The following is a 57,671-nucleotide window of genomic DNA, read 5'->3' as shown; positions in this document are numbered from 1 at the left end:
AGAAGGTCCTGTTCTATGAAGAGACAAGAACGGCTTCCGCATAACCAATTGGTGAATGTGGCATTCGCTGCTGCTTTTACCATTCTGGTTCTGGTATATGTGACTTGTATTATATTGCTGGAGATCACCGGTTCATCGCTGCTTGGATTCTCTCTTCTATTCATCATCTGCATGCTAATCCTTGGAGTTGCCTGGTACCGGTCGCTCAGGAATATGGTCACTTCTTTCATGGGAAAGGTAGAGACATTGGTAGACAATGCTACTCACGGGCGTGAGCCCACCTATAATTATGAAGAAACCCTTCTCTCCTCCATAGAACATAAATTAATGCGGTACATAGAGATTGCAAGAGTGAACGGACAGAATCTGGAAACGGAAAAGAACAAAATTAAAGAACTGATCTCCGACATCTCCCACCAGACCAAAACGCCCTTATCCAATATTATGATCTACAGCCAGTTGCTTGAGGAAAGTCTGGTGAATGATGAACATACGCTTCAGCTTGCTGTACAAGTTAAAAAACAGTCGGAAAAACTCGACTGGCTGATCCAATCCCTGATCAAACTGTCCAGGCTGGAGACAGGCATGATCTCTTTGCGCATGGAGCCTTGTCCTGTGATCCGTGCGGTTTCTGAAGCAGTCTCCCAGATCCTCATCCAGGCAGAGAACAGCCGCATCACTATCAGTATAAACTGTGAACCTCACATCACAGCGTGCTACGACCCCAAATGGACAACCGAAGTGTTATCCAATCTGCTGGAGAATGCTGTGAAATATTCAGAACCAGGGGGCAGCATCCATATCACTGCGGAAGCGAATGAGATGTTTATACGCCTGGATATCGCAGATACCGGCTTTGGAATCTCCCAGGAAGAGCTGCCCCAAATCTTCAGGAGGTTCTACCGGGGAAAGAATGTGCGCGATGCAGAAGGTGTGGGAATTGGGCTCTTCCTGGCCCGGGAGATCATCACCGCTCAAGGCGGACATATGAAAGCTGCTTCTGTTCCCGGACAAGGCACTGTGTTCTCGATCTTCCTACCGCTATTCTGAATATGTCCATTCCGTCAGATTTCAGACACTCTCCTGTTAGATTTGTCTGATACCTTGTAGATGTGGATACGAACATACGCACAGGAGGAAGATAACATGTCTATTCTACGAATAGAGAATCTCAAGAAATATTATGGAAAAGGAGAACATACGGTCAAGGCCCTGGACGACGTGTCTATAAATGTAGAAAAAGGGGAGTTCGTGGCAATCGTAGGCACGAGCGGCAGCGGAAAAAGCACGCTGCTTCACATGCTCGGCGGTCTGGACCGGGCTACAGAGGGCAAGGTTTATGTCAACGGGCATGATATTTTTCAGATGAGTGATGAGAAGCTGACCATCTTCAGACGCCGTTCTGTAGGATTTGTCTTCCAGAGTTATAACCTGGTGCCGATCCTGAGTGTGCTGGCAAATATCGTCCTGCCCATTGAGCTTGACGGAGGCCAGATTGACCAGGAATATCTGAACCTGATTATCTCAAGTCTGGGGCTTCAGGAGAAAGTTGGTAACCTGCCTTCTGCGCTCTCCGGAGGCCAGCAGCAGCGTGTAGCCATCGCAAGAGCACTTGCTACCAAACCTTCCATTATTCTGGCCGATGAGCCCACCGGCAATCTGGACAGCAGGACCAGCCAGGAGGTACTTATCCTGCTGAAACAGCTCAGTGCCAAATTCGACCAGACCATTGTAATGATCACACACAACGAGAGCATTGCACAGATGGCGGACCGGATCATCCGCATTGAGGACGGCAGGCTTGCCTCGGGATCGACGCAGGCCCCCGGGGAGAGCCGGTTATGATCGCGACGAACAACCGGAAGAGCATATTAAATCTGGCGATGGCTAGCCTGAGAGCCAACAGGCTGCGGAATCTGGCTGCCATCTGCGCCATTATACTGACTACACTGCTCATCACCTCCATTTTCACCATGGCTCTGAGCATTAACCAATCCATGCAATACGCACAGATGAAGACAGTCGGAAGTGACTTTCACGGAGGGTTTAAATATCTTAGCCCGGAACAAGTGGAGACGCTGCTGAAGCACCCTTCCATTAAACAATCCGCCCTCTCCCTTCATTCCGGCATATTGCATAATAAAGCATTCGACCAGGACCGGGTTGAGGTGCTGCAGGTTGACCAGAATTACGCTGATCATGGCTTCATAGAATTCGTTGAAGGGGGATTGCCTGCCGGAGAGAATGAGGTTGCCCTGAATACCTGGGTTCTGGGCAAGCTAGGGGTGCAGCCGGAGCTAGGGAAGGAAATCACGTTGCAGATCGATACCGGAGAACGGATCATTAACCGGAAATTCACCTTGTCGGGCTATTATGAAGCGGACAAGCAATTGGCGATGGCAGGGTTGGCTTTTGTGTCCAAGGCCTTTACCGATAAAAACCTCTCAGACATTGATCCCGTACAATCGAAGGAAAGCGGATCCTACGTAAACACCTCAGAACTGAGTGTCATGTTCAACAATTCATTTCATATTGAGAAAAAACTGAACAGGATTCTGGCTGATACGAGGATTACGGCTCCCATCGGGATCAATTGGGCATACTCCAGCGTATCTTTGGCGGACAATGTTGAGAATATCCTTCCATATGCCGCAGTTATCTTTATCATTATGCTTAGCGGCTACTTGCTTATTTACAATATTTTTTATATTTCAGTGGTCCGGGATGTGAAGTTCTACGGCCTGCTGAAAATGATTGGCACCACCCCGAGACAACTGAGGAGAATCATCGCTATTCAAGCCAGGCTGTTGTACCTTATTGCCCTGCCGTTCGGCCTTGGCTCCGGCTATATGACCGGCAGATGGGTTACACCTCTGACTACTTCGCTATCAGGGGAGGTTAAAGGAAATTCTCTATCATCCAGTCCATGGATATTTGCAGGGGCAGCCCTCTTCTCCTTCCTGACCGTGTGGATCGCAGCGCATAAGCCAGGCCGGCTGGCAGCGGACATCGCTCCGGTGGAAGCCGTTAAATTCTCAGGCGTTCAGAATAGCGAAAAAAGAACCTTCAAGCCATCCAAGCATGGAGCCAGACTATACCGGATGTCGTTCTCCAACCTGTTCCGGAGCAAGAAGAAGCTGAGCCTGATGTTATCCTCGCTCTTCTTAAGCATTCTGCTATTTAATACGATATTTACGGTGATCTCCTCCATGGATGTCAATAAATATCTCAGTGCATATATTCATGGAGATTATATGATTCACAACAAGGGAATTATCCAGCAGGAGGGGGAACGCTCAGTCAATGAAACCGAGCTGTCCGAGGAACTGTGTGCGAAGCTGAAGCATCTGGACGGTGTGGAAAGTATCGATAAAGTATATTATACCCTCTTCTCTTATCCTCCGGATGATTCCGTCCGTGCTTCAGCCGAGTCTTCAGCCACTCCTTCTGCCCTTCCCGCCAAAGTTCATACCCAGCTCTACGGGCTTGATTCCGGCTGGTACGATCTCGCAGATCAGGATATACTTGAAGGTCACTTTAACAGGGAACAATTCGATTCCGGAGATTACATACTGGTGGCGGAGACTCTTACAGGGCCAGGTGCTTATACAAGCTACTATCATCCCGGGGATACTATCAGCTATTCCGGATTAAAGAGGAGGTACGAAGTGATGGCCGTGCTGAAATATAATGCTTTCTATGCAGCAACCAGTCAAACGTATTTCGGTAACGGCTACAATGCCTTTTTGCCTGCAGCCGAACTCCGGCAAGCCACTTTGGAGAGCGGGACTCCGGCAGACATCCTCTCGCTTACTCTGAATGCAGCCCCCGGCAAGCTTGATGAAACGGGGCAATTGATCAGGGAGGCTATCCGCCCGCTGGATGCTCTTCAGCTGAAATCAAGAGAAGACTACAGGGAGGAGTTAAGCGATAATATCCGTATTTTTCAGATTATAGGGTATGGACTGAGTCTCGTAATTGCACTTATTGGCCTGCTTAATTATATTAATTCTGTCCTGACCGGAGTGATCGCCCGCAGGCATGAATTTGCCGTTCTAGAGAGCATTGGAATGACCAAACAGCAGCTCAAACGTATGCTCGTCTACGAAGGCATGTACACCGTGCTTCTCACTGCGCTGCTTACCTCTACTATAGGTGTGCTGCTGACTTACTGCACCGCCAGGGGTATTGCCGCAGGGATGGCCTACATGGAATTCCGGATGATGTGGCTGCCGTTTATTCTGATCATCCCGATCCTGGCAGTCCTCTCTTATCTCATCACCTTAAGCGCCTATAAGCCGCTCGCCTGCAGCCCGATCGTCGAAAGGCTCCGTGAAATGGAATAAAGGCATACCAAAAAGCCGGATGCTCTGAAAGAGTACCGGCTGTTGCTGGGTATAGGATAAAGCCGTTATTTGTTGAAGGCTTGCACAGCAAGGCTATCCAGAATTTCCTCACTGAGGAACGGGGCGAGGGGCAGGAGCGCTTTAACGCCTTCTTTTGTAGAAATAGCTACAGCAAGTTGGTCCAGTTGTTCGTCGCTTATAAATGGAGCGAGGGCTACCAGTGCCTCCGAACCTTCCTGCATCAAGACAGTCTCTGCAAGTTCATCCAGCATCTCATCACTTATAAATGGAGCGAATTCCACCAGTGCCTTCAGACCTTCTGCGGCATATACGAGCTTGGCCAGCTCGTCCAATGCTTCATCACTGACAAACGGGGCCAGCTTCAGCAAGGGCTCCATCCCTTCCCTTTCATACATCTGCTTGGCGCATGAATCGAGAGTCTCCTCGCTCAGGAACGGCGCCAGTGCCAGCAGATCCTCTACAGCCGCCCTCTCCTTCACATGCTCAAATGCTTCACCAATCTGCTCATTATGAAGAATTGGCGCAAGGTCTGAGAGCTCTTGAGCCGTTCCTTCCCCCCGTTGAAAATAATCTGTGCCGCCATGCCCCAGTACGCTCTCGATCATGCGGGAGCCCTGTCCTTGTCCTTCTCCGAGGATCTCGTCGATCCCCACATCAAAGATTTCTGCCAGCTGCGGAAGCTTGGAGATATCCGGCATACTTGCCCCTCTCTCCCAATTGCTAACTGCCTGATAACTGATGCCCAGCTTGTCCGCAAGCCCCATTTGAGTCAGACCCGCCATACCTCTCAATCTAACGATATTTCGGCCTACCTTTAACATATCAAACATACTTACCACTCCTTCGGCTAAGATGCTCTCAGTGTATCGACTGCTGCTGCGGTTGTATATCAAGCGCTGCTTGAGTAGCCGCCGGCTGCGGCTTACCACGGAAAACAGTCACCAAAACCACAGCCCCGATTATGATCACGGCAGCGATCAGGGTGTTCAGGGTAAGCTGTTCGCCTACCAGCAACCAGCCAAGCAGCACCGCCACTACCGGATTAACGAAGGCATACGTGGAGACAAGGGTAGCGTCAGCATTCTTAAGCAGCCAGATATAGGCTGTGTAGCCCACAATGGAGCCGAATGTGATCAGGTAGGCCAGAGCCAGGTATGATCGCATAGAAATGCCGGAGATATTAAGTGTGGACCAGTCGCCGGTAAAATAAGAGAATATCACCAGCAGCGCGCCTCCCGTTAGCATCTGCGCCGCTGTCGCCATCAAGGGTGAACCCGGCATGGTCGCGCTTCGGGAATACATGGACCCTACGGCCCAGCTGATGGAAGCTGCCAGCACGGTAATAATTCCGATCAGATCGGTAGCGGTGCCCGTCTCCCCCTTGCCCGGCTGGAAGACCAGTACAGCGATGCCGAGCAGTCCAAGTACAATTCCGGCGATGACTCCGGTATTCGGCCGTTTGCCGCCGCGTCCAAGCCAGCCCATCAGCATCATCCAGACAGGCACTGCCGCCACAATGAGCGAAGCGATGGAGGAAGAGACTCTTTGCTCTGACCAGGCCACAACCCCGTTGCCCCCAAGTAACAGCAAGGCGCCAACAATTGCGGAGGCGCGCCATTCACGCGTTACCGGACGCTTCGCTCCGCTTAATCTGGCAATAATATAAAGGACCACACCTGCCGCAAAAAAGCGGACCCCCGCCATCAGAAAAGGCGGCATCGTCTCGATGGCAATCTTCATGCCGACATAGGTACCTCCCCAAAATAAATACACAAATAAGAGCGCAATTCCCACCACGTACACCGGATTAGCTTGTGATTTGTTCTTCATATGGTATGATCCCTCTCTTCCGTTGCTAAAAATTCATTATACCCTAAGAATCGGCTATGTACCTCAATGTCAATGGCTGCTCCTCGTCAATTCCGATATTTTCAAGGTCTTCATCTTCAAGGATATTGTTAATATACAGCTTCCACTTTTTAGTTTGATTATTCTCTATTCCGTCAACCTTACTTATTTGTCCTTTCTGATCCTTTTCAATTAGCATTCCCTGTTCAGCATTGTCTGAGATTGCCTGAAGTGCTTTCCACACTGTAGGATGATCATCAATAACCTTAACCGTCTGCAGAAATAGAACCTCATCTTCATTGTAAATAACCACATTAACTTTTGTTTCCAAAGTACCTTGTCCTGTGTACTTTACGCCATGATACTCAGGAGCGATACCCTCTCCCTTATTCGTTCCGCACGCTGTCAAGGAAAGTGCAATAAAGATGAATACAATTAAGCAACCGTAGCAAGGTTTTGTAAACTTCATTTTATACTGATACACAGTTATAGACCTCCTATAAAATTCAGTTATTTGCTTTCCCTCATTTATTCACTAAACCGGATTCGTTCCATCAAGCTCTCCTTGCTGAGGCGCCACTGCATATAGAAGGTAGTCCCTACTTGAACTGTAAAATAGGCGCATACTAGGGTCAGCATGGCTGCCATTGGCAATTGATACTGAACATAGCTCGCTGATTGCTTGAACATTTCCACGCCAAAGTATCCGGCAGGTATACCCAATGAAAAGGTGATTAACAAGCTGAACAGAATGACAATGAAACCTTCACCGCCTAGCTGCATGGTTAGTTGACTCCGTGACATGCCAATGGCTTCAACTAAACTAATTTCCCGCTTCCTAGCATACATACTGGTTAAATTAGAATTAATTAAGTTAAATATACTGATAATCAGCAATGCTGAAGTAAGGCTATTAGCCGCCAACTGGAGTACTTTCTTCATTCCATTGAACTCCTGATAAGTCTCCTGGAACGAAGTGAATGTTATTCTTCGATCAGCAGTTGCAATGCCTTTTAAATTCCGTTCCACTTCCCCTTGTTGTCCTTCATTAACTTGAACGCTAACCTGCTTGATACGCTGATCCAGATCCAATCGTTTAAACAGGTCCTGATGAGCAATAAGAACTCCTCCATCTGAAGAATTACCTTTATACGTAACATAGTTGGGCAATACACCAACAATAGTGAATACACGTTCTTTCTGTCCTTCGCCATACTTTGCCAATCGTATTTTATCTCCCACTTGGTACCCTCCATCTTCCGCGACCGCAATGAGATTATCACCATTTCTCAGTTCTGTAAGCATAGAATCATCTTTCCCTAGCCTCTTGAGTGTAATTTTCATTAAGGCATCATCGTAAGCATAAATATCCGTTCGAATTTCCGGGTTTTTCATACTCGCCAAGTCCTTGAGATGAAGGTTTGCATCCTGCTTGTTATAAGTCGAGACAGCATACATTTCTGTCATTATTTTTTCAATACCTGGAATATCACTAACTTGTTTAAGGATTTTCTCGTTTAACAAATCGAGTTGTTCGTCAGAGTCAAGGTTAGCAGCACTTAGTTTATAGTCTCCAGGCACCATACTTCCAGCCATATTATCAATATTCATGCTACTGAAGATACTCCCTGTGACCACAAAAATAAAACCCGTCAGCGTAATGGATATTACAGTCACCCAGGTACGTTTACGATATCGAATAAGCTGTGCCGACACCAGGGAAAAACCGCTAATTGAATTTTTCAATTTGCTCTTGGTGTCGAGGCTTCTCTTTCCCAGGGGTTCAGCCGGATTATAACGAATCGCTGCAATCTCTGTAAGGCTTCCTACTTTTCTAGCAGGCATATAAACAGATAGCATAACGAGAATCAGACCCATAACAAAAACAGCACAAGCAATATAAGGGGACAATTCAACATATAATGCGGAGTTTCCACTAGCCATATTTCCTAAGAAGGGAATGAATGCCGTGCTTCCCCCTCCCCCCAACAGAAGACCCATGGAGCTGCCCGCCAGTGAAATAATAAGCCCTTCTGTAAGGATCATGCTGCGTAGTTGCTTAGGAGTCATTCCTATCGCTTTCATCATCCCGAATAAACGGATCTGCTCGGATAGATATATATTGAAAATATTATAAATAACCATGCCTGCACTAATTAAAATTACAAATACAATTACGGCTGCTTTCAGAATAGATACAGGATTCTGCTCATATGCGCCGCTATAACGCTCATTGATTTGGATCTGATCTTCTCTTAGCTTAGCTCCCTCACCAATTCTATGTGCCGTAGATGTGGCATTGAAGTCCGAATTTAAAAGAGCAAATATAACAATATCCGGGTTAGGACTATATTGCCTGGAAAGACTTTGAGAAATAAACATCAGACCAGCTCTAACCGTTTTACGTACGGCAATATCATCAACAATGCCCACCAGCTTAAAACTTTTTGTTATATGTTCCATTTTCCCTGCTCTCTTAATTTGTAAATCTAAGGGTATTACTTCTCCCAATTTGGAGGGAAAGCCCATTTCCTCTATGACCCACTTATCCAGTACCATTTCGTCGTCTGTTACCGGGGCTCTCCCTTCCCTTAATTGAATCAGTCCTTCATTAATTCCCTCTATATAACTTATAGCCATATTAATATTCAATTTTTCAAACGTGTCCGATTTAATATTTTTACTGATATAGGAAACATAGTGCTTTTTTATCTTCGGATTATTCTCGATAGCTTGTTGCTGCTCCGGCAACAAATGCTCATACTGCACATGATAGGCACCTAGCTCATTAATCGCTTCCCGTTTACTCCGCTGGTCATTGGAATAGAAATAAGTCAGCACTACAAAAATCAAGGCTACGGCTAAAGCAACTGTACCTACAGTCAATACTGTCCTGCTTTTGTGATGACGTAAATTTTTTAGAGATACCTGGTGAACCGAAATCCTATTTTTCATTGTTCTACCTCTACTGCAATGGAACCGTCTACTACCCGAACCGTCCGGTCTGCAAGCTTAGCCACTTCGTCATTATGCGTTACAACAATCAAAGTCTGATTATATTTCTCTACGGATAAACGCAGCAAATCCAAAACGTTATTGCTAGAACGGCTATCGAGATTTCCTGTGGGTTCATCTGCGAGCACAATAGCCGGTCTAGCTGCCAATGCACGGGCAATTGCCACCCTTTGCTGCTGGCCGCCAGACAATACTGTGGGCAGACTGGCCCGCTTTTCATAGATCCCCAAAGTATTTAAAATATCTTCAATATAGCTAACATCTGCTTTCTTCCCATCCAGCCCGATAGGTAAAATGATATTCTCCCACACATTAAGTGAGGGTACCAAATTAAAAGCCTGAAACACAAATCCGATCTGGCGGCGGCGAAATATGGCTAATGGACTCATTGGCATTGTATAAATGGAAGTCCCATTGATGATGACCTCCCCGCTTGTAGGTGCATCCAAGCCGCCAATGATGTGCATTAATGTACTTTTCCCTGCACCCGACTGCCCGACAATAGAAATAAACTCCCCTTTTGCCACAGCGAAATCCACATCATGAATGGCCTTCACTTGACTCTCTCCAGTGCCATAATATTTGCACAATTTCTTCCCTTGCAGAATCATATCGGCGCCTCCCTTTATATATGGATACAAAAATATCCTCCCCCAGGTTGTTCTCTAGGAAAGGATATCCAATAAATATCTATTTTTTATCAACTTTGGTGCAGCATTATCCAAACTTTCACACAGGCGCCGCCTGACTTATGGTTTGTTAGCTGAATACCGCCCCCCAGCTTCTCAGCCAGTACCTTGCAAATATTCAACCCCATGCCGTAATGGCTCTCCTCAGCTTCCGTCCTGCTAGTATAAAACGGAGTGGTAGCGAGCTTCAGATCCTGGCTGGAGAACCCTTTGCCATCATCACTGACTGTAATCGAAAAGAATCCCTCATCCATTTCAAATCGGACAGAAATCGTCAGACTCGCATAACGAAGGGAATTGGCAATCAAGTTTTCGTATATCCTGGTAACCATTCCTGTATCCAAATACAAAAATGGTTCAGATATATGATTTTCAAATGAAAGTTCCAGTGACTGTTCCCGTGCCAGAAATTCAGCCAAACTGCTTAGTTGTTCCAAAAAAACGGAAACCTCTACTTTGGTCCATGCTACCGAGATATCGTCGAGTTTTTGGGCCTCGCCCATAATTTGCACATAGTTCTCCAGCCGTAATATATGTGCGCTCATAGTTGATATCGTATCCAGCAGCTTCTCTTTGCTTATTTTATCTTCTGGCAGATATTTATTTAAAAAATCCGCGTAACCCCGCAGTACTGTCAGCGGTGTCCGCAAATCATGTGAAAAAGCTGCATTTAACTGTTTTCTATCCTCTATGGATCGCCACATCTGACGGTTATTATCCTCCAGCGCGGCTCTCATTCGCTCAAAAGACCCGCATAGCTGTCCCATCTCATCTTCACTAGCTTGCGGAATACGAAAGTTCAAGTCGTTGCCGGATATTTTTTGAGAAGCCTCGCGTAAAGTCCCAATCGGTTGTTTGAGCTTATTATGGTAAAACAACCAGGAGGCCAACAAGGTAGCCAGCCCAAAAAATATCAAAATGGACCAGGAGTCCAGAAAACTGCATAACTTAATAATTTGTTGATCTTTATACGAATAGTCTGTATTGAAGTCCTTCATATTGTAGATAATTACCGGGTTCTCGATATCCGCTGAGGTGTAAGACGCATTATACTTCAGAAACATATTATTACGTATCTGGCCTACCCCAGTAATGGTAATCACACTAAGGAGTCCGGCAATAAGTACAAATATAAGCATATAGATCATAAATGTCACCCTGATGGATAAGTTACGAAAACCTTTTATTAACCTACCCATTTATAGCCCACACCCCATACTGTTGAAATGTATACATGATCACTAATCTCAGTAAACTTAACCCGGATTCTTCTGATATGCTCTGCAACAACGGCGCTGTCTCCCTCATGCTCCAGGCCCCAGACCCTTTCAAAAATATGTTCCTTATCAAATACTTGACCGCTGTTCATGGATAATAATTCAATGATCCCAAATTCTTTCTTGGCAAAAGTTATTGGACATCCTTTGCAGTAAACCATTCTGGAAGAATAGTCTATTACTAAATCCTCTGAAAATTTGGTTTGTGTCTTAATGGATTGTCTCTGTTCACGGCGCAGATGTGCCTCCACCCTCGCTCCAAGCTCGTCAATGCTGAAGGGCTTCACAATATAATCGTCACCACCGGCGCGAAAGCCATTGATTTTATCAATTTCTTCTATTTTGGCGGTTAAGAATATAATAGGGCAGGATACATAATCCCGTATGCGGGCGCACACTTCAAGACCATTAATCTCCGGCATATTAATATCCAATAAAATAATGTCTGGACTATACGCTACCTTTTGCAAAGCCTCGGTTCCACTTCGTGCGGTTAAGACCTGATAACCATTGATCTCAAAATAATCTTGCAGCAGCTTAATAATATCCGCCTCATCATCAACGATCAAAATTTGATTGGTCATAGCTTATATTCCGCCCCTCCCCCCGGCAACTCCCCGCCGAAGATCTCCCCCTCCGCAAGCCCCGAGACGAACCGTTGCAGCCAGGCATAATACTCGGCCGCATGCTCCAGCTTCTCCAGATCCCGGAGGCAGGCTTGGCGCTCCTCTTCGGGTGTATCCGCTGCATCGATCAGCGCCCGAAGCTCAGGCACCGCAGCTCCCATCGCTTCCTGCATCACATCGATCTCCCGCTGAAGCTTCAGGGTGAAGAAGTTCCGGAAGGCCTCGAAGAAGTCGGTCTCCGCTGCGTACAGCTCCTTCCGCTCACGCTTCTCCGGCAGCTTCGTTACCATCCGGGAGGCGATTAGGGAGCGGACACCGTAGCTCATGTTGCTTTTGCTCATATTCATTACCTGCTTCATTTCCTCCAGCGTCATTGGCTTGTCCTCAAAGAACATCACCCCGTACAGCTGTCCGAAGGAATAATTCGCTCCATATAAATCCATGGTCTGTGCTATGGCATCAATCATCGGGCCGAGCAGTTGCTCCCGGGGTGAACGATGCGGGTTGTCCCCGCCAAATGCGGCCTGCTTCATCAGGTGGCACCTCATTTTCGGATAGAATCGTTCCCTCTACATTACACAATACTGAAGCTTTAAGGCAGTCATTCTACAAATTTTACACAAATTCCAACCGGGCTTTACTCCCGCTTGACCATAGGTCTGCTTCTTGAGTGTACAATTTTTTTTGAACAGAGGTGTTGTCCTCTGCATTATATCGCATCAAACAATGTGAATGGAATGGGGAATCCGGACGAAAATGACACGTTCAAAGTTTATCGGCGGCTTGAAGCCCGTGCTGTTCACCCTGCCGGCCATGGTCCCGTTCGCTGTGTTCTGGCTCGCGCCGCTGCTGTATGTGCTGTATCTCAGCTTCACGGAATGGGATTTCATGAGCCCGGAGAAAACCTTTGTCGGCTTGCAGAATTATACCGATCTGCTCAGTAACCCGGCTTTTTACAAGGCGCTGAGGGTGACCGTCCTCTTCTGCCTCGGCAGTGTGCTGCCGGTGATCCTGCTAGGACTAGGGCTCGCCCTCCTGATGAACCGCAAGTTGAAAGGCTCCGCCCTCTATCAGGTCCTGCTGTTCTCGCCTTGGGTGACGCCGACCGTCGCTGTGTCTATCGTCTGGTCCTGGATCTATCAGCCTGAAGCCGGGCTTGCCAATGCGGTGCTGAACTTCTTCGGCCTGGATTCCATCGGCTGGCTGCAGGACCCCAAATGGGCATTAACCGGCGTCCTGCTGGTCACGATCTGGAAGTCGGTCGGCTGGGCAATGATCTTCTATCTGGTGGCGCTGCGCAATGTGCCTTCCGACCTGCTGGAAGCCGGGGAGCTGGACGGGGCAAGCCCGGTGCAGAAGTTCCTGCGGATTACATGGCCGCTGATCTCGCCGACCACTCTTTTCTTATTCGTGGTGCAGCTAGTCTCGGCACTTCAGGCCTATGACCAGATTAATGTGCTGACCCAGGGCGGCCCGTCCGGCTCCACCCGTACGCTGCTGTATCTGTATTATCAGTCCGCCTTTGAATCCTTCCAGATCGGAGAAGCTTCATCTGTAGCGGTTGTCCTGGTCTTGATCTGCATGCTGCTGTCGGTCCTCTCTTTCGGGATCAGCAAGCGGACTACTCATTATCAATAGAAGCTTCATTATTCACAAGGAGGTCTCACCGCTTGCCTATATTCACACGTATCAGCGGGCTGGTCCGCCAGATTTTTTTCGCCGCGCTTGCTCTTCTGATGGCCTTCCCGTTCTATTGGATGGTTACGAGTGCCCTCAAAACCAATGATGAAATCTGGCGCTCCCCGCCCACTCTCTGGCCCGAGGTGCCTCTGTGGGGGAACTTCGCCGCAGCCTGGAACGAGGCTCCGTTCGCCAGATATATGGGTAACAGTATCTTCGTCGCTGTCTCCATTGTCATCCTGCAGATCATCAATTCCGGGATGATGGCTTATGCGCTGACGCATATGAAATTCCGCCTGAAGGGCGTTTTTGCCGGAGTGATTCTGTTCGGTTATATGGTTCCCGCTACGGCAGTCTACCTGCCCGGCTATCTGATCCTGTCCGAGCTTCATCTGCTGAACTCTTATGCGGGGCTAATTCTCTCCAACTCTGTGAGTATCTTCGCCATCTTTCTGATCCGGCAAGCCTTCCTCCAGGTCTCGCATGAGCTGGTGGAGGCCGGTGAAGTGGACGGGGCCTCGCATATGCGGATTCTATGGACCGTACTGGTGCCCGTCACAAGATCATCGTTCGCCGTGCTGGCGCTGATTACCTTCATTGACCAGTACAATAATTATTTCTGGCCGATGCTCATTACGAAGGACCCCAGCCTGCAGCTGGTCTCGGCCGGTCTGCGCAGCTTCTTCGTGGAAGGAGGTGCTTACGGACTGAAATGGCCGCTCATCATGGCCGCCAGCGCCTTCACGATTGCCCCGCTGCTGCTAGTCTTCCTGCTGGCGCAGAAAACGATAATGCAAAGTGTCAACATGACCGCAGGCTCAAGTAAAGGCTAACACCTAAACTTCCATACCCAAGAGGAGAATGATGATGAACGTATCAAGTGGAAACAGCTTCGCCGTCCTTTTAAAGGACGGTACCGTTTCAGCGAGAAATAGAAGGATAATGTATAGCGTGAAACATATATATTCTTATATTTTCAAAAGGTTATCCGCAGTATCCATGATCGCCGGTCTCTCCGTACTCACCGCTTGCGGCGGGAATGCTGCTTCGGGTGAGGTTACAGCAGCGGACGGCGCAGCCGTACCTGCTGCCAATGCCGCTCCGGCAGGAGGCGCACCGGTCACGATTGAATTCTGGTATGGGCTCGGCGGCAAGCTGGGTGAAAATATGGAATCGCTCATTCAGAAATTCAATGCCTCCCAGCAGGAGGTTGTTGTCAAGGGGATCGTGCAGGGGGATTATACAGAGACCGAACAGAAGCTTCAGGCAGCGATTGCTGCCGGGCAGGTCCCGGCGGTGGTCCTCTCCTCCAATATCGCTTGGGCGCGCAAGGGGTATTACGCCCCGATGGATGAGCTGATTGCCGGGCAGCCGGACTTCAATAAAGAGGATTTCGTCCAGACCTTCCTGAACCAGGGCCGGGTGGACGGCAAGCAGTATTTCCTCCCGATGTATGGATCGACCCAGGTGATGTACTACCGTAAGGATGCTTTTGCGAAAAGCGGCATAGACGCCAGCCAGATTAAGACCTGGGAAGACCTCGCTGCGGCCGCGAAAAAAATGACCGTCTCCGAAGGCGGCAAAACCACCTTCTACGGCTGGGAACCGATGTGGGGCCCCGGCAATATGATTGATGCCGCTCTCAGCAAAGGAGGCAGTATTCTTAGTGAGGACGGCACCAAGGTCACGATTGATTCCCCGGAGTGGATCGACACCTGGGAGTTCTTCCGCAAGTCGATTCATGACGACAAGATCATGCGTATCCACTCCGGCGGGCAAGGCTGGGAGTACTGGTACAAGACGATTGACGATGTGATGAAAGGCCAGGCGGCCGGATACACCGGCTCCAGCGGCGACCAGGGCGACCTTGATTTCAGCGTCGTCTCCGCTATGGAGCAACCGGGCTGGGCCGGAGCCGGCGAAGGCAAACCTGTCGCCGGGGCGAGTATGGCCGGTATTCCTGCCCAAGCCCCAGACGCCGAGAAGCAGGCAGCGATGAAATGGCTGACCTACTTCACAAGCTCCGAGAATACCGCGTTCTGGTCCATCCATACCGGATATATTAGCGTCCGCCAGTCTGCGCTGGAAGATCCGGCATTCGTCACCTTCAGTGAGAGCAATCCGCAGATCAAAATTCCCCTGCAGCAGGCAGCTCACGCCTCGGCCCCCTTCCAGGACCCGACCGGCGGCAAAATTAATGATGCCCTGACCATCGCAGCGGATAAGGTACAGATCGAGAATATCCCGGCAGCCGAGGCGCTGAAGGAAGCGCAGCAGACGGCTCAGGCGGCACTGGATAAGCTGAAATAAACGAAAAAATCGTTAAAGGTAAAGGGGAATGCAGCATGACTGAGCTTATCACTCCGCAAGGGAACTATCCCGTATCCGCCATTCTGTTCGACAAGGACGGAACGCTGCTGCAGTTCATCTCCCTCTGGGGAAGCTGGGGCGAATGCTTCCTCACCCAGTTCAACCGTCAGCTTGAGCAGCGCGGCCTGAGGTTCCCCACGCAGCATCTGGCCTCCCTGCTGGGAACGGTTCATGATGCTGAGGGGAGGATTACAGATTATGACCGTAACGGCCCCCTTGCCATGGGGACGATGAGCGATCTGTATGCCATTCTGTCCTGGCAGGGTTATCTGCTTGGCCTATCCTGGGCCGAAGCGGTTGAACTGGTGGACTCCTGCCGGAATGTAGCGGATGCGATGCTGGAGCAGAGCCGTCCGGTCCGCTCTCTCCCCGGGCTGGTGCCCTTTTTGGACGCGTGCGCAGCCCAGGGCATACCTATGGCCGTAGTGACTGCCGATGAAACTGCGGCAGCCGAGAATCATTTGCGCTGGCTGGGCATCCGCCAGTATTTCACCGCCGTGATCGGCACGGATCAGGTGGAGCGGGGCAAGCCCTTCCCCGACATGGCGCTGCTGGCCTGCCAGCGGCTCGGGGTATCTCCGGCCGAAGCCGCCGTCATCGGCGATACGAACGGAGATATGCGGATGGCGAAGGCAGCGGGCGCTGCCGTAGCCATTGGGATTGCCGGCGGAATCAACGCCGGGCTGGCGGCTTCAGCTGCGGCGGAAGGACCGGACGCAAATGCGGGCGGGAACGGGCAGGCGGCAGCAAGCCGGGTTACTGCGGCGGCAGACACGCAGGCTGCCGGGACTCTTTTGCCGGATGCAGATTGTATCGTGTCTTCTTATGCAGAGCTTGGCGTACGAAGGATTACACGATGAAGGCCGAAGGGGCCTTGGCCTGGGTATTTCTTGCCTTGGCTATTGTCTTCGAGCTGTCCGGAACGGTCTCCATGAAGCTGTCTCATGGCCTCACACGGCCCTGGCCCTCTGTGCTGATGTTCGTATTCTACGGAATCAGCTTCACCTCACTGAGTGTCGCACTCACCTCCATCAAAGTTGGAGTCGCTTATGCCGTATGGTCCGGGGCAGGTATCCTCCTGATTTCTCTGGCGGGGGCATTGTTTTTCGAAGAACGGCTGACGGGCTCCTCCCTCCTGTGGGTGACTGTGATTGTAGCGGGGATTGTTGGCTTGAACATTAGTGCCAAGGGGCATTAGCCAAACGAATAAAATATTTCAAGGAGGCTTCGCTTACCTATGAATACATCTTCCATACCGGGCGTTACTGAACCGCTGCTGACGTTCCAGATTATCACCGATACCCATGTCACCGCCGATCCGGAACACGAGTACAACCAGAACTTCGGGCAGGCATTACAGGATTTGGCCTTACACGCACAGGGCAGCAGCGGCATCATGCATATTGGAGATATTACGAACAATGGCTTCCCGGAGGAGTATGAGGAGGTCCAGCGTATTCTTGAACAGCATCAGGCCTCACTGCCGCAGCTTCGTTACACCCTGGGCAACCATGACGTCGGCCTCGGCCATTGGGATTCCCGTCTTGCGATGTATACTTCCCGCATGGGGATGCCAGGTCCTTATCATGATCACTGGACCTCAGGGTATCATTTCATCTTCCTGGGCACTGAGGAAGGGCTGCAGACGTTCTGCCATTTATCCGGCGAGCAGCTGCAGTGGCTGGACCGTAAGCTTGGGGAATGCGCACCGGACAAACCCGAGCCTGACGGGCAAATGCAGCCGTACCCGGAACAGGCTCACCTGCCGAATCAGCCCGTCTTCCTCTTCCTGCACCAGCCGCTGAAGGATACGGTAGCCGGTTCGCTGGAATCCCAGGAATGGTACGGGGTAACTCAGGATCAGGAGCTGCGTACTATTCTGTCGCGGCACCCGCAGACCTTGCTGTTCACCGGGCATACCCACTGGGAGCTGGAAGTCAGCAATACTATGTATCCCGGCAACGGACAGACGGCTACGATGTTCAATGCCGCTTCGGTGGCCTACCTTTGGACGGATGCGGATGAACACAAGAGCGGCAGCCAGGGCTATTATATAGAAGTCTATGCTGATAAAGTGCTTGTACGGGGACGGGACTTCACTACGGGGACATGGATTGAAGCGGCGCAATATGAGGTGGCCTATCCCGTTAACGCTCTACGGTAAATTAGGGAATCATTGATGTATCAAGCAGGAGCAATGTGCTTCCTGCGCAACAAAAAACGGCCTCTCTCCCAAGAGAAGGCCGTTTTTTGTTTACTTCGGTATAGGATGTAACCCGTTTATCTACTATTTAAAAGCAGGCAGCGCGATATCCGCGTAATTATCCTCCAGGAACTTCTTCACTTCCGGGCCGCTGATCGCCTTCGCCAGCTTCTGGATGGCATCGGAATCCTTGTTGTCATCACGGGCAACAAGCGTAATGGTGAAGGCTGAATCTTCACGCTCGGTGATCAGCGCATCCTTCTTCGGAGTCAGACCCAGCGGGCTCGCGTAGGCTGGTGTCATGGCGACCAGATCGGCATCATCCAGCATCCGGGCCAGCATCAGCAGGTCGACTTCCTCGAACTTATAGTTCTTTGGATTGGCGGTAATATCGGCTTGCGTAGCCTGAATCCCTATTCCATCCTTCAGCGTAATTAATCCGGCATCTGCGAACATTTGCAGGGAGCGTCCAATGTTGGACGGATCATTGGCCATGACGAGCGTTGCTCCCTCTGGCAGATCGGCAATGTTCTTGAAGCGTTTGGAGTATCCGCCGTAGATGGCATCATATACAGGCTGAACGGGCACTAGCTTTGCACCTTTGCTAGCATTGAACTGTTCCATGTAAGGGACATGCTGGAAGAAGTTCGCATCCACCTCTTTGTTCGCCAGCGCTTCGTTTGGCTGCACGTTATCGGACAGCACGACAACCTCCATGTCCACGCCTTCTTCCTTCAGAATCGGCTTCACAAGTTCGAGGATATCCGTCATTGGCGGAATCAGCGAGGCTACCTTGATCTTCACAGGTCCGGTGCTGGTTGCCGCCGGTGTCTTTTCCGCTTCTTTACTGTTGCCGCAGCCTGCAAGTGCAAGCGTCAATACAAGCAGGACCAGTGCAAACGTGGTCGTCATTCTTCTTCCTGTTCTTTTCATGATATCTCTCAAGCCCCCATTATTGTATAGTATTCTAGCGTTTGTCGAGCAGTCTGGCTATCGTGCTTCCCGTGAATTGAATGAGCTGCACCAGTACAATCATCACGAGAATGGCGTAGATCATCACCTCAGTCTCGAAGCGCTGATACCCGTAACGGATGGCGAAATCGCCCACCCCGCCGCCGCCGACAACCCCCATTACGGTTGAAAAAGAAATGAAGCTGATCGTAGACGCAGTGAGTCCCAGCACCAGCCCAGAACGGGCCTCTACATATAGAAACTTGAAAATCATTCCCGGCTTCGATGCCCCCATCGACAATGCCGCTTCAATCGTTCCCCGCGGAACCTCCAGCAGTGACTGCTCTACCAGCCGCGAGTAATACGCAATGGCAACGATGGACAGCGGCACCGTGGCTGCCAGGGTGCCAATCGCAGTACCCACCACCAGCCGGGTGAACGGAATCAGCGCCACCACCAGCAGCAGAAACGGAAAGGAACGGACGACATTGACGATGCTGTTCAGCACTAGAGACAGTCCTCTATTCTCATATAACTGGCCTTTGCGGCAAAAATAAAGCAGCGTCCCCAGCGGAAGGCCCAGCAGCAGCGCAGCGCCTATTGAAATGCCGACCATAACAAAGGTCTCTCCGATAGACTGCCACATCTGATCCTGGTATTTCAGCATGCTCTCAAACATGGGAGGCCCCCGTTCTGCCGGTGATCCGCTCGCGGAAGGAGCCTGAATGCGTTCCTGGAGGAAGGAAGCCGCCCTCCTCACGGGAGAAGGAATCTACGATCCGTCCGCTCTCCATGACGGATACCTCGGAACAGATGCTCCGCACGACATCCAGTTCATGGGTAACGATCACAATCGTTACGCCCAGGGAAGCATTGATATTGCGCAGCACCTCCAGAATATCTGCCGTGGTGCCCGGATCAAGCGCAGATGTCGGCTCATCGCACAGCAGCAGCTTCGGACTGTTAGCCAGTGCCCGGGCAATCGCTACCCGCTGGCGCTGTCCTCCGCTGAGCTGGGCCGGATATTGCCCGGCTTTGTCCGCCAGGCCTACGAATTGCAGACATTCCTCCACCCGCTTCATCCGCCTTGCACGCGGCACCCCAGCAAGTTCCAGAGAGATCGCCACATTCCGGCTGACAGTGGCATTGCCGATCAGATTGAAATGCTGAAAGATCATACCGATTCTCTGCCGCTGCCGGCGCAGCTCCTTATCCGGCAACTCCGTAAGCCGCTGCCCGTCAACCATAACCGTTCCTTCATCGGGCCGCTCCAGCAGATTGATCAGCCGCAGTAGCGTGGATTTACCTGCGCCGCTGGTGCCAATAATACCGTGAATGGCACCCGCCTGGACTTCAAGCGATACCTGATCGACAGCCGTATAAGGGCCGTCCTTCAGCGTGAAGCTCTTGCTAACCTGACTCAGCGAAAGAATATGAAGCCCTCCCTTACAGACTGCCTGAACGTACTCTCTGAACCTCAGGATTTATTGTACTATAATTATTTAAAAACTGTTTTAATAAAAATCTCTTTAAATAATAAGGTATTTCTTACGCTGTGTCATCATTTTTTTAAAAATGATTGCTACGTCTATGGACGAGCAGAGCATTATAAGGATGCTCGGGGCTCTATGGGATTATTCAATGGAAGCAGAATAGTAGCACAAAAAGGGGTGCGGCCCCTGATAGGACTGCACCCCTTTTGCTATTTTGCATAGACAAGTCTATTCGCTCTGAACGCTTATTCTTTCACACTGCCGACATTAAGACCCACTACGAAATACTTCTGCATGAACGGATACACCAGCAATATAGGTACGGAGGCGACCACGGTGATAGCTGCCCGGATCGAAATCGGCGTCACCATCGCCCGGGCTGAATTCTGATCCATACCCACCCCGTTGGTTACGGTAGGGTTCCCGTTAGAGTTCATCGTTGAAGATAGCAGCTTCATCAGCTCATATTGCAGTGTACTGAGGTGCTGCTTGGAGGAGGTGTAGATGAAAGCGTCAAACCAGGCGTTCCAGGCTCCAACCGCCACAAACAGTGCAATCGTCGCGAGCACCGGCTTACAAAGCGGGAAGACGACCCGCATGAAGATTTTGAAATCCCCGGCACCGTCGATTTTTGCCGATTCCATCAGGCTCTCCGGTATCGTACCGATGTAAGTGCGGATGACGATCATGTTGAACGCGCTGATCATCGATGGAATAACGTAGACCCAGAAGCTGTTCAACAGGCCCAGGTCCTTAATCAGGAAGTAGTTCGGGATCAGACCTGCGCTGAAATACATCGTCAGCACGAAGATTACCGTAATGAACTTACGGAATACATACTCCCTGCGGCTTAAGGTATACGCCAGCATGGTGGTCAGAAAAATATTAAGCAATGTAGAAACCACTGTACGTGCCACAGATATCAGGAAAGCATCAAAGATCGTTCCGGTGGCAAAAATCGCCTTGTAATTCTGAAAGGTCCATTGTCGTGGCCATAAGTAAATGCCGCCGCGGATCGTATCATTTCCTTCATTAAATGAAACAGCAATCGTATTGATGAATGGATATAAAGTCACAACCACCAGACAGACCATGAAGACCGTATTGAAGGAAGTGAACAAAAACGGTTCAAGTCTGCCGGTGCCCAGGTTTCTTTTCGCCGTAAAGCCTGCTTTATGCCCAGGGCTAATCTGCCGGTTATCCGCCATTATAACAACCTCTCTTCCCCAAGCCGCTTGGAAATCCCGTTAGCCATAAGCAGCAATGTCACGCTGACCACCGTTTTGAAAATCCCGCCAGCGGTTGCGAGTGAATAATTCCCTTGTGCAAGTCCGTATTTAAGCACGAAAATATCTATCGTTTCGGCCCAGTCTACTACCAGTCCGTTGCCGAGCAGGTACTGCACTTCAAAGCCTGCTTCCAGCACATGTCCTATGGACATAATCATCAGAATAACAATGGTCGCCTTGATGCCAGGCAGGGTTACGTGCATCATTTTCTTGTAACGGTTCGCACCATCAATCTCCGCAGCCTCATACAGGGCAGGGTCAATGGAAGCGATGGCTGCCAGATAAATAATAGTATTCCAGCCCACTTCCTTCCACACATGTGAAGCCCCTACGATTCCCCAGAAATACTTGCCTTCACTGAGCCACAGAATCGGCTCTTTAATCAGATGCAGCTTCATCAGAACGATATTTACAATCCCGTCATTGATGGACAGCGAGGTGGCCACAATGCCGGTAACGATAATCCACGATAGGAAATGGGGCAGATAGGAGATCGTCTGCACGGTTCTTTTCCAGAATACTTTCTTAATCTCGTTAAGCAGCAGCGCCAACACGATGGCTGTAACGAAGCCGAGGATCAGATTGATAACCCCCATGGCCAGCGTATTGCGCAGGACCCGAATGAAGTTATCATCGGTGAACAAAAACTTGAACTGCTTCAGTCCTACCCATTCCTGCTCGCCAAAGGACTTGGCCGGTCTGTAGTTCTGGAACGCCATTGTCCAGCCCCATACGGGAACGTAGGCAAAAAGGATAATGTAGAGCATTAAGGGAACGGACATCCAGATCAGCTGATTCTGATTCTTAATTACGCGCCAGGTAATCGGCTGCTTTTTCTTCTTGTTCTTCTTCGGACGCCGGACGCCAGTATCTATTTCTAAGGTCTCATCCATATTCGTTGTCTCCTACTCCATCAAATTAATGTAAGGTGGAAGGCCGTCACCCGGCCTTCCATCTTCTAAAACCCGGTACCAGACCTTACATTATTTACTCCAGTTCTCGATTCTCCACTTAATCTGCTCATTGATCTTGTCTTCGTAAGCCTTCACATTGGCTTTCTCGATCTGTTCCGTATAATCGGTCCATACGGAATCGAATTCGGCCGGCTTGGCAAGAATGGCTTTCGGCAGGAACTTGGTCTGCAGTTCATTTAGCTTGGTACTGGCAATTTTGGCATCCGAGCCTTCAATCAGGTCGATGGACCAGGCAGGATAATAGACAGGGTTTGGCGGCGGATCGCTGAAGAAGTCGACATAGGAGTTGAAGCCATAGGCATCAAGGACTTCCTTATCGAACGGCTTCAAGCCTGCTTTGTATTCTTCCGGCTGTGCAGCAGCATCGGTGGAGTTGCCGTCGCTGAAGCTTCCTTCTGTTTTAGGCAGATATTCAAACAGTGATTTGGCTTTGTTGCCAAGCTGCCATGTTGCATCGGCTGCATCATCACGCTGCTTCTGGGTTCTCATAAATCTGCCGTTCTCAACGATATAATCCTCGCCTTCCACACCCCAAGAGAACAGCTTCTGCCACTTCTCATCCATCAGGGTGTCGAGCAGCTTGATAATCTTCACCGGATCTTTGGCATTAATGCTGATGCCGAAGCCGTTGTTAAGGTTGAGCACCGCAAGATCGCGGTAGTGATCTTTGGTCGACTCGTCGTATACCAGCGGAAGACCTACATAAGTGCGTTCGATTTTATTCTGAGTCGTCAGTGAATCCTCAGCAGCGTTGAAGTTCCAGTGCTGGTCGAACATCCCCAGAACGGTACCGCTGGACAGCTTAGCCATGTACTGGTCGTAGTTCTGCACGAAGGTTTCTTTGTCGATAATGCCCTTCTCGTTCATCTCGTTCAGCTTCTGATAGTACTGCTTGGCATAATCCTTATTGGCAAATACTTCGGCTACGCCGTCCTTCACGACTACCCCGCCATCGTTCGGATGTCCGATCAGATGCTGAGGTGCGTTGAACAACCCCCAGTTTTTCCAGTCATAGTTCAGAATTTCGAACCCGATGGTCGGGCTTCCATCAATTTTCGGATACTTTGCTTTATATTGCTCAATCAGGTCAAAGTATTGATCCAGTGTCTTAACCTTCGGATAGTTGAATTCCTTAAGCACTGCTTTTTGAATCCAGAAGGCCGGTCCCGAATACCATGAGCTGTTGACCTTACCGTTATATACACCGTAGTTAGGCAGAATATAAATATGTCCGTCATTCGGGTCCTTCATCATGTTCCAGTAGTCTGCATAATGCGCTTTCAAATTCGGCGCATGCTCTTCGATCAGGTCTTCAAGCGGGATATAAGCCCCTGCTGCTGTCAGCTTGGTGCTTCCGGTCATAAGGTCCGGATAATCCTGTCCTGCAATCATAACGCCCAGCTTCTGGTTAATGTCGCCTGCTAAGAATTCCATATCGAAGCTGGCACCGGTCTCCTCTTTGATCTTCTTGTAAATCTTATTATCCGGTGTCGGCTGTTGCCCGGCTACCCCGATAAATGCGCTAACTTTGAACGGTTCAATCTTTCCTCCATTGTTAGCTGAAGCAGATTCCGTGGATGCTGGCTCCTTAGCACTGCCTGTAGTAGCAGCATTGTTGCCCCCGCAGCCTGACAGTGTGAAGCTAAGGGATAACAGAGCAATCAGGGAATACTTGTACGTAACTTTCAACTTGCCCCCCATAAAGCACCTCCATAGTGTATTTTCTTTAATTTGTAAGCACTTACACAAATGAATTATAGAGGTGAACCGTGTGTTAAAATACGACCGAACTAAAGGTATACCCCCGAAAATTTTAGAACTTGGCATGGCGGTACTCATTCGGGCCCATGTGCAGCTCCTTCTCGAACCGTTTCAGAAACTGTCCGTAATTGGCATAACCGACACGTTCGGCAATCTCTGAGAGCTTCAGCCTGCTCCCGCGCAGGAGCTCAGCCGCCGCCTGAATCCGCAGGCGATGCAGCTGTTCATTGAAGGTTATCCCGTTCTTCTTAATCAATAGCTGCCCCAGGTATACCGGATGCAGAAAGAAGATCTCGGCCAGCTTCTGAATGCTCAGACTCTCCTGATAATGCTCCCCGATGTACTGGTTGATCTCCCGGACAATCCCATGCGACATATAATTCTGCTCACGCACCAGAAGATCTATAGCCTTCCCGCCGTAGGACAATAAGCGGCTGAGCAGCCCGCTCAGCGGGGTCATCGCCTGCTGAATCTCTGATACCTCAACACCCGATGCCACTCCGCCCTCCTCGCCTGCGGCTTCTGCCCCCGGTGCGAGTGCGAATATCCGGTACATGAGATGGATTACGAATTTGCGCACTACCTCCGGCGCGACCTGCTGTTCCCGGAAGCTGCGGCCCGCCGCCTCCAGTGCCTCGCGGTAGCCATCCGCGTCCAGGAGATTCACGCAGTCCAGCAGAGCATCCATCAGCCCGATATGGTCATAGTGATAACTGAAGGGCTTGTCCTGCACCCCGCTGTAAGCCAGCACCCCTGCCTGCTCCGGCTCGTAAAAGAAATGTAAAAGAGTCTCTTTGGCCCGGCCATAGCTATCCTCTATGGACAACAAGGAATCCTCCGGGGTTCCCAGCGCGATATGGACATTCCCTCCCCCGTACTCGCGCAGCAGGGTATCCAGCGCTTCAGCTATTCGGCCAGCGTCCCCGTCATCTTCCAAGCTGTCTGTAATCACTCCATACACGATCCCGAGCAATCCCGCTTCCAGATCGATCGTCACCATTGCCTGATATCCGGCCAGCAGGGAGACTGTCCGGCTCCGCACCTCTGTGTACAGCTCCGGGGCCGTCCGGATCAGGCAAATGTTCCAGGAAGCGCTCTCCTTGAAGCCGGGCAGAGTCTCCAGCCATTCCATAAGCTCGGGTTCACCCTTTTTGCCATGAAGTAGCCCCTTGATTAAGGTTGCCGCCTCTTCCCCGGAAGCTGTCTCATGGATTCTTCTGCGGTTCGCCTCCTGTTCCAGCTCCAAGCGGATCTCCCGCAGCTCCTCGGTAGCCTCCTCCGGGAAGACCGGCTTCAGCAGATAGTGATTGATTCCGTAGCTGATGGCCGTGCGGGCATATTCAAACTCACTGTAGCCGCTCAGAATGACGAACTTGGTCGAATCTATCCCTTTCTGCCGCCATTCCCCGATCATCTCCAGACCATTCATCAGCGGCATATGGATATCGGTAATAACCAGATCCGGCTGAAGCTGCTTCATCATCTGCAGTCCCTCCCGGCCGTTGCCGCAGGTTCCGCACAGCTCGAAGCCCAGCTCCTGCCAATCGATCCACATCTCCATACCTTCCAGAGCGCTCGGCTCGTCGTCGATTAATAGCACTTTGTATTTCATCGTCTATACCTCTCTTTCCAGGGAATAATTCTTCTCAAGCAGCTTCAGGGGAATGCCAAAGGTCACTACGGTTCCCTGATCCGGCGTACTGGTTATCTCGAAGCGTACCTGATCCGCGTAATTCAGCTCCAGCCTGCGGTATACATTGCGAATCCCGATGTGAGTCCCGGAGTAATCCTCCTTGCGGACCGCGAACATCAGCTCCTTCAGCTTCTCCGGCTCTATGCCTTTACCATTGTCGGATACTGTAATCTGCAGCCTGTTATCCAGCACGGCCGCAGCCACCTTGATGACCCCCAGCCCCTCAATGGTCTGCAGGCCATGCTTGCAGGAATTCTCGACCAGCGGCTGCATGCTCAGCTTCGGTATTTTATAATCCAGGGACTGCTCATCGATCTCAAAGGTATAGTCGAATTTGTCCCGGAACCTGAATTTCTCAATCCTCAGATACATGTCGATAAATGCAATCTCCTCGCGCACGGACACCAGATCCTCCTTCCAGCTCAGCAGTCTGCGCAGCAGCTTCGACAGGCTTTTCACAATATCGGTGACATCGTTATATTTGTTCTTGGTACAGACCACCAGAATCGCATTCAGCGTGTTGAACAGGAAGTGGGGGTTCATCTGGCTCTGCAGGAAATTCAGCTCCGCCCTGACGCGCTCCATCTCCAGGTTCTTGCTCTGGATCTCCAGCTTGTACACATCGTTGATCAAGGAGTGGATTCTGGAGGTCATCCGGTTAAAATTGTGGATTAGCCCGCCAATCTCATCCCGGCCCTCATCGATGGCGATCAGCTCGAACTTCTCGTTCGTCACCTTCTGCATGTGCCGGGCCAGGCGTTTCACCCGGTAATTATAGGAGCGCAGCATGATGTATATGAATATGCTGGTCAACAGAGTAAGCGTTGTCGCTAGGCCCGCTGCGTACAGCCGGATATCGAGAACCGCCTGGGAGATCCGCTCCCCCTGCGTAATTCCGACAATCCGCCAGCCTTTGAGATAATTCGCCGTACCTACAGCCATTACCCGCACCCCCTCGCTGTCGTCCTGGCTGTCGCCCCACTGATCGAATAGAGGATAGGGATCATCCGTAACGTGCTGATAGCCGCTGTCCGCTGACATCACAATCTTGTTCTCCCCATTGATCAGATAGAGGCTCAGGTAATCCCGTTCCCGGACGATAATGTCATAGATCTCACTGAGATCCAGATCAATCCGCAGCACCTTCTCATAGTTGTTCAGATTACGGTAATTGTCCATGGTCTCGATAATGCTGAGCGTAGGGGTGGACGAGGCCAAATTCTTGTTTTCCATCGTCCGGTAAGCAGCAACATATACCTGGGTGGTGGCCTTCTTCGCCTGCCGGTACCAGTCGCTGAACCATACTTTATCGTTCATTACCTGGTAATTGCCCCCGGATACAACCGTTTGGTTGTTCGTGTATATACTGATTCGTTCCAGCTGATTATTAACAGGCATATAGCTGTTCATCCGGTCTCTGAGCTGTTCGTTGAACATGCTGTAGAACTCGATAGAGTCCGTATAGGTCCGGTCCAGCATCTCGTACAGGTTCTTATCCGCAGCCAGCGTGTAGCCGACAGAGACCCCCCCTTCAATAAAATCATGAATATCCTTCCGCGCCCGTTCCATAGAAATCTCCAGATTCTGCTGCTCCCTCGATTTGATGAGATCCGTAATCCGCTCCAGGAACACCAGATTCAGCACCATGATCGGCAGGAGCACACCCACAATGTAGATGAGATAGAACTTGTAGCTTAGCGGAATATCATTGACGATGGTGCCGAATTTAAACCGTTTTGTCGCCATCCCTCACACACACCCGGCTTTCTTAAGATTTCGGGGTCCCCGCAAAGTATCTGAGTAACCTTCGAAGCCAACGCCTCACTTTGTGGGGTTATTTTATCATTATAGAATTTATAAGTTTTCGGGGTCCCCGCAAAGTATCTGAGTAACCTTCGAAGCCAACGTCTCACTTTGTGGGGGTATTATTTCTCGCTGAAACGGTACGTCCTTTAAAGGACAGCAAAGCCGTTTCCACTTAGAGCTGTTTATTGTTGTGGGCATTCTTGTACACCGAAGGTGACGAACCCACCTTATTCTTGAACTTGTCGATGAAATAATCGGTATTGGAAAAGCCCACCTGCACCGCGATATCCGATATCTTGAGCTGGGTGCGCTTCAGCAGGCTCTTGGCCGCTTCGATCCGCTTCTCATTCAGATAATCGCTGAAGCTGCGTCCCGTCTCCTTGCGGAACAGCTGGCCCAGATAAGCCGAATTCATATGAAACTGCCGGGCGAGGTCCTGGAGCTGCAGCTTGCTGCGGAATTCCAGATCCACGTATTGGATCACATTATAGATGGTATTCCCCTCGTTGCCTGCCCGCAGCTCGGTAAGGTACGCCGCTGTCTCCAGACAGAGCCGGTCCACATACAGGCTAAGCTTGTAATAGTCCGTGAGTCCGCCAAGGTTACCGTACTCCTTGTGCATCGCACACATGATCTGGTCGGGGTCTCCCTGCATCTCGGCAATGCTCCGGCATAAGGTCATCTCCAGATGGGCTACCTCAGCCTGTGCAGCGTCAATATTCACCCGCTTGGCGGTCATGGCTGCGAAGGTTTCCCTAGCAGCGGCCCGGATTCTCTCAGGCACGCCTTCCTTCACCTCGTCAAGCACACGTGTAAAGTGCCCGTCAGTGAATTCGGGAGACAAGCGGGCCGTACGCAGATCGTTGTAGTAGAAAATCCCGCCCCGCTCCTTCCGGTACTTCAGCCCCCACACCTCAAGTGTCTGAGTGTAAAGCTCTTGGACGGAGCGCAAACCGTTCCCCCGGCCGCTGATCATTACAGCCACCGGTACCCCCAGCTTCGCTGACTGCACCTTTTGCACCTGAGCGGCTGCTGCCTCCAGCGCTTCTGTGGACAGTCCGGCTGAGCGAACCAGGAGCCCGGCCCTTCCGGCCGGGTCCTGGAACACATAGCCAAGGTGATCCGGGAAGCCTTCGGTATCCCCTTCGTTCAGGCTCACCGTACCTGAACCTGAGATGGCAGCAGCAAGAATGCATTGCAGCTCAGTATCCGGCTGAAGCCCGAGCAGACCGCAGGCGGCGTGTTCCAGCTCCCCACTCCAATCCCCCTGGACACAGCGGCTGATCAGATTATGCACCAGAATATTGTGCTTCTTCTGCCCTTCTAATCTGGAAGCGGTTTCATAATGAATAATAGCACTGATCTTCCCCAGCAGCTCCTCGATCTCCTCATCATCCACCGGCTTCAGCAGGTAGCCGTCCACCTTGTGACGCAGCGCGGTCCGGGCATAGTTGAAATCGTCATACCCGCTCAGGATCACGAACCGGGGCGGCGGGTCCACCGTTTCCTTCACCGCCGCAATCAGCTCCAGGCCGCTCATCACCGGAAGATTGATATCCGTCAGCAGCAGATCCGGCCTGTGCTCCCGGATCAGCCGCAATGCATCCCCGGCGCTAAGCGCTTCGGCGCATACCTCGAATCCGGATTTCTCCCAGTCCACCATCGTTCGGAGTCCTTCCAGAACCCAGGGTTCATCGTCCACAATCATGACTTTCAGCATGAGCTCCGCTCCCCTCTCAATAATCAAAATTTGGTAAGTAATTGAATTACAAGTAATGCTAACATACAAGTTCAATCATGTGAATGTTAAGTTAAGTGGATGTCATGCCCTTATCTAGCATTACTTATTCAGCACAAACAGGGAAGACCGCAGCCATTGTCGTATGGCGGTGGTTTTCCCTGTTCTTTTCAGCACTTAAATTTTATGCGCTGAAATATTGATCAGGCAGATACTGTGGATCGATTCGTGCGATACAATCCGGTTACTCAGTTTCTACCACCAATCTTTTTATTACTGTATCTCCATCTTGGCAAAACAACCTCCAATTGCTGATATACCCTACTGGACGAGATAGCTGCATTCTGCGAGAGCAAGTTACGTAATCGACATCACTTGTCCGCCTGTCATGGCGACAAGCTGCTCGGCAGTTACCTCGAATACCGTTTTCGGATGTCCGGCGGCAGCCCATAATGTTTTGTATTGAAACAGATCTTCGTCAACAATCGTCTGAACCGGCTGGATATGTCCAATCGGAGACACGCCACCAATGACAAAACCGGTTTTTTCCCGTACAAAATCTGCGTCCGCTTTACCAACGCGCCGGTCCAGGACGGCCGCGATTTTCTTTTCATTGACCCGGTTAATTCCGCTCGCAATAACTAGAAGCGGACTGTCGATTTCTTTCAATCGAAATACGATCGACTTGGCAATTTGTGCGACATCGCAGCCAAGCGAGTCCGCGGCTGCTTGTGCGGTATGGGCGTTGTCGGACAGCTTGACTACCTTGTTCGGGTAACCTCCTTCGGTCAGTGCGGCTTGTACGCGTCTGCTGCCTTCGTTGTGCAATGATTCCATATGAAACTCCTCCTTCGGATCATTCCTCTTCGTTATAGTACATCGTAACCTGAACCGTTGTTATCGTTGCAGATGGGTTGATATATTGATGCGCGGTATGCCCGGCAAACCTGATCGCTTGTCCAGTCTGCAGCGTATATGATTCGCCCTGTATGTTCATTTGCAGCGTCCCGTCCGTTACGGTCAAAAACTCATATACTCCTTGCTGGTGCGGAGTGGAAGTAAAATCGGTGCCAGCATCCAGCACCATTGTGAACAGCTCCATCCTCGTTTGCGGATCAAACGGAAACAGCATATAGACGCGGCAGCGACCGCCGTCCTCTGTTACGTGCGGTATATGTGCCGGGGTGGCGACAACAACTGCCGCATCATCATCACGCAGCAGGGATGAGAACGAAATATTGAGCCCTGTTGCAATTTTCCAGACGATGGTGACCGTCGGTTGAATATCACCCCGTTCCATCTGGTGCAACATGCCTTTGCTGACATTTGTCAAGGCTGCCAGCTTGTCCAGACTAAGACCACGCTGCTTGCGAATTCGCTGCAAATTCTGTCCAATACGGACGTGAATAGCACCTTCCAATGGGGCACTCCCTCCTATTTCTCCGGTTCGTCGCTTCCCTTAGGCGCGATCAATAAAAGAATGGAGCAATCCGTTATCCAGAAATGGCGTGGTGGCGCGTAGGACAAGGACAACATCAGCTCTGCTATTTTTCGAATGCGCCTGATTTAATGTTTTGCAGCGAAACGGTTAATGGTTCGTTTGATTCGTATATTATAATATACATTCATCCGTTTATACAATACGAAATAAATACACACAAACAGTGGATCTTCCCGATTTCGTATCTTGAAAAAGTGTAAGAACCTTAATCTATTTTTAAGAGAGCAAGCCTTTGATACTAAAAAACGACAAAAAAGCCGCCCAACCGCACCGGATGTTTTCCCCTGAAAACATCCGGTGCGAGGCGACCTCACTGTACCTTAACTCTAATTCATTCCCCAAGCTCCGCCCGCAGCTTCAGGAACACCTGATAGCTCCGCTCCGCGACCTCAGAGATGGCGATCGGGTGGAAGCCCGGCAGATCCGCATACAGCAGGTCGTTCAGCGGTGCGGTCCAATGGACCGGAAGTCTGGCAGCCCCCAGCTTCGCTCCCATAATGGAGCCGACGGTGGCCCCGTTGCAGTCGGTATCCATTCCGGCCGATACGGAGGTGACCACCGCTTTCTCGAAGTCTTCGCCGCCGTAGATCAGCGAGGCGGCCACAATGGCAGCATTGTTATTCGTATGCACCGGGTCGTAATGGCTGAACTCGTTCCAAAGGGTGCTGACCAGTTCACGCTCACTGCTTGCCTGCTGTGCAATTTCAACTCCCCGCAGCACATCCTTAGCCAGTCTGCTCGTCTGCGGAATCTCACTCAGGCCGATCTGCACAATCTCTTGGTTGCTGAGCCCTGCGAACGCCGCTGAGATCATCGCGGCATTGAACATCTCGCCGTAGATTCCATTCTTCACATGCGAGAAGGAGGCATCCCGCCAGCCCAGCTCTGCCGCCAGCTCGGGATGTCCGGCTGCTCCATAAGCCAGTGCATCCGCTCGGATCGCCGCACCGATCCATTCCCGGTACGGATTCAGATGCATCCGTACCCGCTCCTGCCGCAGCGGCCAATCCGCCGGCTTCTCCCCGTGCAAATGGGAGGTCTCCTGAGCAAAGTTCATATAGCTCTGCGTTTCCGCCGTGCAGACCTGACTGTAGGTCAGATGCCCGTGCCACAGCTTGCCGATATCCCAGGAGTCCCAGTTCAACCCTTTTTGCTCCAGCAGCATCAGGCCAAGCACGGTATAACGGATATCATCATCGCTCTCCATGTAGCTGATCTTCTCGCGCGTGCTGGTGAAGGACCAGTCGCTTAAGCCCAGGCCGTATTCCTCCCTTGCCGTGGAATGCTCAGGAGTATAGCCTGTAATCGGCCAGGCATTCGCGCCGCGGAACCACAGCTCGATATTCTCCCAGCCGGTCCGGCCATCCTTCCCGTACAAGTAGTCCCAATATTCCAGCGGCTTGCCCAGCGCGCAACCTACACTCCGCCCAAGCCAGGCCCCGTAGAACCTGTCTCTCCACTGGTCCGGCGTCCAGTCCACCGCAAGCTTGCGCGGACCTTCCGGACGAAGCTGCCTGATCGCTTCCAGATCGGACGGCTCCTGGTAAGGGAAGCTTGCATCCACAGGAAGTGCCATCAGCTCCCGGTATACCTCCATCAGCTTGTCCTCATCGCTCCCGGCCGCATCCAGCTTCTCCGCCAGACTGCCCGGCTGGCAGCCTTCCTCGATCCGCTGCTGCAGCTCGAATCTTACCGTCTCCTGCAGACGTTCCCAGCCCGCCATCCGCTAGGATTCTCCTGCCGGAGACCCCAGCTGCCGGTCTAACCGCTCCAACGAATCGAACAGCAGCTTGATGAAGGCTTCGCGGTCTACACCAAGCAATACCTCGGTATTCGCAGGCTGGTCCGGCTTCTTGCGGCGGTCCGCCACAGTCATGCCGCGGGTAAGCTTGCCTTCGGTCTCTACTGTTACATACAGGTGCTCGGATTCGAACAGCTCCGGGTGCAGCAGCCAGGCAATGGCGCATGGGTCATGCAGCGCATTGCCGACAAAGCCCATTTTCTTCCCGTAGATCGAATAGAAATCCAGCAGCTCGCCGACCATGACGGACACGGGGCCGCGCTTCTTGAGCTCCTGAATCTCCTCTTCAAAGATCGCTGCCTTATCCGTGACATCCAGTCCGCTCATGACAATCGGAATGCCGGATTCAAAAACGATCCGCGCCGCCTCCGGGTCTACATAAATATTGAACTCCGCTGTCCGGGTCACGTTGCCGTAAGCCAGTCCGCCGCCCATTAGCGAGATCTTCTCGATCCGCTCCTTCACTTCCGGGTAAGCGGTAATCAGCAGGGCGATATTCGTCAGCGGGGCGGTAGGCACCAGGGTGATCTTCTCTTCCGAGGCGCGAATAATCTCCAGCATGAATTCTACTGCCCCCTGCTCTACGGGCTTGAACTTGCTCGCGGGCAGCGCCGGGCCGTCCATGCCGGACTCCCCGTGGGCTTCCTCCCCGGTAACAAGCTTGCCCAGCAGCGGCGCCGCAGCGCCCTTGGCCACCGGAATGTCTGCATTTACAAAGCTGAGAATCCTGAGTGCATTGTCGGTGATTTTATCCAGAATCTGGTTGCCGCCAACGGTTGTAATCCCCCGGATATCCAGCTCTCCCGGATGTGCCAGCGCAAGCAGAATGGCAATCGCGTCGTCATGCCCCGGATCGCAGTCAATGATGATAGGTGTTGGCATCGTTGTCACTCCCTCGTAGGTTAATCTTTCCTAATTATTTCGTAACAGTAGCCTTAAGCTTCTTGTTCTTCTTCCGTGTCTCCGAGATGGCGTAGATAATCAGGCCGATGACCGTTGCCACATAAGGAAGCGTAGCAATCAGCTCAGCCGGAATCTTCAGCACCTGCAAGGCATTGGAGAGCGCATCGGCTGCCCCGAACAGCAAGGAGGTCAGCGCTGTACCTACGGTTGTACTCCGGCCCATGGACTCTGCAGCAATCGCGATCCAGCCCCGGCCGGCAATCATATCACGGGTGAACAGTGACAAATACCCCATTGACATATAGGCTCCGCCCAGACTGGCAAAGAAGCCGCTGAGCAGCAGCGCACTGTACTGGATACGGACCACACTGACTCCGACGGACTGGGCCGCATGGGGATTCTCGCCCACCGAGCGGATACGCAGCCCCAGCGGTGTACGGTTGAGCAGATAATAGACTACGAGCACTGACAGTATAGAGAAATACGTCAGAATGTGATGGCCCGACAGAATCGGGCCCAGCACCGGAATATCCTGCAGGAGCGGAATATTCACACTCGGCAGCACTTTACTCGCCAGGGAGGTGGAAGATCCTTTGTCGCCGCTCAGCAGATACAGAATAAATACTGTACCGCCGGAGGCGAACATATTGATCGCAACCCCGCCGAGAATAATATGGGTCTTGAATTTTAAGGTGAAAAAAGCCAGAATCCCGGCAATAAGCGTCCCCGATAATACTGCTCCCAGCAGTCCCACCCAGGCGCTCTGCGTATAGGCGCTCACTATAACCCCGGCCAGCGCCGAGACCAGCATGATCCCTTCCATCCCGATGTTGATGATTCCGGCCCGGTTCGAGATCAGCGCCCCCAGTGCAGCGAACAGAATCGGCGTGGTCACACGCAGTACAGAGAAGGCAAAATCCGTCGTCAGAATGACATTCAGCAGACTGTTCATGCTTCCTTCGCCTCCTTCAGCAGCATGCGGTTCTTCCAGAACTTGAGGAACTGCTCAGCGGATATCAGCAGAATAATGACAGCCTGGATAATCGAGATCATCTCGGACGGCACATCGGAGAGGCGCGACATCATATCGGCGCCAATGCGGATATAGGCCAGGAAGAGCGCCGAGACAATGACGGAGAGCGGATTATTCTTGGCCAGCATGGCCACCAGCGCACCATCCATACCGTAGCCCGGCAAGGAGGTCCACTGAAACCGGCTGTACATCCCGAGCACTTCCACCGAGCCGCCCATACCGGCAATGAACCCGGCGATCAGATGGACCAGAATGATCACTTTGGCCGTCTTCATGCCTGAATAACGGGCGAAATCCCGGTTGACCCCGGTCATCCGCAGTTCATAGCCCCATTTGGTCCGGTAGAGGAACAGATGGGCCAGCACTATAAGCACCAGCACGATAATAAGTCCAGTGTGAATCCGCGTCCCCGCAAACAGCTTGCTGAGCTGGGCCGTTTTCTCGAATTTAAAAGAAACGTTGGCAAACGCCTTGGCATCCCGCAGATGATAGTTCAGCAGGTACAGCCCCACCCCAAACAGGATGTTATTGAACATCAGCGAGGTGACCAGCTCATTGGCGTTCCACTTCGCTTTGAGAATACCGGGGATGGCTGAGAGCAGTGCCCCTACGATCGAGCCCGCAAGAATCGCCACTACCGGATGGAACCAGCTGTTCAGGCTGAGATGAATCGCCAGCGCAGTAGTCACGACACCGGAGAAATAGAAGATCCCCTCCGCTCCCAGGTTGAACATATTGGCCCGGAACAGCAGGGAAACCGCAAGGCCGGTGAACATCAGCGGAATCGCCATTTCAATGACGTTTCCGATATGGCCCTTCGTGGACAACGGCTCCCAGAGGAAGATTCCGATCGTCTTCACCGGGTGGTCACTGACCAGCGAGATGATCAGGAACGCGATAATAAGTGCAATGACGATGACCGCCGCTGTGCGGATCGCCTCGAAATATTTGACTTTAAACATGATTTGCGGCCCTCCCGGTCTGCTCTTTGTCCTGCCGGTTAATTCCCAGCATGTAGAGCCCCAGCTCTTCCTCACCGACTGCTGACGGATTATCGAAATAGGCAACAATCTGGCCCTCATACATCACGAGAAGACTGTCGCTCAGCTCCAGAATTTCATTCAGATCCGCTGATACCAGCAGCGTGGCACAGTTCGCCGAGCGCAGCTCCAGCAGCTTCTGGTGGATGAACTGGGCAGCCCCGATATCTACGCCCCGGGTCGGCTGCTCGGCGATCAGCAGCTGCGGATTCGTGGAACACTCCCTGGCTACGACTACCTTCTGCATGTTACCGCCGGACAGCATGCCGATCGGCTGCTGCGGGCCAGAGCAGCGCACCTTGAATTCTTCCACCAGCGCAGAGGCCAGCGCAGCAATTCTTGACCCGTGCAGGAAAGGCCCTTTATTCATATCCTTCTGACGGTAGCGCGTAGAGATCAGATTGTCGGCAATGCTGGCTTCTCCGGCAGAGCCCTGGCGCATCCGGTCCTCAGGGATATAGGATACCCCCAGGTTGCGGATGTCCAGAATATCCAGCTCACGGATATCCTTCCCCTTCACCTGTACCGATCCGCTGCCGCCAACCCCGCGCAGGCCGCCGGTCAGCGCCTCGATCAGCTGCGTCTGTCCGTTCCCTTCAACGCCGGCGATGCCGACAATCTGGCCTTCACGGACCGAGAAGCTAATCTCGGAGAGCAGCGCTTTGCCCTGGCTGTCTGAGATGCTCAGCCCTTCCACCGCAAGCACCGGCTTGCCGTAGGGAAGATCGCTTTTGTCATACTTCAGCACCACATCCCGCCCAACCATCAGCCGCGAGATCTCCTGCTCTGTTACTTCCTTAGTATCGAAGACACCTTCACTCCGGCCGCCGCGCATGATAGTAATCCGGTCACAGATTGCTTTGACCTCCTTCAGCTTGTGCGAGATGAACACAATCGTGTGCCCCTGCTCCTTAAGCTGCTGCAGCTCATGGAACAGCTCCTCCGTCTCCTGCGGAGTCAGCACCGCTGTCGGCTCATCGAGGATGAGAATCTTGGCCCCGCGCACCAGCGCCTTCAGAATTTCCACCTTCTGCTTCATGCCGACGCTTAGGTCCTCCACCTTCGCCTTGGCATTCACTGAGAGATTATATTTACGTGCAGTTGCTTCTGTCAGACGTACAGCCTCTGCATAATTGAAGCCCACGCCCCTCTTCGGCTCCATACCCAGCACCATATTTTCAGCCACTGTAAAAGAAGGCACCAGCATGAAATGCTGATGCACCATACCGATACCGCGGTCAATCGCGTCCTGCGGGGACTGCAGCTTCACTTGTTCTCCCCGGATATAGAGCCCGCCTTCGCTCGGGCTCTCCATTCCAAACATAATTTTCATCAGAGTCGATTTACCGGCTCCGTTCTCACCCGCAATCGCATGGATCTCGCCTTCACGCAGGGAGAACTCAACGTTCTTGTTGGCAACCACACCGTTCGGATACACTTTGGTGATTCCCCGCATTTCCAGCAGAGCATTTGCCATGGGTCATCAACGCCTTTCAACCAAAGATTCTTTTCATGTCCTTAAGGTTTAACGGCATTACGGATCGCTTCGACCTCAGAGGTCTCCATACCCATTGCATTATCCACCTTAATTTCCTTATTGATCAGCTTCTGCTTCACTTCTTCAATCTTGGTCTGCAATTCCGCCGGGAATGCCGCTTTGTAGATTTCGTTCTCGGCAATGCCTACGCCGTCTTCCACGAAGCCAAGCACATCGCGTTTACCCATTTCAAGCGTACCGTCCTGCAGTTTCTTCACTGCACCAAGGATGGCCGAATCGATCTTTTTAATCGCAGAAGTAACGATCAGGTTGGCTTTCACACTATCCGTATCCTTCAGCAGCATCGCCTGGTCCGAATCGACGCCGATTGCATATTTGTTCTTTTCCTTCGCTGCATCGAAGATACCAAGGCCCGTACCGCCCGCCACGTTGAAGATAATATCTACACCCGAGTTATACTGGATCAGCGACAATTCCTTGCCCTTCGCAGGGTTCACGAAATCTCCGGCATAAGAGACAGCTACCTTCACTTCCGGATCAACATATTGCGCTCCCTGAATGTAACCGACCAGGAAGGCATTGATGCCGGGAATATCCATTCCGCCCAGGAATCCGATCACATTGTCCTTGTTGGCGTTAGGCATATCAGACTGGGTAGCAAGCGCCGCAGCCGCTCCGGCCAGGAAGGAGACCTCGTTGGTCGAGTAGGACATATTGTACATATTGGCAGGCGCTTCCTCGATGTCAGTGTCATAGTTGATGAATTTTTTATCAGGATTCGCTTCTGCCGTTGCATTGAACATTTCTGTAATTTCCGAGCCGCCGGAGATGACAACATCCCAATCCTCAGCAGCGATATCATTAAAAGTCGGCTCCCATTTCGTCTTGTCAGCGCCCATTTCCACAACCTTCGTTTCTGCGCCAAGCTCGCTTTTCACCTTCTGCAGACCATTGTTCGCCGCATCAAAAAACGATTTATCCCCCAGCGTCCCCGGAATCAGCAGTACCACCTTGAGCTTGTCCCCCGCAGCCGCGCCTCCGCCTTCCGCATTCGTTCCCGGAGTTGCTGCCGCACCATTCCCGTTCCCGGACTTGTTGTTTCCGCACGCAGCGACCAGTACCATAACTGCCAGCAACATTAAAGTGAGCATTTTCTTTTTCATTTTCTAAGTTCACACCCCTATTTGTAATAGATCCACCCTGCTGAATAGCATAAAATCCCAATTACACGTTTTGTTGGTTCCTTCGAACCGGGCAGCATGAATAAGCGACTGTTGAAATTCTGAAAATACGCAATTTACTCTGAAAACCAAACATTTCATGTTACATTTCACTAAAAAACCGTAAAATATCCGAACAAGATGGCCAGTCCAGTTGAGAATCTTCGGTTTTATTGATAAGATCATAACAAATGAAAACATAAATATTTATATATATTCGGTCAACTTTTTATACGATTCGGCTAAATGACTATCAAGGGAGGCTCATCATGGATCGTGTCCTATATATTGTAAATGCAGAGCATGAAGCGGGTACCTATATCCCTCCGCACCAGCATGAGTGCTTCGAGCTTGTCTATTATATCCATGGTCAGGGCACCTGCAGCATCGGCCAGCGCAGCTATCACTTCCGGCCCTCTACCTTCGCCCTCATTCCGGCAGGCTTCAAGCATGATGAGAATCATCAGCCCAGCCCGGAGGTGCTGTTCGTCGGCTTCCACTGCGGCAATCCGGTGATCAATTCGCTGTCCGGTGTGTTTGACGACGATAAAGAGCACACAGTACTTCAGACCCTGCAGCGGATGAGCGCCGAGTTCAAGCGCAAGCGCGACGGGTTCAGCGAGCTGCTGAATCTGCAAATGAGTGAAATTACCGTCTATCTCCAGCGGCTGCTCAGCGCCTCCGATTTCCATTCCCCGGCCGAGGATCAGATGCAGTATGTGCTTAATTATATGAACGAGCATTACCGCCACAAGCTCTCGGTGGCCTCGCTGGCAGAGATGTCCGGCTACAGCTACGACCGCTTCCGGCATCTGTTCAAGGAGCGGTTTATGCACTCCCCCCACCGTTATCTTTTACTAAAACGCCTGGATTATGCCAAGTCGCTCCTCCTGCACAGCCAAATGCATATTTCCGAGGTCTCGGCTGCAGCCGGATTCGTCAACGACGCCCAGTTCTGCAATATGTTCAAACGGGAGATCGGCCTTTCCCCGCGCACCTTCCGCATTCAGAGCAGAGTCATATAGGGAATAGTCCCTTCCCCTGTCACAAGTAGCTTTTGTACACGAATCTTGCATTTGTTCACTGTGCTGGGGTCCGGCCTGTTCACTGTTGTAAGCTTGTTCCACTGTCCTGTTCATAGGCTGGAGCTTATAATCGTACTATGAACATTTAAGACAAGGACGGTACCCGCAAGAATACACAGTGAGTCAGGGGGGCTACTTTGGATGAGACTGAACAAGATCGGCAATCAACGGGCACTGTACAGCAGACTGCTAGTGAGCATTACGCTTTGCGTCTCCTTAACCTTTCTGGTTTCCACCATCATTTATTACAACTACTATATCGGCGTAGAAAAGAAACAGACCTTCCAGTCCGACCTCGGCAACCTCACACAGACCAGCCGGGAGGTCATGAACATGACCGATGCTGCGCAATCGCTTTCTTTTCAAATCTACCGTAATAGCACCATCTCCAAAATCGTGTTCTACGATAAGCCGGACATCTACGATGTCACCGCCGCTATGTCCGAGCTGGGCAACTATCTGAGCTCCATGCCTTATATCGAATCCATCTATGTATATAATCCCAAGGGCGGGCAGCTGTATGTTGCCTCCTCCCACGGCCAGAACGGAGTGTATACCGAAAAGGAGCTGGTCGATACCTCCATTCTGGATATCCTGAGCCATTATCAGAACTATAAGGCGTTCACCCCGATCCCCAGAGTCTATTCCAACGGCGCACAGGAGAATGATCAGGTCCGTGCCTACACCTTCCTGTGTCTGGATGCCATCGGTTGGGACCGGGCCATTAATTCGGCAGTGATTGTCAACATTTCTGCCCCTTGGATCAACAAGGAGATCGCCAGCCCCGTGGATTCAACCAGCGCCACCTATATACTGGATGATCAGGGTGCTTTCCGCTCCAGCAACAGCCTGAAGCAGCAGGAGCTGACCCCGGAGGAAGTAGGATTCATTGAGCAGCGGATCAAGGGCCGGGAGGCCGGGTATTTCATCGCTCCCTTCGGGGGCGTGAACTCGCTGATCTCTTATACGGCACCGGATGATTTAAGCTGGCAGTATGTACGAATTACGCCGTATGAGATCATTACGAAGCAGACCAACAACATCCGCAACACCACCTTGCTGATCGCAGGTCTGGTGCTGGTGGCCGGCATCGGCCTCTCCTGGATCATGTCCAGAAGCCTCTACCTGCCGATGAACCGGATTGTCAGCGAGATGCATATTCTGGAGACCGAGAAGCGCGACAGCATGTTCATGATCCGGCAAAATACACTGCGGGACCTGATCCTCGGCCTGAAGCCGCTGCAGTCCATGCAGCAGGTGGAGAAGCTGCGCCAGCTCGGCATTCATTTCACCTTCAATGATGATTATCGGCTGATCCTGCTGCGGATTGACCGTTACCGGGAATTCCGGGAAGCCCGCTCCTCTTATCTGCTGGCCTCCAAGTTCGCCATCATGAACATCGCCTCCGAAATCTGCGGCCAGACCTACCGCGTGGAGACTGTAGATATGAACGATGACGGAATCCTGGTGCTGCTGAACATTATTGATCCCGTGGAATATACGGATACCGGCCTGATCGAAGCCCTGCTCCGGCAGATTCAGCAGGCCTGCTCCGATTATCTGAAGATCAGCCTTACGCTGACCTACAGCCATATTGACCGTAATGCCAGCCAGCTGCATCAGCTCTATCAGCAGGTCCGCGAGGCGTCGAATCACCGGCTGTTCTATGGTCATGGCTGCATCCTTAATGCCCGGGACATCTGCACGCTTCAGTCCAGCACTTATCATTATCCGGCGGACAAGGAGAAAAAGCTGGCGGATGCATTGCTGAGCGGTAGAGTGGACGATGCCGCCGAGCAGTTCAGCTCGATGATCCGCGAGACCGGAGCCTTCCCTTATCAGACCGCGCAGTTAACCGTGTCCAGGCTCAGCGTCACCGTCAGGGAGATCGTGAACACTATACAGAAGCGTAACCGCTTACAAATTGATGGAGTGGCCGAGCTGCCCTGCCTGGAAGCCATCGAGACGATAGACGAGCTTGAGGAGGCCTTCGCCGCCCTCTTCCATACCCTGCAGGAGCAGTTGGCCGGCAAAAAGAACACCAAGCAGCACGACCTCATCTGCCAGATCAACGCCAAGATCAATGAGGATTACATGAAGCCCCATCTGAGCCTGAACCAAATCGCCGATGAACTGGACATGTCACCCATCTATATCAGCCGTCTCTACAAGCAGCAGACCATGAACAGCATCGTCGATGTCATCCTTGAGGTGCGGATGCGTGAGGTGTGCGCCCTGCTGGAGAACACCGACCTGCCCGTCACCGCGATCGCCGAGCGCTGCGGCTTCACCAGCAGCTCCTACCTGCACCGGATGTTCAAGCGCAGCTTCGGTACAACGCCTACCGATTACCGGCGGTTAAAGAGTGTGCGGATGAGTTAGGGGGTTTGCTTTGGTGGAACACCAAGCCTGCCGTTGGCTTCCCTGGTTTAGTGAAGCACCAAGCGCCTCAGATCTCACTAACCCGCACATGGTCGAGATGCTCATATCATTTAAACAAACTCGGCCAGTCTCGAAGTTGCAGATATTGCAACTTCGAGACCGTATCCATACCTCACTTTGTTAAATTGTTGCACCAAATGCAGCAACTCGCCCAAGTATCCGCCGAACTTAGAAGGAATGATGCCTTTGCTGCAACAATTCCCGTCCAGGCCCCATTTATAACGTAGAATGTTGCAATTTGTGCAGGATTTAAGTAGTGGTGGCGCTTTTGCGCTTTGGTGGAACACCAAGCCACGCTTTTCCGCTTTGCCTTGCAGTTTCCGCTTTGGTGGAACACCAAGCCACGCTTTTCGCTTTGTCTTGCAGTTTCCGCTTTGGTGGAACACCAAGCCACACTTTTCGCTTTGCCTTGCAGTTTCCGCTTTGGTGGAACACCAAGCCACGCTTTTCGCTTTGTCTTGCAGTTTCCGCTTTGGTGGAACACCAAGCCTGCTGTTCGCTGTTCGCTTTTCCGCTTTGCCTTGCAGTTGCTGTGTGTGGAACACTAGCCCGTCTCCAGATACATGGAGACGGGCTTCTGCTCTCCCCTCCTGCCCCGGAGGCCTTAGGGCTGACGCGGCCTCCGCGGCTGTGGTCTCGTTGCGCCGAGCGCTTAAACAGCGGAGAAAACGGAATGAATGTGGAGAAGCGGAGCGTTCGCCTTTGTGTCCGGATTTTCACCGCTAAGGTAAAAATAATAAAAATCTGGACACAACAGCGATCGTAACATCATTCCGTTTTCGGAGCGTCCACCCAAGCACCCAAGCGCCCAAACTCCCCCGCCACAGCAAAAATAAGCCCCAAAAGCCATACGGCTTCCGGGGCCCCCCTCTATTTTACATAAGACTCCCACTGCTTCGTCCACTCCGCCTGAATCTTCTCCAGGCCCGCTTGCTTGGCCTTCTGCATGAAGGTCTCCAGACCCTTATCCACATCATCCACCAGTCCGGCCTCCAGCGGGAACAGGTACTGCTTCTCTACCTGCTCAAGCGCGGCCTTCTCCGCCTGATAGGAGGTGTAGTCCTCGGCGAAGCCCAGGAACAGATCCGGCTTCTGGATTTTATCCAGCTCATCAAAGATCGCCTTGACCCCGTCAAAGCCCTTGTCGAACAGCATGAACTCCGGATTTCTCCACGCCCAGCCGTTCATGCCTTCCCGGGTGAAGCCATTGGAGGTACTGGTGCCAACAAGCTTGTAGTAGCCGTCTTCCACCGTGTAGTTCTTGCCTTCAATGCCGTATTGCGTCAGCTGATTATAGCGTTTGTCCAGCACCATCTTCTGATAGAAGGCGAGTGCCCGCTCAGGGTTCTTGCTGCTCTTCGGAATAGCGAACCCGTTGTGAATTGGATGTACAGGGGTTGCATAGCCGGTGGTTAAACCGAAAGGAGAATACGCCAGCTCCCAATCCGGATGAGTCGTGCTGATCTTCATCTTCATATCATTGAACCGGTTAGGATTGTCCCCGAACATGCTGGCCGCTTTACCTGAAGTGACCGGGTCCTGCATCGTATCCTTAATATTCAGCACATTCTTTGGAATGAAGCCTTTATCGGCCCAGCGCTTCATCATCTTCAACTCTTCTTTTTGCTCATCGGAGCCCCAGTAGGAGTAGACCGTGGACGGCGAATCATACTTCACACCCATGCCGTACGGCAGCGCGCCGACCATTTTATGCAGCTCCGTGTAGATATAATGGAGATTGTTGCCTACATCGCTGTTGAGTGACATCGGCATCATATCCGGCTCGTTTTTGACAATGCCGTCCATGTAGGCCTCATAGCTGGCCAAGTCCTTGGGCTCCGGGAGATTGTATTTCTTGCGCAGATCCTCGCGGTAGACGAACCCGTTGGTTACATACTCCTTGAAGGTCGCCGGAACCGTGTAGATTTTACCGTCAACCTTAACATCCTCCCACATCTTCTCAGGGACGAACTTCTGCAGCTCGGGAGCCGCCTTCGGCAGCAGATCATCCAGTGCCAGGAAGGCACCGCGCTTCGCATAGGATTGATATTGAGTCCAGTCCGCCGTAAAAATCAGATCAATCGCCTGCCCGGAGGACAGCAGCAGCTTATACTTCTGATCCCAGTCCGTCCAGCTGGTGAAGTTGAACTTCACTGTGGCGTTCAGGTCTGCCTCAGCCATTTTGTTGACCTCCGCCTGGATGGCCGGAAGATCCTTAGGAGCATCGCCGAGCATATAAAATTGCAGCTCCACCTTCTTCGAGGTGTCGATCCCGGTATCCGCTGCCTTCGCCGCTCCCTCTGATGCAGCCGGTGTGCCTGCGTTGCCGTCCTTCCCGGCACTGCCGGTGTTGCCATTGCTGTTCCCCCCGCCGCAGCCGGCCAGGAGCGATAGAGCGAGCACACCTGTTGTAAGCGTAACCAAAGATCGTCTGCCTGCTTTCTTTCTCATGAATGAACCCTCCTAGAATTTGTTGTAATCCCATGCTTCATCGATGCTCCTCGTGCAGTTCTCTCCCCGGAAGCATACCGCCCTTGTGTGTGACTCTATGTTAGCCGATATAGCAGCTGTACGGTAAAGGTACAATCTGCCACACGGTTCTAACCTTTGACCGCTCCGATCGTCAGCCCCTTCACGAAATAACGCTGGATGAACGGATACAGGAACAGAATCGGACCCGTGACCACAATCGCCATCGCCATCTTGGTGGATTCTGTAGGCAGATCACTGCCTAAGCTGACCCCGGTACCCGCGCCCATATTGGCGATGAAGGAGGCCGAGTTAATGACATTGTACAAATGGAACTGCAGCTGATACTTATGCGGATCATTGATGAACAGCGAAGAGGAGAACCAGTCATTCCAGTAAGCCAGAGCCAGAAACAGACCTACGGTCGCGATGCCGGGCATCGAGAGCTGCAGCACAATGCGCCAGTATATTTTGAAATCCCCCGCCCCGTCAATTTTGGCCGATTCGAACAGCTCCTCCGGCACCGCCGAGCGGATGAAATTCTTCATCAGAATAATCAGGAACGGCGTCATCAAGCCGGGGAGAATCAGCGCCCCGTAAGAGTCGGTCAGATGCAGATACTTAGTAATCATAATGTACCAGGGCACCAATCCCCCGCCGAACAGGGTCGTGAAGTAAATATAGAACGAGAAGGTATTGCGGTATTTGAAATCCTTGCGGGCCAGCACATACCCAGCCATCGTCATGAAGAACAGTCCCAGCGTCGTCCCCGTCACCGTAGTGAACAGCGTCACCCCATACGCCCGCAGCACCTCATCAGGAAAAGTAAATACCGTCTTGTAGCCCTCCAGCGAGAACTGCGCCGGGATGAAATGATACCCGTCCTTGATGATGGACTCATTAGCCGTCAAGGAAGCCGAAATAATCAGCAGGAACGGAATCAGACAGGCTAAGGAGCCTAGTATAATTACCGTGTAAGCCACTCCCTGGAGCAGCCTGGTGTACGAGTCGTCTTTGATTTGCATGCTCTTTCTCTCCTTCCGCAGCAGGTTCCGCACAACCTAGAACAAGGCGTAATCGTCATTTATTTTACGAATGATATAGTTGACCGTCATAATCAGGAAGAAGCCGAACAGCGATTGATACAGGCCGGCCGCCGTTGCCATCCCGACATCGAAGGTCACCTTGAGCGAGCGGAACACGTACGTATCCAGAATATCCGTTGTATTGTACAGCACCCCGTTATTGCCAATCAGCTGGTAAAAGAGGTCAAACTGCCCCTTCATAATACTCCCCAGCGAGAACAGCAGCAGCATGACGAAGGTCGATTTCAGCATCGGCACCGTGATATACCAGATCCGTTGAAAAATGTGGGCACCGTCAATTTTGGCTGCTTCATAATATTCCTCGCTGATGCCCGTGATGGAGGCCAGGTAGATGACCATGCTGTAACCGAGATTTTTCCAGAGATAAAAGAGAATGATCAAGAAAATCCAGATGACCGGATTATTATAGACATCCACAGGATTCGCCCCGAATTGCGTCAGCAGCGTATTGAGGAAACCGTTATCATAATTGAACACATTGTAGACGATAACGCTCAGAATAACGAACGATACGAAATACGGCAGGAACATGACCGATTGGGTCAGCTTCTTGAACCACTTCACCCGCAGCTCGCTGAGCAGAATCGCACAGATAATTGCCAGCACATTCCCCAGTAAAATAAAAGCCAGATTGTAGCCGATCGTATTGAGCGTCAGCTTCACCAGCGTGCCGGACTTCCAGAGGAATTCAAAGTTCTTCAGCCCCACGAAGGGAGCGTCGAACAGCCCGGAATTGAAATCAAACTGCGTGAACGCATAATAGACCCCGACCATCGGAAAATACGAGTTAATTAGAAAGAACAACAGCGTAGGCAGCAGCATCAGGAACAGAATCCGGTTATGGACCAGCTCATGCACAAAGCCCTTCTTCCTTTTCTTCCGGGTGCCGGACTCAAGCTGCGGGGATAGCCCGCCCATTCCCTTCATGGGAAGCTGGGTGACAAGCGGCATACCGGTCTTGCGTTTGCGGTGTCTCAAAGCCTTCACTCTCCTATGCCTATAGATAAGTTGCCGCGTTAGTTACTGGGTCCGAAGCCTCCGCCCTTGGGCCTTGATGGCCCTGCGGCTTCGTGAAATCCAATGTATGACCTGAGTATAGAAGAGGCCCCCTGCGGCTGAACAGTGAAGCTTCGGGATATTCCTGCACTTTATGGCTAAGCACACTGTGCACTTATCATACTTTTGTGCAGTAATCGCAATTTCAACGCAAATAAGCCCCCGGAGTACTCCTTAAGGAGAAGAATCCGGGGGAATTCGGGTGGCCGCTCAGGACCTATCCGTAGCCTTACGATTTAAACTTGCCTGTAATAAATTATAGGTGATATACTCTGGAAAATGTACTAATTCTCCAACCTAAACTTTCAATATCCAAACTTATCTTCAGGAGGCCAGCCTATGAACCCGCTTCTGTTCCGTATCCCTCCCCTGCCGCATTATATTGCCAGCGGCCGCAATCACTGCCAGCCCGGCTATCAGCACCGGAGCCGCCAGCAGATCAAGGTATTTGACTTGCTCATTGTCCAGCAGGGCTGCCTGTATATCGGCGAGGAGGAGCAGCGCTTCACCGTGAAGGCAGGCGATGCCTTGATCCTGCGCCCCGACTGCCACCACTTTGGAACCGAAGGCTGCAAGGAGGAGACGGCCTATCATTGGCTTCACTTCCAGACCTTCCATGACCTGCCTTCCTTATCCGTAGCAGGGTCCGCTTTCGGCAACCCGAACGAGACTACAGGAGAGCTTCCCGCTTCTCTATTCGATATCAGCTCCTTCAATCTGGTGTTATCCCAGTTTGTCAGCTTACTTCTGCCGGACAGAGCTTACGAGGTATTGGAGCAGCTCACGCAATTGCAGGCCACCGCCCACCTTGAAGCCGTCCGCTTCCGGCAGCAGCTCCTCTTCCAGGATCTCCTGCAGCAGCTGGCCGCTTCTGTAAACCCGGAGCACCGCAGCTCCCAAACCACTTTATGTGCCGAGCAGGCCGCCTCCTATCTCCGCTCCCACTACCGTGAAGAGATTACAACCGCCATGCTGGGAGACAGCCTCAACTTCCATCCGGTCTATATTGCCCGCTGCATGAACAAGGTATATGGCTGTTCACCTATGGAATATCTGCTCCGCTACCGTATCGGACAGAGCAAGCTGCTGCTGATGCAGACCAGCTTCCCGATCGCCCGGATTGCCGAAGAGGTGGGCTTCAACCAATCCTCCTACTTCAGCTCCACCTTCATGAAGCTGGAGGGATTGTCGCCGCGAGAGTACCGGCAGCGCTTCTCATGAAACAGGCCATCAGCGAAGGATACGCTGATGGCCTGTTTACTTAGTGATTATTACACCTCCGGCAATGCCGCCGTCAGCGTGAACTCGAATTCCAGCGGCTGATTGGCTGCGATCCGGTATTCCGGATGCACCGGCGCACCCCAGCTGTCATCCCCTCCCACACCCAACTGCTGCGCCGCGAGGGTGACAACCGTGTAGTGCACCTTAGGCAGCTCATAAGCATGTGCTGCCTGCTCCAGCTCGAACGCTGTATACGGTGACAGCGTACATTCCAGCGGCTGGCCTGCAGCCGCCTGAATCTGCAGCCCATACCCCCGGCTGTCCGTGATGCTCACCTCACGGACGCCCGTCCGGTTGCCGGATTCCTGCGGCACCAGATACGGTGACGGCAGCTCCGCCACCTTACGCCGGAACCGGGTGAGCCGCGCTCCATGTGCGCGGTCACTGTAGTTCTCTTCCGGTCCGCGGGCATACCACTCGGTGGCCTCGTAGTCTGCCGACATCCGGAAGGATACCGCCACTACCGGCACATCCGGCAGGCCGTCTGCCCCGCCATAGACCATACGGACACGGACCCTGCCGTCGGCATGGACCGTGTATTCAATGCTTGCCTTCAGCTCACTGCTGATGCTGAAGGCATAATCGAAGCTGACCGTAGCCCGGTCTGCTTCGGTATGCAGGCTGACCGCCGTACACTGGCGGGCCAGACTGGCCGCGAACCAGCTGCCGGCATGGTATCCCAGCGCAGTCCCCTTATCATTGTCGGTCGTTGCCCGCCAGAAGTGCGGAGCCGGCGGAGTCGCAATCATCTCACGCCCCCCATAGCAGAGCGACACCAGTGAACCTGCCTGTTTGGAGAATAACGCAGAGAAGCCGCGGCCGCTCACCCCAATGTTCACATCTCCTTCAATGACGCCGAACTCCGCTGCCGCAGGCAGCAGCGCCGCTTCCCCGCCTGCTGTTACCCCGGCCGCTTCTACGCGGAAGACATGCTCTCCATAAGCGGTCTCGAACCCCTGCTCCGCCCATAACTCTACTTCCTTCAGCACCAGACTTACAGCCAGTGTATACTCCCCTGGAGTTGCTGATACATCCGGCAGTTCCAGCGGAATTCTCGCCTCTTCCTGAGCGGCAACCGCAAGCTCCTGCTGTCCCTTGAAGATCTCCCGTCCTTCCCGGTATAACCGGAACTCCAACATCAGCTGGTCCGTTCCTTCGAACAGATTGCCGTTGGTCACCGTCACGGCGTCCTGTTCAGGAACAAGCCGGATGTTCTGGTAGAGGAACTTTACCTCCTGCATCTTCGGCGTGATACTCCGGTCAGCGAACACAATCCCGTTGCCGCAGAAGCTATAGTCCGTCGGCCGGTCATCGAAATCCCCGCCATACGCCAGATACTCTTCACCGTACCGGTTCTTGGCCACCAGCGCCTGATCGATGTAATCCCAGATGAAGCCGCCCTGATACAGCGGATAACGGCTCTCCAGCTCGATATATTTATGGAGTCCCCCTACCGAATTCCCCATAGCATGCATGTACTCACAGCTGATATACGGCTTATCCGGCTGATTCTCCAGGTATTCTACAATGTCTGCGGGCTTGGCATACATCCGGCTCTCCATATCACTGCTGTCATTATATTTGCGGTTATGGAAGACTCCTTCATAATGCACCAGCCGTCCCGGATCAGCCTTGCGGAAGTAATGGGACACCTTCAGAATAACCTCACCCGCATACGATTCATTGCCGCAGGACCAGATCAGGATCGACGGATGATTTTTATCGCGCTCCAGCATCGATACCGCCCGGTCCAAGACAATCTCCTCCCACTCCGGCTTATCCCCGGGGATGTTCCAGGACGGCTCAACGGCGCCCATCTTCTGCCATGAGCCATGGGATTCCAGATTCATCTCATCAATCACATACACCCCGTATTCATCACACAGCTCATACCAGAGCGTCTGATTCGGATAATGCGAGGTCCGCACTGCGTTGATATTATTCTGCTTCAGGATGATGATATCCTTGATCATATCTTCCTTGGAAATGTTCCGTCCTGTACGGGGGTTGAACTCGTGGCGGTTGACGCCTTTGAACATGATCCGTTTGCCGTTCAGCAGCATCAGCTTGTCCTTCAGCTCAAACACGCGGAAGCCCGCCCGCTGCACAATCGCCTCCACCAGTTCCCCTTCGCCATTACACACAGAGATACAGACGTTATATAGGTACGGATTCTCCGCGCTCCACAGGAACACCTTGCCTGCATCCACACTTAGAGCCGCCTTACCCGCCACAGCCCGTCCTTCTGCCTCCGCTACCACAGCGCCTGCCGCATCCTTCAATTCCACCCGAACCACAGCCTCAGTCTCAGTTGCCATACGAAGTTCAGCCGTTAACTTGCCTTTCTCATAAGAAGCATCCAGCCCCGCCTGAATCCGCAGATCCTGTACATGCAGCTCAGGAACCGTATACAAATACACCTCACGAAAAATCCCCGAGAACCGCCAGAAATCCTGATCCTCCAGCCAGCTCCCCGTACAGCGCTGATAGACCTCAACCGCGAGCTTATTGGCTCCTTCCTGCAGATAGGGTGTCAATTCAAATTCCGCCGGGGTGAAGCTGTCTTCACTGTAGCCGACGAAGTGCCCGTTCAACCATACATAACAAGCCGCCTCTATCCCCTGAAAAGAAATAAAGACCGGTCCCTTACCCATATTCTCCGGCACCTCAAAAAACTTCACATAGCTGCCCACCGTATTACTGCTCACCGGAATCTCCGGCGGTCTTACAGCATCCAGACCGTCCCAAGGGTACATCGTATTCGCATATTGCGGTCTGCCGTACCCCTGAAGCTGAATATGACCCGGCACCTGGATGTCCCCCCAGCCTCTCGTATCATATTCCGTCTTATAGAAATTCTGCACACGGGCTGCCACATTCACTGCATAACTGAATTTCCAATCTCCGTTGAGCGAGTGGCGCAGCGCCATGGGGGCTTGTCTCTCCGCTTCCTCCATCGTTCTATAATAGCGGTGGTCCGAATGCGCTTCCAACCGGTTCACCTTAAATACAGATACATCGCTTAGCCAATCCAGACTAGGTTCATTGCCTGACATTATAGTGTCCTCCTTCATCTTCTTGAAGTGAATCTGTTCCTTATTCTACCCAAAGTTTGCCCCGGCTCCCAGAGCAGGATCACAACTTCGGTGCAGATAACTTACTTTTCAAGTGGTTTTATAATTTCCGGAGGCTTCGGCTTCATTCTCAAGGGAAGCGAAATAAGCGATCTTATGGTCAATCTTCCGGGCAAAGCTCTGAAAGAATTTAATCTTCTCATCGATATGCTGTTTATGCTCCTGCAGCAGCTTGCGCTGATCGGGCAGACGGTCCCTGCCTTCCTGGGAGAGCGCGATGAATTGCTTAATGTCCGCTATAGCCATTCCGGTATCCTTCAGGCAGCAGATTAGCGAGATCAGCTCCAGATCCTCGTCATTGAAGCAACGGTTACCGTTCACATCCCTTGCCACAACCGGCAATACACCCTCCCGTTCGTAGTAACGCAGCGTATATTGGCTCAGTCCGCTTTTTTGTGCTATGGTTTTGATGCTGTATCCCATCATGCAGCTCCTTTCTGCCAACCATGGCTGGCTTCACCTATATGTAAAGGTAACACCAATCCGTTTCTATGAACAGCCACTCTATGATTCTATTGACTTACACCTAACTCTAAGGTCTAAGCTTACACTATACCTTCATTTAAGGAGTGAATAATTAATGGTAAAAAGAATTAATGTGGCTAACGGTACACTTGAGGTATCCGAGATTTCACTCGGTTGTATGCGGATCGCTGATCTGTCTCCCAAAGAGGCTGAAGTCCATATCCACAGCGCCCTTGAGGTGGGCATAGACTTTTTCGACCATGCAGATATTTATGCTGGCGGTAAAGCGGAGGAAGTATTCGGGGACGTACTGGCGGCAAATCCCGGCATGCGCGACCGGCTGATGATTCAGGCCAAATGCGGCATCCGTAACGGCTTCTTCGACTTCTCCAAAGAGCATATTGTAACTTCGGTTGAGAACAGCTTGAAGCGGTTACAGACCGATTATGTCGATGTCCTTCTCCTCCACCGCCCTGACACGCTGATGGAGCCGGAGGAAGTAGCCGAAGCCTTCGATAATCTGGAGCGCAGAGGGCTGGTCAAGCATTTTGGCGTCAGCAACCAGAACCCGCTACAGATTGAGCTGCTGAAAAAGAACGTCAAGCAGCCCCTCCTGTTCAATCAGCTTCAGCTCAGCATCATGGTTACCGGCATGATTGATGCCGGCTTCAATGTCAACATGACCAATGCGGGTTCCGTAGTCCATGATGGTGGAATCCTGGAATACAGCCGCCTGCACGATATGACCATCCAGCCATGGTCGCCGTTCCAATACGGATTCTTCGAGGGCGTATTCCTCGGCAACGAGAAGTTCCCTAAGGTGAATGAAGTGATTAACCGTCTCGCCGCAGAAAAAGAGGTAACCGATACCGCCATCGCAACCGCCTGGCTGCTTCGCCATCCGGCTAAGATGCAGCCAATTGTCGGTACCACCAACACAGCACGCCTGCTCGACATCGCGAAGGCTTCACGCATCACCCTCAGCCGCGAGGAATGGTACGAGATTTACCGCGCAGCGGGGAATGTGCTGCCTTAAGTCCAAACTTCTGTATGACAAAACCCGCACACCTCCTCTTCAGTATAGGGGTGTGCGGGTTTTTTATTGCTTGCAAAAAATTTTATATCATAATACGCTTTTCACAGACATCGATGTACTTATATTTAGAAGGAGAACTTGTGTGAATAGCAGAATAGAAAATTTCGAGAATCTGATCAAAACAGACTATGGCAATATTGCTGGTATTGCAGTACTGATCGGCAGCGAAAAGGTATATGAAAGCTATTTCGACGGCTACACCGCTGACGATACGATCCATGTTGCATCCGTGACCAAAAGCATCATTTCTGCACTTATCGGCATTGCCATAGATCAAGGCTTTATTAAAAGTATAGATCAGAATATATTGGAATTTTATCCGGATTACACGGTCAAGCGCGGCGAAAAAACGATACAGGATATCACTATTAAAAATATGCTGACAATGACCGCACCGTATAAATACAAATCGGAGCCCTATACAAAGGTCTATACCAGCGAAGATTGGACCAAAGCTGCGCTGGACTTGTTGGGTGGCAAGGATGCTCCTGGAGAATTCAGGTATTCCACAATCGGTATACAGGTCCTGTCGGGAATCCTCACCTATGCAACAGGCCAATCTGTACTTCATTTTGCCACCGATAATCTGTTTGAACCGCTTGGCATTGAAGCACCCCCTAATGCAATGATCCATTGCAAAGAAGATTATTTGGCTTTCCTCAAAAATAAAGATGTAAGCGGTTGGATGATGGACCCCAAAGGCACACATACTGCAGGTTGGGGCCTCGCCTTAACCGTCATGGATATGGCGAAAATTGGCCAAATGTACTTAAATCAAGGATTCTGGAACGGTAGGCAAGTTCTATCCTCAACATGGATCAAAGACAGCACCCAAGAAAGCAGCCGATGGGGAGATTTAGCGTACGGGTATTTATGGTGGATTGTTAGCAATGAGGGAGGAGGTTGTTATGCGGCTTTGGGCGACGGCGGAAATGCGATTTATGTTAACTCCAACAAGAAAATGGTAGTTACGATTGCTTCGCGTTTCATGCCGCGTGCGAAGGACAGAATTGAATTGATTACAAAGTATATCCTACCGTTGTTTGAGCCGACAAAGGAGTAACCGACATCGCCAAAGCCCCGGACATCACCCTCAGCCGCGAGGAATGGTACGAGATTTACCGCGCAGCCGGGAATGTGCTGCCTTAACGAAGAAGGCAAAAAACACCGCCAGACTTTAGACCTCTTTGGGGTTAAAGCTGGTGGTGTTTTTTTTAACTATCTCGCGGTTGGACTTGCCTTTTTACCCATCCTATAAATTCCAATCCAGGCTAACATTAATACGATCTGAGCCAGAACGACCAGCCACAATACTTCTGTGAAACCTCCTATCAGGCAAAATATAGTATTAACCAGGGGGAACCCTAAGAAAGTAAACATGATCGGAAAATCTTTTTTGGGAGTGATTGAATAAATAACCTTCCGGTCCCAGAACTTTAGGAAAGCTAATGCTAAAACTCCGATTGTAATTACAGAAAGTGCAATCAAATTCACCCATTGCATATTAGAGGTTCTTTCGAAGAACGGCCCCATATAGTTAAAGAAGTTAGATAAAGGTGAGAACATACAAGCCAATGACGCAATGGCCGCCAGAAACGGATAGATGTAACCCACGGATTTACTGTAGCCTTTCTTTTTATGCCACCATTCCCCAATTAGAATAAAGACTGTCCAATACCCCGCTATATAAATCCATCCTGTAAAATTCATCACAGGTTCCCCATAGATTTGAGGTTCACCGGCCAGCGGATAATAAGTCCATCTTGCAATGGTTCCATCCATGGTCTGAAAGATCTGTTTAACGGCCACCGGGTCGAGTGAGAAGTCAAACACCATAGCGCTTAATCCCGTAATAAAGGGCTTTGTCCAGGCCGGTATATTTACAGACTTTAGCACACGCAAAGTGGAATAAATGATCAGAAACTCAATAATAGGAACAGTAATTGGTATATTAAATAACATCAAAATACTGCGCCCATAGGCGTAGAAACCTTCCCCAAGCGATGAAGCAGTAATTTCAAAAACGGCGGCGTAAAAAAACACAAAACCTATAAATTGAAGCAGAACCGTTTTGGGATGTGTTTCCTTATCAAGGATATAGAAAACCATTAGAACAGCAGCAATTAAGACTATAATATCTTGAATAATCCATACAGGGACTACAGTTAGTTCACCCATATTATTCCTCCATTTAATTTAATTTGAATCGAACGTTCAAATAAATTATAATATCACCATGTTAGTAAAACAACAGGCTGTTCGTTTGGATTATGTTAGTTATCATACATATCATATTAGATTTGTTCATTTACTATTTTATTATTTTAAATCGGGAGGATACGATGTCAGACAAAAAAACAGATCACAGAGTGAGATATACAAAAATGGTTATAAAAGAAAGCTTATTAAAGCTGCTGACAGAACGGTCAATCAATAAAGTTACCGTGACCGACATTTGCAGAGAAGCGAATATTAATCGCAACACCTTTTATTCACACTATGCTAGTCAATTTGAGCTTCTTTCAACGATCGAAAATGACCTTTACGAAGAAATTAAGCAACTTGGGATTAGTTCTGCAAGCCCTCAAAAGCTGTCTTATGAATTATGTAAGTATATAAAAGCAAACAAAACGATATGTGAGGTTTTGTTCTCCGAGCATGGTGATAAAGAATTGTTAGAAAGAATCCTTTATATCAGTCACGATCTAACTATTGAGCGATGGAAGCAGGAATTAAAGTATTTTGATCCACAATTATTTGAGTCATGGTATACATTTACCGCTCATGGCAGTATAGCCATTATTAAAAAGTGGGTGAGCAGTGGTCTGAGGGAAAGCCCCAGTAAAGTTGCAGCCTTTATTGATAAAGCGACAGAGGCAGTATCCAAAGCATTTTACTCTAAAGAATTATAAATCATAAAAAATGAAGCGGTCCCCCTGTTTTGAAGGCCGCTTCTCTGCTCTTTTTCCAACATTCATCTTGTTCCAATTTCATTCTGACCGATCCTTTTGATCCTTTGCTGCTTGTAAAAGTACGGCCTCTTGAGCTGAAAGCTCATTTAAAGTCGTGAAAAAAGGTTCTATAGGTACCATCACACCACAGGTTGAGCCTAATCCCAGCATCAATCTGAGATAAAATTGAACCTTCCTTTTCTCCCTGGAAATCTGCTCTAATTCTGACAGGTCCGAATTTTTTCTTCATCAGCCGATGCTTCCTTCCATCTCAATCCTTAGTGTCGCCATTCTCCTCAGTTCCCCTCCCGTATTGTTCTTCGGCTTGCGTACCCAAAGTGCCCAACAGGCGGCTGAATTATCGGGCATGGCCCAATCCATCGGATATCTGCTGGCAGCCATCGGCCCGGCGCTGATTGGATACTTGCATGATGCCAGTCATAGTTGGAGCGCTCCACTCCTGATAATGGTCGGCGCCTCTGCTCTTCTTGGCATCGTTGGTCTAGGTGCAGCCAGAAATCAATTTGTTGGTGCTGCGAAGTAAGTTCATGAGATAAGCACTCAAGCGCTTAAGCACTTAAGCAACTGATGATTACTTAGATCTTAGACACTGCGAATATAAAAAAAAGAGTTCATCGGAGGTATACTCTGATGAACTCTTTTAGCGTATACCGGCGAGAGGACTCGAACCTCCACGGTTTCCCACTCGATTTTGAGTCGAGCGCGTCTGCCATTCCGCCACGCCGGCGTATACATATATAATTTCCAGAAAAATAATGGAGGTGCCACCCAGATTTGAACTGGGGATAAAGCTTTTGCAGAGCTTTGCCTTACCACTTGGCTATGGCACCAGATTAAATGGAGCGGACGACGGGAATCGAACCCGCGACCCTCGCCTTGGCAAGGCGATGCTCTACCGCTGAGCCACGTCCGCATATAATGGCTGGGGATATAGGAATCGAACCTATGAATGACGGAGTCAAAGTCCGTTGCCTTACCGCTTGGCTAATCCCCAATATATTTTTTAAAAGAAAATGGGGCGACCGATGGGTCTCGAACCCACGAATGCCGGAACCACAATCCGGTGCGTTAACCCCTTCGCCACGGTCGCCATGTAAAGCTATTTAATTGTTATGCCTTATTACTCTTATAAAAGAAATGGGGCGACCGATGGGTCTCGAACCCACGAATGCCGGAACCACAATCCGGTGCGTTAACCACTTCGCCACGATCGCCATATGATTCTTTTATATGAAATAACTTGGCAGGGGCAGCAGGAATTGAACCCACACCAACGGTTTTGGAGACCGTTGTTCTACCTTTAAACTATGCCCCTAAAAATGGTGGAGGCTGATGGATTCGAACCACCGAACACGTACGTGAGCAGATTTACAGTCTGATGCGTTTGGCCACTTCGCTAAGCCTCCACGGTATGGTGCCGGCGAGAGGACTTGAACCCCCAACCTACTGATTACAAGTCAGTTGCTCTACCAATTGAGCTACACCGGCATATTAAGTTGTATATGGTGGCGCGGGAGGGAATCGAACCCCCGACACAAGGATTTTCAGTCCTTTGCTCTACCGACTGAGCTACCGAGCCATATAAATATTTTGGTAAAAATGGCGGAACCGACGGGATTCGAACCCGCGATCTCCTGCGTGACAGGCAGGCATGTTAGGCCAACTACACCACGGTTCCAAAGTAATATTGCGGGGGCAGGATTTGAACCTGCGGCCTTCGGGTTATGAGCCCGACGAGCTACCGGGCTGCTCCACCCCGCGTCATTGAACAAAATCTATTCGGTTAAAG

General features: G+C 51.2%; 48 protein-coding genes, 12 tRNA genes and 2 pseudogenes (1 of these 62 cut by a window edge). 18 read left to right on the top strand and 44 right to left on the bottom strand.

What is annotated here, in order from left to right:
• The 4 genes from ACFSX3_RS30315 to ACFSX3_RS30300 form a co-directional block, all read left to right on the top strand.
• Positions 1–19 carry the 3' end of a response regulator transcription factor gene (locus tag ACFSX3_RS30315; RefSeq protein WP_209994098.1) on the top strand. Its footprint begins 668 nt before the window's first position, so only the last 19 of its 687 coding nucleotides appear in the window; its start codon lies off the left edge, out of view; the stop codon is at positions 17–19.
• Positions 16–1,050 carry a sensor histidine kinase gene (locus tag ACFSX3_RS30310; RefSeq protein WP_209994099.1) on the top strand — a complete coding sequence of 345 codons (1,035 nt, stop codon included), beginning with the start codon at positions 16–18 and terminating at the stop codon, positions 1,048–1,050. The genes ACFSX3_RS30315 and ACFSX3_RS30310 overlap by 4 nt, the downstream gene beginning before the upstream one ends.
• A gap of 96 nt (positions 1,051–1,146) precedes the next feature.
• The gene (locus ACFSX3_RS30305; protein ID WP_209994100.1) at positions 1,147–1,845 is read left to right on the top strand and encodes an ABC transporter ATP-binding protein; all 699 of its coding nucleotides are present in this window, start codon (positions 1,147–1,149) and stop codon (positions 1,843–1,845) included.
• Positions 1,842–4,346 carry an ABC transporter permease gene (locus ACFSX3_RS30300; protein WP_209994101.1) on the top strand — a complete coding sequence of 835 codons (2,505 nt, stop codon included), beginning with the start codon at positions 1,842–1,844 and terminating at the stop codon, positions 4,344–4,346. The genes ACFSX3_RS30305 and ACFSX3_RS30300 overlap by 4 nt, the downstream gene beginning before the upstream one ends.
• A 65-nt stretch (positions 4,347–4,411) precedes the next feature.
• Here ACFSX3_RS30300 and ACFSX3_RS30295 read toward each other — a convergent pair whose 3' ends face one another.
• The 8 genes from ACFSX3_RS30295 to ACFSX3_RS30260 all read right to left on the bottom strand — a co-directional run bounded on the left by ACFSX3_RS30295 (position 4,412) and on the right by ACFSX3_RS30260 (position 12,355).
• Positions 4,412–5,197, bottom strand: coding sequence for a helix-turn-helix domain-containing protein (locus tag ACFSX3_RS30295; RefSeq protein WP_209994102.1), 786 nt, complete (start codon positions 5,195–5,197; stop codon positions 4,412–4,414).
• A gap of 28 nt (positions 5,198–5,225) precedes the next feature.
• Entirely contained in the window at positions 5,226–6,197 is a 972-nt protein-coding gene (locus tag ACFSX3_RS30290) for an EamA family transporter (protein WP_209994103.1), read from the bottom strand.
• Between the two features lie 43 nt (positions 6,198–6,240).
• Positions 6,241–6,699 (bottom strand): hypothetical protein, encoded by a 459-nt coding sequence (locus tag ACFSX3_RS30285; RefSeq protein WP_209994104.1) that lies wholly within the window; start codon positions 6,697–6,699, stop codon positions 6,241–6,243.
• Between the two features lie 44 nt (positions 6,700–6,743).
• A complete protein-coding gene (locus ACFSX3_RS30280; RefSeq protein WP_209994105.1) occupies positions 6,744–9,170 on the bottom strand; it encodes an ABC transporter permease in 2,427 nt (808 codons plus the stop codon).
• A complete protein-coding gene (locus tag ACFSX3_RS30275) occupies positions 9,167–9,841 on the bottom strand; it encodes an ABC transporter ATP-binding protein (RefSeq protein WP_209994106.1) in 675 nt (224 codons plus the stop codon). The genes ACFSX3_RS30280 and ACFSX3_RS30275 overlap by 4 nt, the downstream gene beginning before the upstream one ends.
• An 89-nt stretch (positions 9,842–9,930) precedes the next feature.
• On the bottom strand, positions 9,931–11,067 hold the full coding sequence (locus tag ACFSX3_RS30270) for a HAMP domain-containing sensor histidine kinase (RefSeq protein ID WP_209994107.1): 1,137 nt from the start codon (positions 11,065–11,067) through the stop codon (positions 9,931–9,933).
• Positions 11,068–11,105: 38 nt separating this feature from the next.
• Entirely contained in the window at positions 11,106–11,780 is a 675-nt protein-coding gene (locus ACFSX3_RS30265) for a response regulator transcription factor (protein ID WP_209994108.1), read from the bottom strand.
• Positions 11,777–12,355 carry a GbsR/MarR family transcriptional regulator gene (locus tag ACFSX3_RS30260; protein WP_209994109.1) on the bottom strand — a complete coding sequence of 193 codons (579 nt, stop codon included), beginning with the start codon at positions 12,353–12,355 and terminating at the stop codon, positions 11,777–11,779. Before ACFSX3_RS30260 ends, ACFSX3_RS30265 begins: the two co-directional genes overlap by 4 nt.
• Before the next feature lie 223 nt (positions 12,356–12,578).
• On the opposite strand from ACFSX3_RS30260, the gene ACFSX3_RS30255 reads away from it, so the two are divergent.
• From ACFSX3_RS30255 to ACFSX3_RS30230, 6 genes are all read left to right on the top strand, one after another.
• Positions 12,579–13,460: a carbohydrate ABC transporter permease gene (locus ACFSX3_RS30255; protein ID WP_379313653.1), complete on the top strand. Its 882-nt coding sequence runs from the start codon at positions 12,579–12,581 to the stop codon at positions 13,458–13,460.
• Between the two features lie 32 nt (positions 13,461–13,492).
• Complete coding sequence (locus ACFSX3_RS30250) at positions 13,493–14,335, top strand: carbohydrate ABC transporter permease (RefSeq protein WP_209994111.1); 843 nt, start codon at positions 13,493–13,495, stop codon at positions 14,333–14,335.
• 166 nt (positions 14,336–14,501) lie between these two features.
• The gene (locus ACFSX3_RS30245) at positions 14,502–15,812 is read left to right on the top strand and encodes an ABC transporter substrate-binding protein (protein ID WP_379258585.1); all 1,311 of its coding nucleotides are present in this window, start codon (positions 14,502–14,504) and stop codon (positions 15,810–15,812) included.
• 35 nt (positions 15,813–15,847) lie between these two features.
• Positions 15,848–16,732, top strand: a complete 885-nt coding sequence (locus ACFSX3_RS30240) for an HAD family hydrolase (RefSeq protein WP_209994113.1) — start codon at positions 15,848–15,850, stop codon at positions 16,730–16,732.
• A complete protein-coding gene (locus ACFSX3_RS30235) occupies positions 16,729–17,070 on the top strand; it encodes a DMT family transporter (RefSeq protein ID WP_339220248.1) in 342 nt (113 codons plus the stop codon). The genes ACFSX3_RS30240 and ACFSX3_RS30235 overlap by 4 nt, the downstream gene beginning before the upstream one ends.
• Before the next feature lie 39 nt (positions 17,071–17,109).
• Positions 17,110–18,036 carry a metallophosphoesterase family protein gene (locus ACFSX3_RS30230; RefSeq protein WP_209994114.1) on the top strand — a complete coding sequence of 309 codons (927 nt, stop codon included), beginning with the start codon at positions 17,110–17,112 and terminating at the stop codon, positions 18,034–18,036.
• Positions 18,037–18,159: 123 nt separating this feature from the next.
• Here ACFSX3_RS30230 and ACFSX3_RS30225 read toward each other — a convergent pair whose 3' ends face one another.
• The 17 genes from ACFSX3_RS30225 to ACFSX3_RS30145 form a co-directional block, all read right to left on the bottom strand.
• Complete coding sequence (locus tag ACFSX3_RS30225; RefSeq protein ID WP_379258581.1) at positions 18,160–18,987, bottom strand: MetQ/NlpA family ABC transporter substrate-binding protein; 828 nt, start codon at positions 18,985–18,987, stop codon at positions 18,160–18,162.
• Positions 18,988–19,042: 55 nt separating this feature from the next.
• Entirely contained in the window at positions 19,043–19,705 is a 663-nt protein-coding gene (locus ACFSX3_RS30220; protein ID WP_209994116.1) for a methionine ABC transporter permease, read from the bottom strand.
• On the bottom strand, positions 19,698–20,459 hold the full coding sequence (locus ACFSX3_RS30215; RefSeq protein WP_209994142.1) for a methionine ABC transporter ATP-binding protein: 762 nt from the start codon (positions 20,457–20,459) through the stop codon (positions 19,698–19,700). Before ACFSX3_RS30215 ends, ACFSX3_RS30220 begins: the two co-directional genes overlap by 8 nt.
• A 305-nt stretch (positions 20,460–20,764) precedes the next feature.
• A complete protein-coding gene (locus ACFSX3_RS30210; RefSeq protein ID WP_209994117.1) occupies positions 20,765–21,727 on the bottom strand; it encodes a carbohydrate ABC transporter permease in 963 nt (320 codons plus the stop codon).
• Entirely contained in the window at positions 21,727–22,701 is a 975-nt protein-coding gene (locus tag ACFSX3_RS30205; RefSeq protein WP_036700357.1) for an ABC transporter permease, read from the bottom strand. Before ACFSX3_RS30205 ends, ACFSX3_RS30210 begins: the two co-directional genes overlap by 1 nt.
• Positions 22,702–22,791: 90 nt before the next feature.
• Positions 22,792–24,483 carry a sugar ABC transporter substrate-binding protein gene (locus tag ACFSX3_RS30200; protein WP_209994118.1) on the bottom strand — a complete coding sequence of 564 codons (1,692 nt, stop codon included), beginning with the start codon at positions 24,481–24,483 and terminating at the stop codon, positions 22,792–22,794.
• A gap of 112 nt (positions 24,484–24,595) precedes the next feature.
• The gene (locus ACFSX3_RS30195; RefSeq protein WP_209994119.1) at positions 24,596–26,155 is read right to left on the bottom strand and encodes a response regulator transcription factor; all 1,560 of its coding nucleotides are present in this window, start codon (positions 26,153–26,155) and stop codon (positions 24,596–24,598) included.
• A gap of 3 nt (positions 26,156–26,158) precedes the next feature.
• A complete protein-coding gene (locus ACFSX3_RS30190; protein ID WP_209994120.1) occupies positions 26,159–27,982 on the bottom strand; it encodes a sensor histidine kinase in 1,824 nt (607 codons plus the stop codon).
• 232 nt (positions 27,983–28,214) lie between these two features.
• Positions 28,215–29,762: a response regulator gene (locus ACFSX3_RS30185; protein WP_209994121.1), complete on the bottom strand. Its 1,548-nt coding sequence runs from the start codon at positions 29,760–29,762 to the stop codon at positions 28,215–28,217.
• 375 nt (positions 29,763–30,137) lie between these two features.
• Positions 30,138–30,617: a YbaK/EbsC family protein gene (locus ACFSX3_RS30180; protein ID WP_209994122.1), complete on the bottom strand. Its 480-nt coding sequence runs from the start codon at positions 30,615–30,617 to the stop codon at positions 30,138–30,140.
• Between the two features lie 19 nt (positions 30,618–30,636).
• Positions 30,637–31,200 carry a helix-turn-helix domain-containing protein gene (locus ACFSX3_RS30175; RefSeq protein ID WP_209994123.1) on the bottom strand — a complete coding sequence of 188 codons (564 nt, stop codon included), beginning with the start codon at positions 31,198–31,200 and terminating at the stop codon, positions 30,637–30,639.
• 412 nt (positions 31,201–31,612) lie between these two features.
• On the bottom strand, positions 31,613–33,004 hold the full coding sequence (locus ACFSX3_RS30170) for an ADP-ribosylglycohydrolase family protein (RefSeq protein WP_209994124.1): 1,392 nt from the start codon (positions 33,002–33,004) through the stop codon (positions 31,613–31,615).
• A gap of 3 nt (positions 33,005–33,007) precedes the next feature.
• Positions 33,008–33,964: a nucleoside hydrolase gene (locus tag ACFSX3_RS30165; RefSeq protein WP_209994125.1), complete on the bottom strand. Its 957-nt coding sequence runs from the start codon at positions 33,962–33,964 to the stop codon at positions 33,008–33,010.
• A 34-nt stretch (positions 33,965–33,998) separates the two neighbouring features.
• Positions 33,999–34,937 (bottom strand): ABC transporter permease, encoded by a 939-nt coding sequence (locus tag ACFSX3_RS30160; protein ID WP_036700375.1) that lies wholly within the window; start codon positions 34,935–34,937, stop codon positions 33,999–34,001.
• Complete coding sequence (locus ACFSX3_RS30155) at positions 34,934–35,980, bottom strand: ABC transporter permease (RefSeq protein WP_209994126.1); 1,047 nt, start codon at positions 35,978–35,980, stop codon at positions 34,934–34,936. Before ACFSX3_RS30155 ends, ACFSX3_RS30160 begins: the two co-directional genes overlap by 4 nt.
• Complete coding sequence (locus ACFSX3_RS30150) at positions 35,973–37,535, bottom strand: ABC transporter ATP-binding protein (RefSeq protein ID WP_209994127.1); 1,563 nt, start codon at positions 37,533–37,535, stop codon at positions 35,973–35,975. The genes ACFSX3_RS30155 and ACFSX3_RS30150 overlap by 8 nt, the downstream gene beginning before the upstream one ends.
• Positions 37,536–37,576: 41 nt before the next feature.
• Positions 37,577–38,719 (bottom strand): BMP family ABC transporter substrate-binding protein, encoded by a 1,143-nt coding sequence (locus ACFSX3_RS30145; RefSeq protein ID WP_209994128.1) that lies wholly within the window; start codon positions 38,717–38,719, stop codon positions 37,577–37,579.
• 326 nt (positions 38,720–39,045) lie between these two features.
• Between ACFSX3_RS30145 and ACFSX3_RS30140 the strand changes: the two genes are divergently transcribed.
• The gene (locus tag ACFSX3_RS30140; RefSeq protein WP_076085625.1) at positions 39,046–39,801 is read left to right on the top strand and encodes an AraC family transcriptional regulator; all 756 of its coding nucleotides are present in this window, start codon (positions 39,046–39,048) and stop codon (positions 39,799–39,801) included.
• Positions 39,802–40,002: 201 nt separating this feature from the next.
• Complete coding sequence (locus ACFSX3_RS30135; RefSeq protein WP_209994129.1) at positions 40,003–42,243, top strand: helix-turn-helix transcriptional regulator; 2,241 nt, start codon at positions 40,003–40,005, stop codon at positions 42,241–42,243.
• Between the two features lie 110 nt (positions 42,244–42,353).
• Here ACFSX3_RS30135 and ACFSX3_RS30130 read toward each other — a convergent pair whose 3' ends face one another.
• From ACFSX3_RS30130 to ACFSX3_RS30115, 4 genes are all read right to left on the bottom strand, one after another.
• Positions 42,354–42,848, bottom strand: a complete 495-nt coding sequence (locus tag ACFSX3_RS30130; RefSeq protein WP_209994130.1) for a hypothetical protein — start codon at positions 42,846–42,848, stop codon at positions 42,354–42,356.
• A gap of 325 nt (positions 42,849–43,173) precedes the next feature.
• Entirely contained in the window at positions 43,174–44,754 is a 1,581-nt protein-coding gene (locus ACFSX3_RS30125) for an extracellular solute-binding protein (RefSeq protein ID WP_209994131.1), read from the bottom strand.
• Positions 44,755–44,903: 149 nt separating this feature from the next.
• On the bottom strand, positions 44,904–45,797 hold the full coding sequence (locus ACFSX3_RS30120) for a carbohydrate ABC transporter permease (RefSeq protein WP_209994132.1): 894 nt from the start codon (positions 45,795–45,797) through the stop codon (positions 44,904–44,906).
• A 36-nt stretch (positions 45,798–45,833) separates the two neighbouring features.
• Positions 45,834–46,796, bottom strand: coding sequence for an ABC transporter permease (locus tag ACFSX3_RS30115; RefSeq protein WP_339225531.1), 963 nt, complete (start codon positions 46,794–46,796; stop codon positions 45,834–45,836).
• Positions 46,797–47,273: 477 nt separating this feature from the next.
• On the opposite strand from ACFSX3_RS30115, the gene ACFSX3_RS30110 reads away from it, so the two are divergent.
• Positions 47,274–48,155 carry a helix-turn-helix transcriptional regulator gene (locus ACFSX3_RS30110; RefSeq protein WP_209994134.1) on the top strand — a complete coding sequence of 294 codons (882 nt, stop codon included), beginning with the start codon at positions 47,274–47,276 and terminating at the stop codon, positions 48,153–48,155.
• A gap of 50 nt (positions 48,156–48,205) precedes the next feature.
• Here the strand turns inward: ACFSX3_RS30110 and ACFSX3_RS30105 are convergent, their stop codons facing one another.
• Both ACFSX3_RS30105 and ACFSX3_RS30100 read right to left on the bottom strand, forming a co-directional pair.
• Positions 48,206–51,271, bottom strand: a complete 3,066-nt coding sequence (locus tag ACFSX3_RS30105) for a glycoside hydrolase family 2 TIM barrel-domain containing protein (protein WP_209994135.1) — start codon at positions 51,269–51,271, stop codon at positions 48,206–48,208.
• 108 nt (positions 51,272–51,379) lie between these two features.
• Positions 51,380–51,775, bottom strand: coding sequence for a MerR family transcriptional regulator (locus ACFSX3_RS30100; protein ID WP_209994136.1), 396 nt, complete (start codon positions 51,773–51,775; stop codon positions 51,380–51,382).
• Positions 51,776–51,929: 154 nt separating this feature from the next.
• Between ACFSX3_RS30100 and ACFSX3_RS30095 the strand changes: the two genes are divergently transcribed.
• From ACFSX3_RS30095 to ACFSX3_RS30085, 3 genes and pseudogenes are all read left to right on the top strand, one after another.
• Complete coding sequence (locus ACFSX3_RS30095; RefSeq protein ID WP_209994137.1) at positions 51,930–52,850, top strand: aldo/keto reductase; 921 nt, start codon at positions 51,930–51,932, stop codon at positions 52,848–52,850.
• A gap of 142 nt (positions 52,851–52,992) precedes the next feature.
• On the top strand, positions 52,993–53,973 hold the full coding sequence (locus ACFSX3_RS30090) for a serine hydrolase domain-containing protein (RefSeq protein ID WP_209994138.1): 981 nt from the start codon (positions 52,993–52,995) through the stop codon (positions 53,971–53,973).
• A pseudogene (locus tag ACFSX3_RS30085) lies at positions 53,970–54,059 on the top strand (aldo/keto reductase); the annotation flags it as partial. The gene ACFSX3_RS30090 and the pseudogene ACFSX3_RS30085, both read left to right, overlap by 4 nt.
• Positions 54,060–54,128: 69 nt before the next feature.
• Here the strand turns inward: ACFSX3_RS30085 and ACFSX3_RS30080 are convergent.
• Entirely contained in the window at positions 54,129–55,088 is a 960-nt protein-coding gene (locus ACFSX3_RS30080; protein ID WP_209994139.1) for a carotenoid biosynthesis protein, read from the bottom strand.
• A gap of 164 nt (positions 55,089–55,252) precedes the next feature.
• Here ACFSX3_RS30080 and ACFSX3_RS30075 point away from each other — a divergent pair, with 164 nt between their 5' ends.
• Entirely contained in the window at positions 55,253–55,822 is a 570-nt protein-coding gene (locus ACFSX3_RS30075) for a TetR/AcrR family transcriptional regulator (protein ID WP_209994140.1), read from the top strand.
• Between the two features lie 349 nt (positions 55,823–56,171).
• Positions 56,172–56,405: pseudogene (locus tag ACFSX3_RS30070) on the top strand (MFS transporter); the annotation flags it as partial.
• Positions 56,406–56,530: 125 nt separating this feature from the next.
• Here the strand turns inward: ACFSX3_RS30070 and ACFSX3_RS30065 are convergent.
• From ACFSX3_RS30065 to ACFSX3_RS30010, 12 genes are all read right to left on the bottom strand, one after another.
• Positions 56,531–56,609 (bottom strand) — tRNA-Leu (locus tag ACFSX3_RS30065).
• A 29-nt stretch (positions 56,610–56,638) separates the two neighbouring features.
• Positions 56,639–56,712, bottom strand: a tRNA-Cys gene (locus ACFSX3_RS30060).
• An 8-nt stretch (positions 56,713–56,720) separates the two neighbouring features.
• Positions 56,721–56,795, bottom strand: a tRNA-Gly gene (locus ACFSX3_RS30055).
• A 6-nt stretch (positions 56,796–56,801) separates the two neighbouring features.
• Positions 56,802–56,876: transfer RNA gene (locus tag ACFSX3_RS30050), tRNA-Gln, on the bottom strand.
• Between the two features lie 20 nt (positions 56,877–56,896).
• A tRNA-His gene (locus ACFSX3_RS30045) sits at positions 56,897–56,972 on the bottom strand.
• 48 nt (positions 56,973–57,020) lie between these two features.
• A tRNA-His gene (locus ACFSX3_RS30040) sits at positions 57,021–57,096 on the bottom strand.
• Positions 57,097–57,123: 27 nt separating this feature from the next.
• Positions 57,124–57,197: transfer RNA gene (locus ACFSX3_RS30035), tRNA-Trp, on the bottom strand.
• 5 nt (positions 57,198–57,202) lie between these two features.
• A tRNA-Tyr gene (locus ACFSX3_RS30030) sits at positions 57,203–57,288 on the bottom strand.
• 6 nt (positions 57,289–57,294) lie between these two features.
• Positions 57,295–57,370: transfer RNA gene (locus ACFSX3_RS30025), tRNA-Thr, on the bottom strand.
• Positions 57,371–57,385: 15 nt separating this feature from the next.
• A tRNA-Phe gene (locus ACFSX3_RS30020) sits at positions 57,386–57,461 on the bottom strand.
• A 21-nt stretch (positions 57,462–57,482) separates the two neighbouring features.
• Positions 57,483–57,560 (bottom strand) — tRNA-Asp (locus tag ACFSX3_RS30015).
• Between the two features lie 9 nt (positions 57,561–57,569).
• A tRNA-Met gene (locus tag ACFSX3_RS30010) sits at positions 57,570–57,643 on the bottom strand.
• Positions 57,644–57,671 lie beyond the last annotated feature (28 nt).

It is taken from the genome of Paenibacillus rhizoplanae, assembly GCF_042684125.1.
Classification (GTDB): domain Bacteria; phylum Bacillota; class Bacilli; order Paenibacillales; family Paenibacillaceae; genus Paenibacillus_AQ; species Paenibacillus_AQ rhizoplanae.
The sequence above is the reverse complement of the archived record's forward strand: the minus strand, read 5'-3'. Positions and strand labels throughout refer to the sequence as shown.

Excerpts from the sequence above, each read along its gene's own strand:
- ACFSX3_RS30180 (WP_209994122.1), bottom strand. The coding sequence starts at position 30,617 with ATGGAATCATTGCACAACGAAGGCAGCAGACGCGTACAAGCCGCACTG.
- ACFSX3_RS30160 (WP_036700375.1), bottom strand. The coding sequence starts at position 34,937 with ATGAACAGTCTGCTGAATGTCATTCTGACGACGGATTTTGCCTTCTCT.
- ACFSX3_RS30245 (WP_379258585.1), top strand. The coding sequence starts at position 14,502 with ATGATCGCCGGTCTCTCCGTACTCACCGCTTGCGGCGGGAATGCTGCT.
- ACFSX3_RS30275 (WP_209994106.1), bottom strand. The coding sequence starts at position 9,841 with ATGATTCTGCAAGGGAAGAAATTGTGCAAATATTATGGCACTGGAGAG.
- ACFSX3_RS30305 (WP_209994100.1), top strand. The coding sequence starts at position 1,147 with ATGTCTATTCTACGAATAGAGAATCTCAAGAAATATTATGGAAAAGGA.
- ACFSX3_RS30280 (WP_209994105.1), bottom strand. The coding sequence starts at position 9,170 with ATGAAAAATAGGATTTCGGTTCACCAGGTATCTCTAAAAAATTTACGT.
- ACFSX3_RS30270 (WP_209994107.1), bottom strand. The coding sequence starts at position 11,067 with ATGATCTATATGCTTATATTTGTACTTATTGCCGGACTCCTTAGTGTG.
- ACFSX3_RS30310 (WP_209994099.1), top strand. The coding sequence starts at position 16 with ATGAAGAGACAAGAACGGCTTCCGCATAACCAATTGGTGAATGTGGCA.
- ACFSX3_RS30210 (WP_209994117.1), bottom strand. The coding sequence starts at position 21,727 with ATGGCGGATAACCGGCAGATTAGCCCTGGGCATAAAGCAGGCTTTACG.
- ACFSX3_RS30135 (WP_209994129.1), top strand. The coding sequence starts at position 40,003 with ATGAGACTGAACAAGATCGGCAATCAACGGGCACTGTACAGCAGACTG.
- ACFSX3_RS30095 (WP_209994137.1), top strand. The coding sequence starts at position 51,930 with ATGGTAAAAAGAATTAATGTGGCTAACGGTACACTTGAGGTATCCGAG.
- ACFSX3_RS30260 (WP_209994109.1), bottom strand. The coding sequence starts at position 12,355 with ATGAAGCAGGCCGCATTTGGCGGGGACAACCCGCATCGTTCACCCCGG.
- ACFSX3_RS30075 (WP_209994140.1), top strand. The coding sequence starts at position 55,253 with ATGTCAGACAAAAAAACAGATCACAGAGTGAGATATACAAAAATGGTT.
- ACFSX3_RS30200 (WP_209994118.1), bottom strand. The coding sequence starts at position 24,483 with ATGGGGGGCAAGTTGAAAGTTACGTACAAGTATTCCCTGATTGCTCTG.
- ACFSX3_RS30290 (WP_209994103.1), bottom strand. The coding sequence starts at position 6,197 with ATGAAGAACAAATCACAAGCTAATCCGGTGTACGTGGTGGGAATTGCG.
- ACFSX3_RS30120 (WP_209994132.1), bottom strand. The coding sequence starts at position 45,797 with ATGCAAATCAAAGACGACTCGTACACCAGGCTGCTCCAGGGAGTGGCT.
- ACFSX3_RS30240 (WP_209994113.1), top strand. The coding sequence starts at position 15,848 with ATGACTGAGCTTATCACTCCGCAAGGGAACTATCCCGTATCCGCCATT.
- ACFSX3_RS30150 (WP_209994127.1), bottom strand. The coding sequence starts at position 37,535 with ATGGCAAATGCTCTGCTGGAAATGCGGGGAATCACCAAAGTGTATCCG.
- ACFSX3_RS30145 (WP_209994128.1), bottom strand. The coding sequence starts at position 38,719 with ATGAAAAAGAAAATGCTCACTTTAATGTTGCTGGCAGTTATGGTACTG.
- ACFSX3_RS30185 (WP_209994121.1), bottom strand. The coding sequence starts at position 29,762 with ATGCTGAAAGTCATGATTGTGGACGATGAACCCTGGGTTCTGGAAGGA.
- ACFSX3_RS30220 (WP_209994116.1), bottom strand. The coding sequence starts at position 19,705 with ATGTTTGAGAGCATGCTGAAATACCAGGATCAGATGTGGCAGTCTATC.
- ACFSX3_RS30115 (WP_339225531.1), bottom strand. The coding sequence starts at position 46,796 with ATGGGCGGGCTATCCCCGCAGCTTGAGTCCGGCACCCGGAAGAAAAGG.
- ACFSX3_RS30265 (WP_209994108.1), bottom strand. The coding sequence starts at position 11,780 with ATGACCAATCAAATTTTGATCGTTGATGATGAGGCGGATATTATTAAG.
- ACFSX3_RS30105 (WP_209994135.1), bottom strand. The coding sequence starts at position 51,271 with ATGTCAGGCAATGAACCTAGTCTGGATTGGCTAAGCGATGTATCTGTA.
- ACFSX3_RS30155 (WP_209994126.1), bottom strand. The coding sequence starts at position 35,980 with ATGTTTAAAGTCAAATATTTCGAGGCGATCCGCACAGCGGCGGTCATC.
- ACFSX3_RS30125 (WP_209994131.1), bottom strand. The coding sequence starts at position 44,754 with ATGAGAAAGAAAGCAGGCAGACGATCTTTGGTTACGCTTACAACAGGT.
- ACFSX3_RS30225 (WP_379258581.1), bottom strand. The coding sequence starts at position 18,987 with ATGACGACCACGTTTGCACTGGTCCTGCTTGTATTGACGCTTGCACTT.
- ACFSX3_RS30230 (WP_209994114.1), top strand. The coding sequence starts at position 17,110 with ATGAATACATCTTCCATACCGGGCGTTACTGAACCGCTGCTGACGTTC.
- ACFSX3_RS30100 (WP_209994136.1), bottom strand. The coding sequence starts at position 51,775 with ATGATGGGATACAGCATCAAAACCATAGCACAAAAAAGCGGACTGAGC.
- ACFSX3_RS30140 (WP_076085625.1), top strand. The coding sequence starts at position 39,046 with ATGGATCGTGTCCTATATATTGTAAATGCAGAGCATGAAGCGGGTACC.
- ACFSX3_RS30205 (WP_036700357.1), bottom strand. The coding sequence starts at position 22,701 with ATGGATGAGACCTTAGAAATAGATACTGGCGTCCGGCGTCCGAAGAAG.
- ACFSX3_RS30190 (WP_209994120.1), bottom strand. The coding sequence starts at position 27,982 with ATGGCGACAAAACGGTTTAAATTCGGCACCATCGTCAATGATATTCCG.
- ACFSX3_RS30295 (WP_209994102.1), bottom strand. The coding sequence starts at position 5,197 with ATGTTTGATATGTTAAAGGTAGGCCGAAATATCGTTAGATTGAGAGGT.
- ACFSX3_RS30080 (WP_209994139.1), bottom strand. The coding sequence starts at position 55,088 with ATGGGTGAACTAACTGTAGTCCCTGTATGGATTATTCAAGATATTATA.
- ACFSX3_RS30255 (WP_379313653.1), top strand. The coding sequence starts at position 12,579 with ATGACACGTTCAAAGTTTATCGGCGGCTTGAAGCCCGTGCTGTTCACC.
- ACFSX3_RS30110 (WP_209994134.1), top strand. The coding sequence starts at position 47,274 with ATGAACCCGCTTCTGTTCCGTATCCCTCCCCTGCCGCATTATATTGCC.
- ACFSX3_RS30300 (WP_209994101.1), top strand. The coding sequence starts at position 1,842 with ATGATCGCGACGAACAACCGGAAGAGCATATTAAATCTGGCGATGGCT.
- ACFSX3_RS30195 (WP_209994119.1), bottom strand. The coding sequence starts at position 26,155 with ATGAAATACAAAGTGCTATTAATCGACGACGAGCCGAGCGCTCTGGAA.
- ACFSX3_RS30235 (WP_339220248.1), top strand. The coding sequence starts at position 16,729 with ATGAAGGCCGAAGGGGCCTTGGCCTGGGTATTTCTTGCCTTGGCTATT.
- ACFSX3_RS30170 (WP_209994124.1), bottom strand. The coding sequence starts at position 33,004 with ATGGCGGGCTGGGAACGTCTGCAGGAGACGGTAAGATTCGAGCTGCAG.
- ACFSX3_RS30165 (WP_209994125.1), bottom strand. The coding sequence starts at position 33,964 with ATGCCAACACCTATCATCATTGACTGCGATCCGGGGCATGACGACGCG.